The sequence below is a fragment of the Serratia sp. CY32780 genome (assembly GCF_052169135.1).
In the GTDB taxonomy this organism is placed as follows: Bacteria; Pseudomonadota; Gammaproteobacteria; order Enterobacterales; family Enterobacteriaceae; genus Serratia; species Serratia sarumanii.
Genome location: NZ_JBJNLI010000001.1, coordinates 1567795 through 1624539 on the forward strand (window position 1 = coordinate 1567795; position 56745 = coordinate 1624539).

A 56745-nucleotide genomic window follows, 5' to 3' on the forward strand; every position below is an offset into this window, starting at 1 on the left:
TTCGAATGCCGTATTTCGCGTCCGCTCGCGCAGCGTTTCGGCATAGGGCGTCAGCACCATATGACGGCCGGCGCGCACCAGCAGGGGATCGCCGGTGGCCGCGCGCAATCGGCTGAGGGTGCGGCTCATCGCCGAAGCGCTTAAACCGAGACGCCGTGCGGCGCCGACGACGCTGCCCGCCGTCAGCAGCGCATCGAGCGCGATCAACAGGTTGAAATCAGGGTCGGTCATGCGTGCGTATCCTGTGGCGCTGGAATGAGAGAAGGCGTTTGATGCAGTATATCAGCGTAAACGCTGCGTCTCCTGCGATCTGATGAGCAATAAAAAAGCCGATAACGCAAGTTATCGGCTTGAGTGGTACACTGCGCGGCGTTACGCTGGCAGCTGCTGCGCGGTTTTCTCGACCAGCGCCAGCAACAGCTTGATGTCTTCCAGCGTCACGATCGGGTTCAGCAGCGTCATCTTCAGGCAGGTTACGCCATCGAATTCGGTCACGCCGACATTGGCGCGGCCCGATTCCAGCAGGGCGTCGCCGATGCGCTGGTTGAACAGGGCGACGGCCGCGTCGCCGTTCGCCGCCAGCTGCGCCGGACGGTAGCGGAACAGCACGCTGGCCAGCTGCGGCTGCATCACCAGTTCCAGCGATTCCTGATCGGCGATGTAACGCGCTACCTGTTGCGCCAGCGTCACGCCATGATCGATGATCTCGGCGTATTGCTTCTGCCCCAGCGCCTCCAGCCCCATCCACAGCTTCAACGCATCGAAGCGGCGGGTGGTCTGCAGCGACTTGGACACCAGGTTCGGCACGCCTTGCGCTTCGTCGAACTCGGAGTTCAGGTAGGCCGCCTGATAGCGCATCAGCTCGTAGTGACGCTCGTCTTTCAGCAGGAAGGCGCCGCAGCTGATGGTCTGGAAGAACTGCTTGTGGAAGTCCAGGGTAATGGAGTCCACCAGTTCCAGGCCGTCCAGGTAGTCGCGGTACTGCTCGGAAAGCAGCAGCGCGCCGCCCCAGGCCGCATCCACGTGTACCCAAATCTGCTGCTGCGCCGCCAGCCGCGCGATGTCGCGCAGCGGGTCAATGGCACCGGCGTCGGTGGTGCCGGCGGTGGCGACAATCGCCATCACCTGCTCGCCGTTGGCCTTGGCCTGCGCCAGTTTTTCCGCCAGATCGTTCACGTCCATGCGGGCGAAGCGATCGGTTTTCACCAGGGTGACGGACTGATAGCCGAGGCCCATCAGCGCCATGTTCTTCTGCACCGAGAAGTGGGCATTTTCAGAACAGAACACCTTCAGCTTGCGCAGATCGCCCACCAGGCCATCCTGCTGCACGGAGTGGCCCTGACGCGCGAAGAATGCATCGCGCGCCAGCATCAGCCCCATCAGGTTGCTCTGGGTGCCGCCGCTGGTGAACACCCCGGCGTCGCCGGGCTGGTAACCAACCTGGGCGCGCAGCCATTCGATCAGCTTCATTTCGATCAGCGTGGCCGACGGGCTCTGATCCCAGGAATCCATGCTCTGGTTGGTGGCGTTGATCAGCACTTCGGCGGCCTGGCTTATCACCAGGCTCGGGCAGTGCAGGTGCGCCACGCACTGCGGGTGGTGCACCGACAGGCTGTCTTTCAAAAAGTACTCGATGGCGCGATCGATCGCCGCCTGGTTGCCCAGGCCTTGCGGGGTGAAGTCGAGCTTGATGCGCTCGCGCAGTTCGGCCACGCTTTTGCCCTGATACATCTCGGGCTGTTGCAGCCACTGCACGACGGCTTCACTGCTCTGCGCGATCGCCTGGCGGTAAGCCTCGGCGCTGTGCGCCGAGGAAGCCAGAATCGGGTTTAACTTGGACATCGCGGTCATTCGCTCCAATCAGACTGGCTTGACGCCGGCGGCCAACAGCGCCTGCTCAAATTTATCGAGGAAAATACCCAGCTCATCGTTGGTGATCAGCAGGGAAGGCAGCAGACGCAGCACGCAGCCATTGCGCCCGCCGCGCTCCAGGATCAGACCGGATTCGAAGCACTTTTTCTGCAGCAACGCGGACAGCTCGCCATCGGCCGGGTAGCAGCCCATGTGATCCTGCGCTTCGTTCGGCTTGACGATCTCGATGCCGATCATCAGGCCCAGGCCGCGGACGTGACCGATCACCGGATACCGTTTCTGCAGCTCGGCCAGTTTGCCTTTCAGCCATTCGCCCTGCGCGGCCACTTTGTCGGCGACCTGGTGCTCTTTCAGGTATTGCAGGGTGGTCAGGCCGGTGGCCATCGCCAGCTGGTTGCCGCGGAAGGTGCCGGTGTGGTGACCCGGTTCCCAGGCGTCGAACTCTTTCTTGATGCCCAGCACCGCGAGCGGCAAGCCGCCGCCGACCGCTTTCGACATCACGATGATGTCCGGCTCGATGCCCGCGTGTTCGAAGGCGAACAGCTTGCCCGTACGGGCGAAACCGGCCTGAACTTCGTCGATGATCAGCAGAATGCCATGCTCCTGCGTCACTTTGCGGATGCGCTGCAGCCACTCGGCCGGCGCCGGGTTAACGCCGCCTTCGCCCTGAACGGCTTCCAGGATCACCGCCGCCGGTTTGCGCACGCCGCTTTCCACGTCGTTGATCAGGTTGTCGAAGTAGTAGGTCAGCGCCTTGACGCCGGCTTCGCCGCCGATGCCCAGCGGGCAGCGGTATTCATGCGGGTAAGGCATGAACTGCACTTCCGGCATCATGCCGTTGATCGCCGCCTTCGGCGACAGGTTGCCGGTGACCGACAGCGCGCCGTGGGTCATGCCGTGATAACCGCCGGAGAAGCTGATCACGCCAGAACGGCCGGTGTGCTTTTTCGCCAGCTTCAGCGCGGCTTCCACCGCATCGGCGCCGGACGGGCCGCAGAACTGCAGGCAATATTCTTTGCCTTCGCCCGGCAACAGAGAGAGCAGGTAATCGGAGAAACGATCTTTTAACGGGGTCGTGAGATCGAGAGTATGTAACGGCAAGCCGCTGGTAATGACATTTTGGATGCTTTGCAGGACGTCGGGGTGATTATGTCCAAGAGCCAACGTTCCCGCCCCGGCCAGGCAATCAAGATATTGATTATTCTCAACATCAGTGATCCAAACGCCCTGGGCTTTCGCAATTGCCAACGGCAATTTGCGCGGATAACTCCTAACATTCGACTCAAATTCGGCTTGGCGCGCCAAATAGGTTTCATTGTTTCCGTTTAATGAGTTTGCAACTAAAGTATCAATACGGACTTTATCCGTCATCATATCTCTCCTACAACCGAAGGTCTCAAGACGCAACGATTGAATTAATGAATTAGAAAAGTAACTGCCTTGTGAAAAGCGCGACCAATATATGGCTTTTTCGCCTGGGACTCAATAGCCGATTTTGTTTTGAATTGTTTAGTTTTTTCTTAGGCTCATCAATATGTTGTTGATTTGTTGACCGTTGGTTTTGCCGGCAAAAAACAACATTTCTTTAACATTGCGTAAAAATGCTTTTCTGCTTTCCTTTGGCTGCTTCTTTAATGCATTTATTATTAAGGTGAATTTCCGATTAATAACATAAATAGAAAATAGCGGCTTATTTTCATCTATTCACCACCTTAAGTCCTAAAGCGGTTATATACACAGAATTTGTGATGAATATAAGCAGCCGAGCGTTAAAAGCGCAGTATCCAGAGCGGTGATTTCTTGCAGATTTTACGTAGCGCGATCAAAAAAGCGGGATTTTTGTGCGGCCGCCGGCGTGTTTGCCGGCGCCGCGGTCATTAACGTTGCCGTAACCAGGCGTGGTAACGCTGCAGGATACGGCGGGTACGCCACTGATCGACGACCAGCGTGAACAGCGGCGAGTAGCGCACATTGCGCGGCCGATCGTCACTCAACGCGCGCATCCGGCGCTTGACCAACGCCATGCGGGCGAGCGACGCCATCACCTTGCTGCGCCAGGTGATCGGGGCAGGCAGCGCATGGGGGGCCGCGCCGGTTTGCCAGCGCCGCGGCAGATCGGGCACTTCCGCCATGGCGGTAGCGATGCCGACGACCGCGACGCCGCTGTCCAGCACCCGCTGCGCCACCGACGGGCGGGCGATGCCGCCGGTGGTCATCACCGGCATGTGCGCGACGGCGGCAAGATCGCGGGCAAAGGTCAGAAAATAGGCTTCGCGCGCCAGAGTGCGGCCGTCCGCCGTGTCGCCTTGCATCGCCGGGCTTTCGTAGCTGCCGCCAGACAGTTCGATCAGATCGACCGGCAACTCGTTCAACATCAGCACCACCTGGCGGGCATCGTCCGATGAAAAACCGCCGCGCTGGAAATCGGCGGAGTTCAGTTTGACCGCCACGCAAAATTCCGGCGAGACGCGCTCGCGCACCGCACGCACTACCTCCAGCAGCAACCGGGCGCGGTTCGCCAGCTCGCCGCCCCAGCGATCGTTGCGTTGGTTGGTCAGCGGCGAGAGAAACTGGGAAATCAGATAGCCGTGCGCCGCGTGGATCTCCACGCCGGTAAAACCGGCCCGTTCGGCGGCGTGCGCGCTGGCGGCGAAGCGCGCGATCACCTCGGCGATCTGCGTTTCATCCATCGCCTGCGGCTGGGCGAACAGCTTGCTGTGCTTGCCCATCGCCAGCGGGATGGCGGAGGGCGCCCACGCGTTACCGCCCATGTTCGCCATCACCTGCCGGCCCGGGTGGTTAAGCTGCATCCACACCTGCGCGCCGCCCTGGCGCGCGGCCTTGGCCCAGGTTTCGAACGGGGCGAGCGGCGTGTCCTGTTCCAGCACCACGCCGCCGGGGCCGGTCATGGCGCGGCCGTCGATCATCACGTTGCCGGTGATGATCAAGCCGGCGCCGCCTTCGGCCCAGTAGCGGTATAAGCGCCACAGCGCCGGGCCGGGCAATTGGCCCGGGGCGGCCAGATTTTCTTCCATCGCCGCCTTGGCCAGACGGTTGGATAAACGGCTGCCGTTGGGCAGTGTCAGTGGGGTAAACATCGGTTTGCGCTCCTGTCGTACGGGGAATGGCGCTATACTAGGTTTAAAGTTAACTTTAAGGTCAATAGGGCATGAAGATCGGAGAATTGGCGCAGCGCGCCGGCATGGCCGCCTCGGCGATACGCTACTACGAGCAGTTGGGGTTGTTGCCGAAACCGGTGCGCGGCGTCAACGGCTATCGGGTGTACGGCGACAGCGCGCTGGAGCGTTTGCATCTGATCCAAATCGGCCAGAATCTGGGTTTTTCGCTGCAGGCGATCCAACGCGTGCTGGCGCTGCAGGGCAGCGCTTATGAGGATGGGTTGATACGTGGCGTCGATGAACGGCTGGCGGAGATCGAGCTGATGATGGCCACGCTGAATGAGCAACGAGAAACCTTGCTGACGACCCGGCTGACCTTATTGGCGTCCGGTGTCGCCGGGCTGTGCCAAGCCAAGGGCGAAAAACAGGCCGAAGCATCGCCGGCCCGGCCGGCAAAGCTTAGCGGCGTTTAAAGGCGGAACGCCCGGCATACACCGCCGAGGCGCCCAACTGATCTTCGATGCGCATCAGCTGATTGTATTTTTCGATGCGCTCGCCGCGGCTCGGCGCGCCGGTTTTCAGATGGCCGGCTCGCATCGCGACCGTCATGTCGGCGATAAAGCTGTCGACGGTTTCACCGCTGCGGTGCGAGATAAAGGTGCCCCAGCCGTTCGCCTGGCAGAGCTGTACGGCGGCGAAGGTTTCGCTCAGCGTGCCGATCTGGTTCAGCTTGATCAGCGCCGCATTGGCCAACCGTTCATCAATCCCGCGCTGGATGTATTTCACGTTGGTGACGAACAGATCGTCGCCGACCAGCTCCACCTGGTCGCCCAGGGCGTCGCTCAGAATACGCCAGCCGGCCCCGTCGTCCTCGGCCAAGCCGTCTTCAATCAGCACGATGGGGAAATCCTGCACCAGCCGTTGGTAATAGGCCGTCATCTGGGCTGCGTCCAACTCGAGGTTCTCGCTGCGCAGGCGGTACTTGCCGTCGGCGTAGAATTCGCTCGAGGCCGGATCCATGCAGATCGCGATATCTTCTCCCGGCCGGTAGCCGGCTTTCTCTATCGCCTGCACGATCAGCTCGAGCGGCTGGCGGTTTGAAGCGACCGCCGGCGCAAAACCGCCTTCGTCACCGACGCCGACCGACAGGCCTTTTTCCAACAGGATTTGGCGCAGCGCCTGATAAACTTCACTGCCCCAGCGCACGGCCTCGCGCAGCGACGGTGCGCCCAGGGGGGCTATCATAAACTCCTGAAAGTCCGCCCCTTGCCAGCGGGCGTGCACGCCGCCGTTGATGATATTCATGCAGGGCACCGGCAGCAGATTGGCGCCGATGCCGCCCAGATAACGATACAGCGGCAGCTGCGACAATTGCGCCGCGAGGCGGGCGGCGGCCAGAGACACGCCGAGCAGGGCGTTGGCCCCCAATCGGCTTTTGTTCTCGCTGCCGTCCAGCGCGATCAGCCGGCGGTCTATCTCCGCCTGTTGGCGCACATCCACTCCGCGCAACGCCTCGTTGATCGCCGTTTTGACGCTGTGCACCGCCTCCAGTACGCCTTTGCCGCCGAAACGGCGCGGATCGCCGTCGCGGTGCTCCACCGCCTCGCGCGATCCGGTGCTGGCTCCCGAAGGCACCGAAGCCCGGGCCACGACGCCCGCCGCGCTCATGTCGACTTCGACGGTCGGGTTGCCGCGCGAATCCAGGATCTCTCTGGCGGTTACGCTTTCAATCTCATAGCTCATGGGGGTGTCACCTCGTTCTAGGGAGTGGGAACGTGTTTTATCAGCACGTCGATGGATAAATGGTTGATGAATTCGAAACCGAAGGAGGCAAAGACGCCAAACGGACGGTTCTGATGGCCGAGCAACAAAAGATCGACGCCTTCACGGGCAATCAGGGCTTCGACGTCTTTGAAGCGATGGATGCTGACGATTGCGCGCACCTCCAGGGGGATTGAGCAGTCTTCCACCAGGCGGCTGAGCATGGCTTTGGCGGCGATCACCTCGCTGGACTGGCGATCTTTGGTTTGCGCATCGCTGAGGTAGTCCAGCTCGGCATAGTCGGCGCTGATGTGCGCCACGGTAATGCGCGTATTCATCTGCTGATTGAGGCGTTCGGCATGGCGCAACAGCAGCCGGCCGTCGCGTTCATCCTGTACCAGCAGTAAAGCATGTTGATAGAGCGGCATGACTTATCTCCCTGCGTTAGCGATCTGGAGGGTTAACCACGGTAAAACCTCTTTTTTTCGGCTCGTCATACCGGGCAGCGATACCTGACGAATGCCGAGCACCCGGTTCGACGAGAAATACAGGGTGGAGCGGCGGCGGGTGATATCGGTGACCAATAGTGGAGCCATCTCCAGCCCGGCTTCCTGCTTCGCTTGTTCAAGCGCCTGTTGCAGTGCGGGCAACAGCGGATCGATGTCGCTCATGGCCCGCACTTCTATCTGCGACAGCAGCAGCGAGACGCTATGGATGCGGTAATCCTTGGCGTCGCGGTGCAGCAACTGCGCGGCGGATTGCCCCGAGAGATCGGTTTTGGCGGCCAGCAGCCCGGCGGTGAAGGCGTCATAGTCGACGTGAGAGATTGCGCGTAACCGGGTGACCGCCAGCCGATCCTGTTCCGTGGTGGTTGGCGCACTGAGCGCGACGGTATCGCTCAGGATGGCGCCCAGCAGCAGCGTGGCCTGGGCGGCGTTAAGTGGCATTGGCTTTTCTGTCGTCAGGATCTGCAGGATCACGGTGGCGCAACAGCCGACGGCGCGCACCCAGACATCGGGCGGGTTGCGGGTGACTAACGTGCCCAGCCGGTGATGGTCGATAACGCCGACCACGTCGCTGTCGAGCAATGAGGCCGGGCCTTGTTCGATATCGGTAAAGTCGACCAGCCAGACTTTGCGGTCACGAAGATCGCCTTTCAGCAGCGCAGGCGCCTGTACGCCGGCGGCAGCCAGTATGTAGCGGGTTTCCGGCGTCAGGTCGCCGAGGCGGAAAGCCACGGCCGGTTTGCCGAGGTGATTGAGCCAGTCCGCGACCACCAGCGCGCTGCAGATGCTGTCGCTGTCGGGATTTTTATGGCCGAAAACGTACAGGGGCATTTCCCGCGCGACGGCATCGGGCTGGAACGGAAAAGGGGTAAGACGTGAGATTTCATTCATAGCGACTCCTGACATACCTGCCTAAAAAATAAAGCGAAGTTGTATATCAGGCGTCATCATCCGGTTCGAGTGAACGCGGCGGTTGGGAAAGGTGGAACACCATCACCTTGTGAACGACTGTAGCGCAGCGCGGGGGTAAACGCAACGGCCGGCAAAGCTGGCGAGAATGCGCAATCGGATTGATACTGAGTGAGTCTATGATGGACAAGGATATTTGTCGCTGACCGACGGATAGGGCGAACGGACTCACGCCGGCTGGCTGCGCCGGATCCGTGGGTGACACAATGGGAGACAACATGCTCGAACCCTGCTTCCCCGAAAACGAAGCCGAACGCCTGTCGGTATTGAATTCGCTGAACGTGCTGGATTCAAACTCGGTGGAAAAACTGGATCGCATCACGCGGCTGGCGGCGAAATACTTCGGCGTGACCATTGCGCTGGTGTCGCTGATCGACCGGGATCGCCAATGGTTTTTATCGCGCTACGGTCTGGATGCCCGGGAAACGCCGCGCAATATCTCGTTTTGCGGCCATGCGATCTTGCAACGCGAAGCGCTGGTGGTGCCCGATACCGCCAACGACCCGCGCTTTTTCGATAATCCGCTGGTGATCGGCGGGCCGAGGATCGGTTTCTACGTCGGGCAGCCGCTGCTGTCGCTCGACGGGTTGCCGCTCGGCACCCTGTGCATTATCGACAGCCACCCGCAGCCGTTTTCCCCGGAACAACTGGCCGATCTGCATGATTTCGCCGCCGTGGTGGAGGAGTATCTGCAAAGTATTGAGCGCCACGTCTATACCGAAAACCTGAAGTCCGACCTGCAGCGCACGGAGGCCCTGTTCGAACAGACCTTCGCCCAGGCGGCGGTAGGGATGGCGCTGGTTTCGCTGCAGGGGTATTGGCTGCGGGTGAACCCGCGCATCTGCGAAATGCTGCACTATTCCGAGCGCGAACTGATGGATCGCACCTTCCAGGACATTACCTATCCGCTCGATCTCAATACCGACCTGGAAAAGCTGCAGCAGCTGTTGAAAAATGAAATCAGCACCTACTCGATGGAAAAACGCTATTTCCGCGCCGACGGCTCGATCGTTTGGGTGCAGCTGACGGTGGCGCTCAATCGCTTGCCGAACGGCAAACCGGACCATTTCATCTCGGTTATCGTCGATATCAGCGAGCGCAAGGCGGCCGAGGCCGATCTGTTCGCGTTGCAGCATGAGCTGGAGGAACGCGTCGAAACCCGCACGCGGGAGCTGAACGTGGTGGTCAAAAAACTCAACGAAGAGATTGAAACCCGCGTGCTCGCCGAATATCAGCTCAGTGCGGAGAAGGAGCGTCTGCGCGCCATTACCGACAACATGCCGGCCTTAATCAGCCAGATCGACGGCAATGAACGCTACCTGTTCGCCAACAGCGCCTACAAAACCTGGTTCGGTCTGGAGGAGTCCAGCCTCAGGGGGATGACGGTGCGTGATTTCATGGGGGAAAGCGTTTATCGGATAGCAAAACCGATGATCGAACGGGCCCTCGCGGGCGAAATGGTGAGTTTTGAGAATGAGCTGCAGACCCGGCAGGGGCTGCTGATGATCCACACCACGCTGGTGCCGTGCGAAGCGCAGGGCTTTTACATTCTCGCCATGGACATCACCGAACTGAAGCGGCTGCAGCAGCGGCTGGAATATGACGCGACCCACGACATGCTGACCGGATTGACCAACCGCCGTGCGTTTCTGCGCCGGTTGTCGGGCACGCTGCAGGCTTGTTGCCATCAGCGGCAGATGGCGCTGCTGTTTATCGATCTCGACGGCTTCAAAACCCTTAACGACAGCTATGGCCATGATTTCGGCGACGCGATCCTGAAAACCTTCGCCACGTTGCTCAGCGCCTGCGCCGGCGAGCGCCACAGCGTCTCGCGTCTGGCCGGTGACGAGTTCACGGTGATCCTGTGGCCGTTGACGGATCCGCGGCGCGAGGTCAGCGAGTTTTGCGAAAACGTGTTGGCGCAACTGGCCACAATTACGCAGATCGGGCCGCAGAAGGTACGGCTTTCCGCCAGCATCGGCGCGGCCATTTCCCCACGCGGCGATGTGACGGAGGAGATGCTGCTGACCCGCGCCGACGGCGCGATGTATCAGGCGAAATCGGCCGGGAAGGGCACTTACGCCATCTGCGAGCTGTGAGCGTGCAACCGCGGCGGTGTCAGGGTAAGCTGTTTTTTCTTTTCCTGTGAGCAGAACTCCGGACTGATTGCATGGCGTCAAATCATCAACATAAAGACTGGCTCGAATTGCGACGCGATGACGAAACCGGTATTGAGAGCGTCAACGCTCACTTTCAGGGGCATGCCTACGATCCTCACGATCATGATGAAATGCTGGTGGGCGTCACGCAGCAGGGCTTGCAGCGTTTCCATTGCCACCGCTCGCTGCATACCAGCCGGCCGGGGCGCGCCATGCTGATCGAGCCGGGCGCGGTGCACGATGGCCATGCGCCGCAGGCCGAGGGGTTTACCTATGCGATGCTTTATCTGCCGCAGCGCTGGGTCTCCGACGCGATGAGCCGCCGCGGATTGGGGGACGCTTCGGTGCTGGAAGGCGCCTTCCACAGCACGTTGACCGACGATCCGATGCTGGCGACCGCGATCCACCAGGCGTTTTTTGCGTTGCATCAGGGGGAAGGCCGGCTGGCGCGCGATCAAAGCCTGGATCAACTGCTGACGCTTTTGGCACGGCATATTCGCGTTCGGCCAACTTCCCAAAGCGATGACGCTTTAATTGAGATGAATCGCTTGCGGGACTATTTGCACGAGCACATGGCGGATAATCCCAGCCTGGATGAACTTGCTCTTCAGTGCGGCCTGGACCGTTTCCGCCTGACTCGCCAGTTCACCCGGGCTTTCGGCCAGTCGCCGCACGCTTATTTGGTTCGGTTGAGGCTGCGGGCTGCACGCTTGCTGTTGGCGCAGGGGGAAGAACCGGCGCAGGTCGCCATGCAGGTGGGTTTTGCCGATCAGAGCCATTTGGGCCGCTGGTTCCAGCGCGCCTACCGATTATCGCCGGCGGCCTATCAACGCCAGTGCACAAACGTTCTATACTGTTGACATGCCATCTCCGATGATGCGCGTTTAACAGCACAACGGAGTAGAGCGAAATATGTTTGATACCAAGATAGCGTTTATCGTGCGTGACGATCTGCCGACCTGGCAGCGGCTGAACGTGGTGGCCTTTCTGGCGACGGGCATCGCCGCCGCGGCTCCGGAAATCATCGGCGAGCGTTACGTGGATGCGCAGGGCAGACGCTACGGCGCCATTTCCGGGCAGCCGATGCTGATTTTCGCCGCGGATCTGCCGGGCCTGCAAAATGTGCATCGCAAAGGATTGGAGCGGGAATTAACGCTGATCCCCTATGTGCACGCCATGTTCGCGACCGGGCACGATGAAGCCAACCGCCAGGTTTTTCTCGCTGAAGACGCGGACAATCTGGATTTGGTCGGCCTGGCGCTGCGCGGGCCGAAGAAAGCGGTGGATAAGGCGATAAAAGGCCTGGCGCTCCACGGCTAGGGCTGGAAAGTGCGCCGCCCGGCGGCGAAAGCAGGGGGCCAGCCCCATGCCGTCTGAATGGCGGCATGGTGGCTTTGGCGGCAACACTTGAATGAGGTTCGGGCATCATTAAATGATAAGAACCGCGGTTTTTTGCGCCGTCGGCGAGGCTCTTATATATTTAGTAGCATGCCTGAGGCAGGTTAGGCATGAAACGGCGGTCGGTCGGGCCGCTGCAAGTACGACAGTTAATCCGTTCGCCAAGAGGCTGCGAGCCTGTGCTTTCGGTAGGGACAGCCGCCAATCGTTTTTACGGCGACCGAAGGCGGAGCAGCTACTCACAGGTCACGAGGACACTTACCATGCATAAGAGAACACTGGCGTCACTGCATTACGAAAACATGCCTTACGATGGGGTACACTTTCATATTTTGAAACGGGAAACGCCTGGCCATACGGCGTTGCTGAAGCTGGATGCGGGCAGCCGGCAACCGGCGCGTTTTCATCCGGGCTGGGTGAAACTGATGGTGCTGAGCGGTGAACTGAAGGTTGACGATCAGACGTTGCAACCCCATGAGATGTTAATCATTCCTGCCAATACCGCCTATACGGTACAGGCCATTACGGAAGTGATTTGTCTGGCGATTTCCGAGCTGGACGGCGCCGAGTTGGCCCGTTGATGAAATAACAACTCTGGATGGAGGAGAGCCTAGGCGCTCTCCCTATCCCTTCAGCATTAAGCCGCCCCCCCGGGCTGAGCTGCCTGCTGATTGATACGTATACCTCCTGATTATGCCACCGCGCTTTCCCTATCCATCACTTTCGGCCACGTCGCCCCCGCAACGAGCCGCCATTGCGCAGCGCATGCGCAACGCCTGCGTTTTACGCAGAACGATGAAATTTTGGTGTAAATAGTGAGTTTCTTCGCATAAGGCCCCTGGTGTGGCTTGCGACAGCGTCACTATATGGAGGATCATGCGGCCTCTCTATCAAATAAAAGACATTCGCGTTATCAAAAGGGACAAACGACCATGGGATTCGAAGTCGACAACGCCGAAACGAAACGCATCGACCTCAGCAGCCACGAAAACTCCTCGTTCGAGGTGACGGGGCTGGTGAAACACTATCCGGCGGGCTTCGTCATTCCTTACCACTCGCATAGGCGCTGCCATTTGCTCTATTCGCAGCAGGGCGTTATGGCGGTCGAGGCGAGCAGCGGGCGCTGGATCGTGCCGCCCACCACCGCAGTCTGGCTGCGGCCGGGGGTAGAGCATCAGATCGTCATGCAGAGCAACATCTGCGTTTACGGGATTTTGGTCGATGAAATCACCGCCGCGCGTTTGCCGCTGCGCGACGGCGTCTTGCAGGTCTCACCGCTGCTGCGAGAGCTGATCGCTCAGCTGGCGACGCTGGCGCCCGAAGGGACGGAGACCCAACGCAATGCGCTGCTCAGAGCGTTGTTCCTTGAGGAGTTGAGCCTGCAGCCGCAGCTGGCGCTGCACCTGCCTTGGCCGGCAGAGGCGAGAATGGCCGAAATTTGCCGGCAGTTGGTCATCACGCCGGCCGACGATCGCGGCATTGAAGCCTGGGCCGATTCACTGTCGATCAGCGCAAAGACTTTTCAACGCCATTTCAGCCAACAAACCGGCATCACCTTCGGCCAGTGGAAACAGCGCCTACGGCTGCTGTCGTCCATTCCGCTGCTGTTGGCCGGCAACTCGATCATCCATGCCGCCTTCGAAAGCGGTTACGAGAGCCACAGCGCCTATTCGGTGGCGTTCAAAAAACTGTTTGGCGTTTCGCCTTCGCGCTTTACGCTATAGCCTTATGGCATAGCGCGCTTCTCCTATAGATTGAAGCAACCTAATGACGTATAAAGCAAAGCAGTCAACCTCCGAGGCCGCTTCCCGTGATAAAAATTGTCGTGTATCTGATTCTCGCCGTGACGATCGCCATTATTGCGGCCAGAGTCATCTTTCGTTTGCCGAATATCTCCCAGCGTCTGCCGCAGGCGGCATTGCCGGCGGATCCTGCCGCCCAGCTGCCGGCGCGCGCCGCCGAACTGATGGCGGCGCATCCGGGCCTGAGCGGCGTGGTGCCGCTGGCCAGCGGGCACGATGCGTTCGCCAGCCGCCTGGCATTGGCGCGGATGGCGGAAAGGTCGATCGACGCCCAGTACTACATCTGGCATAACGACACCTCCGGGCAGATCCTGCTGAAAACCCTGTATGACGCCGCCCAACGCGGCGTTCGCGTGCGGCTGCTGCTGGACGATAACGGCGTCGCCATGGACGAGACCCTGGCGGCGCTGAACGCCCAGGAAAACGTCGAGATCCGCCTGTTCAACCCATCAACCGTGCGCACGCCGAAGCTGGCCGGCTACGCCTTTGACTTTATGCGCATGAATCGGCGCATGCATAACAAGTCTTACATCGTCGACGGCGCCGTGGCGATCATCGGCGGCCGCAACATTGGCGACGAGTATTTCCAGGTCGGCGACGAAAACTATTTCCTCGATCTCGACGTGCTGAGCGTCGGCAACGTGGTGGCAGAAACGGCGGAGGTCTTCGATCGCTACTGGAACAGCGCGTCGGTGTTCGGCGTTGAGCAGATTATCCGTGGCAAAGGTAATCTTTCTGCCTTCCTGACGCAGGCCACCGCGACCGAAAGCAGCGAGCGGGCCCGCAAATTGGCGGTGCAGCTGGAAACCAGCGCGGTGCGCTTTCGCGATGGCGCCGTCCAGCCGGAATTCACCCAGGTAGAGCTGGTGGCCGACGATCCGGCGAAAGGGCTGGGCAAGGCGTCGCGCGATCGGTTGATGGTGACGCAGCTCGGCAAGATCATCGGCGGCGTCGGCCGGCAACTGGATCTGGTTTCCGCCTATTTCGTGCCGGGGCGGGAAGGGGCGAGCTTCTTTGAATCGCTTGCCAAACAGGGGAAGTCCATACGCGTGCTGACCAACGCGATGAACACCACCGACGTGCTGGTGGTGCATGCCGGCTACGCCAAATACCGGCGTGAACTGCTGCAGGCGGGCGTCGAACTGTTCGAGCTGAAGCTGCGCGCCGGTCAACCGACCGGGCGCAAGGAACTCAAGCCGCTGGGGCTGTCCGGCGCGGCGCTGCACGCGAAAACCTTCGCCATCGATGATAAGCGGGTGTTTATCGGTTCGTTCAATTTCGATCCGCGCTCGGCGCACCTGAACTGCGAAATGGGCTTCTTGATCGACAGCCCGACGCTGGCGGCCGACACTCGCCAACTGTTTGATGGCCCGCTCGAGTACGCCGCCTACCGCCCGGTATTGACGCCCGAGGGCAAAATGGTGTGGAAAGAAGCCTTCGAAGACGGCCACACCGAGGTGCATCAGCAAGAGCCCGGCGCCGGTTGGGTAAAACGCATTATTCTCACCGTGGCCGGCTGGCTGCCGATCGAGTGGATGCTGTAACGGCACGGCGGGAGGGAAACGGAAGGTTCGCTGGTTTTGGCCGGCGAACCTTGCGAGGCTCAGTAGGCCAGCTTGTCACGGTGCTTGCGGATAAACGCCCTTAGCCGCATCGGCTCTCTGCCCGCGATCTGCGGGAAATTATCGAAAACCTCATCGACGCCTGGGATATCGCGCGCCGCCATGCGGCGAAAATTGTCGTAGACGCAGCTCATGTAGGCCATTTCGGCGCCCGTCGCGCGCATCTCATCCAGAAAAACCTGCGGATCTTGCGCTTCATAGCGGAACGGCTGCCCCAGCTCTTCCGTCATCATGGCAGCGATCTCGCCGTAGGATTTAACGTCATAGCCCATGCGGTAGGTTTGGCCGCCGTGCCGCTCGGGGTGCAGCAGCGCCAGCGCCGCCGCCTGCGCTACATCGTCGCCGTCCACCCAGCTGAACGGCGCATCGCCGGTATATTGCCGGATCACGCCGTTTTTCACCGCCGGTACGCCGTCGTAGTTGAGCAGGTTCTGCATAAAGCACTCCGGCCGCAGGTGGGTGAAAGAAAATCCCGACCACTCGATGTAACGCTCGATGAGCTGGTGCCAGGCCCAGTGCGCGACGCTGGTGTCGTCACGGCCGCAGGCGCCGAGGTGCACGACATGCCGTACGCCGGCCTGGCGCGCGCGATCGAGAAACACCTTGCTTTGCCGCAGCATGTCCACCGTGTAGCCGGTGGCCAGAAATACGCGCTCGATGCCGGCCAGCGCCGGTGCCAGCGTCTCTTCCCGATCAAAATCGAGCTGGACGGTGCGGATACCCAGTTTTTCGAAGGGCGCCGCCTTGGCGGGAGAGCGCACGGCGGCAACCGGCTCGATCTCTGCCTGGGATTGCAAAAGACGCAGGGTCGCACCGCCTATCTGGCCGGTGGCGCCGGTGATCAGGATCTGGGGCTTCTTGTTCTTCATAACTTACCTCTTGCGGTTTTTAACGCTGTGAGGGAAAGTCTATCGGAATAAAAATCATGATTTGCGCTATAAATTACCGAGTTGCGGGAACTAAATTCATCAATAAGGCAGGGGAATGTTTTCTTCCGAACGTCTCAAAGGGATCGGTCTGTTTGTTTGCGTGGCCGATATGGGCAGCTTTACGCTGGCGGCGGAACGCATGAACCTGACTGCCTCCGCCGTCAGCAAAGGGATCGCCCGGCTGGAAAGCCGATTACAGACGAAGCTGTTCCAGCGCACCACGCGGCGGCTGGCGCTGACCGACGCCGGCACCCAATTTTATCGCACCTGTACCGGCGTGCTGGCCGAGCTGGAAGAGGCCGAACTGGCGATGCAGGCGGAAAGCGCCGAGCCGCGCGGCAGGGTGCGCATCGATCTTCCCGCTTCCTTTGGCCGTTTGCATGCGCTGCCGGTGATCTTGCGATGTATTGAGGATCACCCGTTGCTGGTGCCGCATATCACGTTTACGGACCGTTTCGCCGATCCGGTCAGTGAAGGCATCGATATCCTGGTGCGTATCGGCGGTTCAGATGTGTGGCCAAATACGCTGGGGCATCACTACCTTGGTAAGCAGCGGCATATCTTCTGCGCCGCGCCCGGCTACCTGAAGCGCCAGGGTGAACCCACCACCGCTGCTGAATTGGCGCATCATCACTGCGTGCTGTATCAGGAAAACGACGGCGTGCAGACACCCTGGCATTTCTCGGGAAGCGGTGCCCAGCCGGTAGAGCGAAGAACGTTGACGCCGCGGGTGGCCATTGGCGATGCGGAGGGGCAACTGACGGCGGTGCTGGCGGGGCACGGCATTGCCCAGTTACCGACCTGGCTGGTCAAACGGCAGCTAGAGGAGGGGGCGTTGGCCGAGGTGTTGCCGCATCTGGCGACCGACGGCCTGCCGATCAACGTGGTCTGGCTGAAAAGCCGCCGGGCGCAGCCGAAGGTCAGCGCTTTACTGCAGGCGCTGATCGCCGGTTTGACGCCGGAGGGACAGGCTTAATGAGTTTCGCTTAAACTGACCGTCGCCGTGCGGCCGGCGATCAGCTCGACGCCGTGGGGAATGGTGTCGATCGCGATGCGCACCGGGATGCGCTGCGCCAGACGGATCCAGCTGAATGTCGGGTTGACGTTGGCGAGCAGATTGCCGGCGGCGGTGGTGCGCTCGCTGTCGTTGATGCCGGCGGAAAGCCCGTCGACGTGGCCATACAGCGGCTGCCGTTCCCCCATGATGCGGATCACCACCTTGTCACCGTTCTGGATGCGGCCCAGCTTGGTCTCTTCGAAGTATCCGGCGATGTAGAAACTGTTGGAATCCACCAACGCCATGATCGGCTGACCGGCGGTCGCGTAAGCGCCGGGGCGCAGGGAGAAGTTGGTGATCACGCCATCCACCGGCGCATAGAGATCGGCGCGCTGCAGGTTGATGCGCGCCAGCGCCCGATCCGCCAGGGCCTGATCCAGATTGGCCTTTGCCAGCGATTGGGCATCGCGGCGATTGTCGCGTTCCTGCTGTGAAATAGCCGACTGCAGCGCCTGATAGCGCCGGTTTTCGCGCTGGGATGACGCCAACTGGACGTTGGCGCGTTCAACGGCGGCCTCGGCCTGATCCAGCGCATTGCGCAGCCGTACTTTGTCCAGGCTGAGCAGCAGCTGCCCTTTATGCACCACCTGGTTGTCGTGAATGTGCACGGCGTCCACCTTGCCGGAAACATCCGTGGCCAGCGGCACCACGTCGGCGCGGATCTTGCCGTCGCGCGTTTGCGGGGCATAGGTGTAATAGAGATAAAGCTGCCACAGCACGCCTGCCGCGATCAAAACGGCAATCAGGGTCAGCGCGGGGCGCAGCAGAACAAGGGTACGTTCACGAAACATGGGGTCCTCAGGGGGTGGTAAGCCATTTCAGGCCGTGGAAAAACAGCCCGGCCAGAATAAGAAACAGGGCGGTGTCGAACAGCGGGCGCTGCGCGACCCAGCGATAGACGCCTACCGCGCTGAGCGTCCAGGAAAGCGCCATGCGCGAGAAGAATGCGCACACCAGGCACAGCAGCAAGGGCGAGATGAACACGCCGTCAATGTTGATTTCACCGATCATGTCAGGGATTCCAGTGCAAAGCCGTGGGGAAGTGCAGCAGCCGTAGCCGGGTAAGCGGCCGCATCGCGCGCCGATCGTTCTGCCGCCAGGCCTGTTGCAGACCGACGTCGATCTGGCCCAGCAGCGCGGAGGGGGCCTCGGCGTGCAGAGAAAGTTGGCGGAACGCCGCCGGCAGACCGGCGTTCGGCGAAGCGCCAGGGCTGAGAGCGCCGGCCTGCTGCAGACGAATCAGGTCGATAGCGGTTTTTAAGCGCATCAACAGCTGTGGGCTGCGATCGGCTTGTCCAACGGCGGCCAGGCGGCTACCCAGCGCGGTGATGCGATCCAACGCGCGGGCCTGATAGCGCTGTAAGTCGCGCTCCGTGACGTGGCGATTGAGGCGCAGCATCTCTTGCGCATCCTGCCGCATCAGCCGCGCCACCACCTGATCGGTGCCCCAGCGGCGGAAAAGCGCGGCGCACAGGAATGCGAAATAGACGCCGATCAGCGTGCCGGTAGTGCTTTCCAGATACAGCCCCATATTGTTCGGCGCATAGTGCCCCTGAAAGTTGACGTTGCTGAGCGACAGGGCGATCGCCAACGTCGCCAGCGGGTTGCTCGCCGCCCACACGCCGAGCGGCAGCAAAAACAGCCCCATCACGATCAGGAAACTGCCGTAATCCCCGGCCAGCGGCAGCAGCACATAGCTGAGCAGGGCGCCGAGGGCCATAGCGATAGCGGCGAAGCGGCCAAAAGTGGCGATGGTGGCGCCGGGATTGTCGCCGGCGCCGAAGAAGGCGATGGCCACGATCCCCATCAGCACCATATTGGTGCCCTGTTCCCAGCCGGTGAAATACCAGAGGCCGCACAGCAGGGCGTAGGTCGTCAAAATTCCGGCGAACATGCGCACCGCCATGCCGATATCCGGCGGCGGCGAGAAGACGCGGCTGCGCATCATCTGCGCCTGCAGCGCCGCGGGCAGCGGCTCGCCGTCCAGGAATGCGTTCAACTGCTGTACCTCGGCCCACAGCGTTAACCACTGCTCAACCTGTTCAGCCAGCTCGTCGACGATCAGCGTTTCCCACGGCGACAGCGACGCCGCAGGCGGCAACAAGCTTACCGAGGGCGCAGCGTGCGGTGCGGGTTCAACGGCCTGCCGCCGGACCTCATTCAGCCACGGCTGCAGGCGGGGGCGCAGACCGACCGGCAGTGCGGCGATGCTGCTGCCGATGGCCGAGAGCAGCGGCACGATTTGCAGTACGCGTTGCTGTATCGAAATCGCCGCCTGACGGGTGGGCTTATCGACCGAACTGTCATAGCCAAGGGTGGTCATCATCTGATTGAACGAGGCGATGTCGCCCAGCAAACGGATACGGTCCGCGTCGGCCTGGGCGTCGCTGCCCTTGCCGTCGAGGCTGTCCTCCTGCCAACGCGCCAGGTCAGCCAGCCAGCCTTTCAGCCGCGTGCGCAACACCGGCGCCAGCGACGATGGGAATAGCACGCTGTCTACCAGCGTCACCGCCAAAATACCCAGGCAGATCTCCGTCACCCGCGTGACGACCATAGTGAACATCGTGTCCGGGTGATTGATGTAGGCGATGGCGACCAGCATCATGGTGATGGCGCCCAGCTGGAAAAAGTAAGCGCGTGGCGTGCGATCGAGATAGGAGAGGCCCAGCATCAGTGACGATGACAGCCCAGCGGCGACGATCAACAGCACCGGCGTGTTGCTAAGCCAGGCCGAAAGGCCCAGCGTCAGCACGCCGGCGAACAGCGTGCCGCAAAAACGGTAGGTGGCGCGGGCGCGTACGGCGCCGCTGACCGGATTGCTCAGCACGCAGCAGGTCACCATCGCCCAATAGGGATTTTGCAGGCCGATGCTTTCCGCCAGCGCGAAGGCCAGCATGGCGGAAATAAACAGTTTCGCGGCGTACAGCAGCTGCGGTTTACCGATTTTCATGGCTCATTGCCGGCCTGTTGCAGATAGTGGCCTGCGCGCTCTTCAAACAGGCGCAGAATGCGCGTAGCGGTTTCAATATCTTCCAACAGCACGTCGTGCATCAGCTCGACTCGCAGCTTATCGGCCGCGGTTTCGACCTTTTTGGCCAATTCGGCGCCGGCGGGCAGAATGCGCAGGGTTTTAAACCGACGATCGCCGGCCGACTCCTGCCGCTCGAGGAAGCCTAACGCGGCGGCCTGATCCAACAGACGCACCAGCGCACCGGGATTGACGCCGACTTCTTCCGCCAGGTCGCGCTGATTGATGCCCTGCGGATTGCGATGCACCAGAACCACGACGGTAGCCAACGACATGGAGATGCCGGATTTGGCGATCGCCAGCGTCGCAGCCTGTTTCCACACCCGGCGAACCGGTTGCAGGGCGTTGGTGAGGGCATAGAGGGATTTTTCTTTCGATGACATGGGATACCTCGGCAAACAGTGTATATAGGTTAAATGGCAACAGTTGCTTTGGCAATTAGTTTTGAACGCTCGACTGAGAAACAAAAGGTAAGACATACGTGACGACGTCACATAAAACAAACGGGCTACATAGGCAGCCCGTTTGAAAGGTGGGTATTACAGCGCCTGAACGGGATTCATCGCAGCGCCGGGGAAGGCCGTATCTTCACCGCGTTCACGCCAAGGCGCCAGATCGCGGCTGCGGGAGGCTACCGCGCTGTCCCACAGCTGATACGCGTCCTTACCGAGCATCAAACGCACCGGCGGGGTGGCGCTGGCCACCATATCGACGATCACGCGAGCACCCTTAACCGGATCGCCCATCTGTTTGCCGTTCTGCGTGCGGTAATACTCCACCATGCCGGCATCCAGTGGCGCATAGGCCGCGATTTCGCGTTCGGCCTTCATGGCGGCGCTGCTGGCGAAACCGGTACGGAAGGCGCCCGGCTCGATCAGCGTGACGTGGATCCCCAGCGGCTTGACCTCGTGGTGCAGCGCTTCGGTAAACCCTTCCAACGCGAACTTGGTGGCGTTGTACAGACCGCTGCCGGGGAAGGCCACCAGGCCGGCGATGCTGGTCAGATTGAGAATATGGCCGGACCGTTGAGCGCGCATCTGCGGCAGCACTTCACGCGACAGCTCGGCGGCCGCGAAGAAGTTCAGCTCCATCTGGGCGCGGATCTGTTCGGAAGTGAACTCTTCCAGCGCCCCGTAAGAACCGGCGCCGGCGATGTTGGCCAGTACGTCGAGGCGGCCGAAGGTTTCTACGGTCTTCTTCAGGGCGGCGGCGCGAGCCACAGGATCGGTCACGTCCAGCTGCAGAGCCAGCGCGCGTTCGCCGTGGCCGGCGGCGATCGCCTGCAGCGGCGCCAGGCGGCGGGCGGTGAGCACCACGTTGTCGCCCTTGGCCAGCACGGCCTCAGCCAAAGCCTGGCCGAAGCCGGAAGATGCGCCTGTAATAAACCAGGTTTTGTTCATATCGAGATTCCTCGTTATCGTGGAGAGTTACAGTTGAATTTCAGTGAGTTCTGCGCCATCAAAGGCGGTGTCTTCGCCCCGTTCGCGCCAGGCGTTAAGTTCCTGCTGGCGTTTGGCGAGGGTGGTGTCCCACATGGCGTAAGCGTCGCACCCCAGCATCAGGCGCACCGGCGGAGCCGTGAGAGTGACCAACTCCAGCATGCGCTGCGCCGCTTTGGCGGGATCGCCCATCTGTCGGCCAGCGGACTGCGCCAGGTAGGTTTCAAACGGTGCAATCGACGGGCGGTAGGCCTCGATGCGCTGCGTCGGCCGCATGTTCACGTCGCCGGCGAATTCGGTGCGGAAGGCGCCGGGCTCGACCAGGGTCACGTGGATCCCCAGCGGCCTGGCCTCGATGGCCAGCGACTCCGTCCAGCCTTCGAGGGCAAATTTCGCCGCGCAATAGGGGCCGGCGGCGTTCATCGCCACCAGACCGGCGATGCTGCTTACGGTGATCACGTTGCCGCTGCCCTGGCGCCGCATCTGCGGCAGCACGGCGCGGGTCATCTCCGCCGCCGCAAAGAAATTCAGCTCCATCTGCTCGCGCAGCTGTTCGAGGCTGAACTCTTCGCAGGCGCCGGCTACACCGCGCCCGGCCAGGTTGGCCAGCACGTCGATGCGGCCGAACCGCGCCAGGGTATCGGCGACCGCCTTATCGCGCGCGGCGGCATCCGTGACGTCCACCGCCAAAGGCAGCACGCGATCCTCCTGGCCCTTAGCCAGCGCCTGCAGGCGGTCGAGACGGCGGGCGGTCACCACCACCCGATCGCCGTTGGCGATGGCCGCTTCCGCCAGGGCTTTGCCCAGGCCCGACGAGGCGCCGGTGATCAGCCACACTTTATGGTCATTGTTCATTTCAGGTTTCCTGCGAATAAATAAAACGGCGCTTGGCGCCACCAACGGCTGCCGGGGTGCGGCCGAACGATATCGACACGTTCGCCGATCATCGGCGTCGCGACCTGCACGCTAGAGGTAGCGGCATGGCGCAGTACCTGGTCGAACGGGTCTTGCCAGGCGTGCATCGCCAGATCGAAGGTGCCGTTATGGATCGGCAGCAGCCAGCGGCCGAGCAAATCCCGGTGCGCCTGCACGGTTTGCTGAGGGTGCATATGCACATAGGGCCAGCGTTTGTCGTAGGCGCCGGTTTCCATCAGCGTCAGGTCAAAGGGGCCAAAACGGCGGCCAATCTCGGCAAAACCGGTGAAATAGCCGCTGTCGCCGCTGAAGAACACCCGCAGCTCATCGTCTTCAATCACCCAGGAACACCACAGCGTGCGGTTGCCGTCGGTCAGGCTCCGGCCCGAAAAGTGCTGGGCCGGGGTAGCCGTCAGCCGCAGGCCGTCGATTTCCGTGCCTTGCCACCAGTCGAACTGGCGGATTTTGTCCGGCGCCACGCCCCAGGCCGCCAGGCGATCGCCCACGCCGAGCGGTGCGACGAACTGGCCCACCTTGCCGTCCAGCGCCCGAATGGCGGCCTGGTCCAGATGGTCGTAATGATCGTGTGAGAGGATCACGGCGCGGATCGGTGGCAGCTCCTCGATCGCGATCGGCGGCGCGTGAAAGCGTTTTGGCCCGGCGAACGGCAGCGGCGATGCCCGCTCGGAGAACACCGGATCGGTCAGCCACCATTGGCCGCGCAGCTTGAGCAACACCGTGGAATGCCCCAGACGGTACAGGCTACGATCGGGTGCCGCCTCAAGCTCGGCTCGCGACAGGCGCTGAATCGGCACCGGCGTCGCCGGCACCGTGCCTTTGGGCTTGTTGAAAAATACGTCCCACCACACGCGCAGGGTGGACTCGGGCAGGTCACCCGGCGCCGGCGGCCGCTGATTGTTAAAGCGCCGATCGCGCCATTGTGGCGATGAAGCATAGCCGCCCGCTGTCGGGCGCAATTTGGAACAACGGCTCAAAGTCAGAATTCCTTCAGCACAGCAATGGATGATTCGGGCAGCGGCGCGGTTCAGGTCGCCTTTGCCCGCACGACGCGATAAAACTTGTTGTCAAGAATAAGCCTTGAGAGACGGACGATCCATGCGCTAAAGTACTTGTTTGTTTATCAAGAGTACGGATTTCATCATGGACCCGCTGTCAGACGTGTTGTCGCTGCTGCAACCCCAAAACCAGTTTTACGCCGGTTTCGACGCCGCCGGGGACTGGTCGTTCGAGTTTCCCCCTCATGAAGGCATCAAATTCACGGCGGTGATGCGCGGCGCCTGCTGGGGCATGACCGACGATCTGGCGCAGCCGATCCATTTCCGCGAAGGGGACTGCTTTTTACTGAACAGTCGGCGGCGCTTCAGGGTCGCGTCCGATCCGGCGTTGCCGCCGCAGGGAGGGGAGCAGATCATGGCCGAGGCGACGCGCGACGGTATCGCCGTGCATAACGGCGGTGGCGAGGTCTTTTTGATCAGCGGGCGTTTCGGTTTTTCCGGCCAGCATGCGGCGCTGCTGTTTGATGCGCTGCCGCCGATCATCAATATCCCCAAAGCCTCGAGCCAGGCGGGCGTTTTGCGCTGGACGCTCGAACAGTGGACGAACGAGTTGCGTCACCCGCAGCTCGGCGGTGCGCTGATGTCGACCCACCTGGCGCACTTGATGCTGGTGCAGGTGTTTCGCCAGTTCCTCGAAACGGCCCATGGGCTGCCGAAAGGTTGGTTTCTGGCGCTGACCGACCGCCAGATCAGCCTGGCGATCGCCGCCATGCACGCCGAGCCGGCGCGCAACTGGACGCTGGAAGAGCTGGCCCGCATCGCCGGCATTTCCCGCACCGTATTCGCTCAACGTTTCAAAGGGCTGGTTGGCAGCACCGCCATGGAATACCTCTCGCGTTGGCGTATGCTGCAGGCGGCAGATCGCCTGCGGGCCGGTAAAGAAAACGTCGCGTCGATCGCCTACTCGTTGGGATACGGCTCGGAAAGCGCGTTCAGCACCGCCTTCAAGCGGGTGATGGCGCAGTCGCCGTCGCAGTATCGGCGGCAAATGCCGGCCGAGGCGAGTGAACCGGAGTGAAAGGGGGCGCAGCGGCCGTGACCGCCGCGCCTGACTTTACTGGCTGATGCTCTGCTGCAGCGCCTGAACGGAGGAAACGATGCCGGCATCGACCGACATGGTCAGGTCTTCCATTTCCAGCGACACCCAGTCGTTGTAGCCCATCATGCGCACCACCGAGAAGAACGCCTTCCACCACTGCAGATCCCGGCCGCAGCCGACGGCGACATAGTTCCAGGCGCGGCCGGCCACGTCGTCGATCGGTTTGGTCTCCAGCAGTCCGTTAACCTCAACGACGCCGCGCTCAAGGCGCACGTCTTTGCCGTGCACATGGTGAATGGCGGGGCCGAGGGCGCGGGCCACCGCGATGGGATCCGCACCCATCCAGATCAGGTGGCTGGGATCGAGGTTCAGACCCACCATCGGGCCAACGGCCTCGCGCAGCCGGAACAGCGTTTCCGGGTTCCACACCAGCATGGCGCTGAAGTTTTCCAGCGCAAAGCGCTCGACGCCGCACGCTTTGGCCCGGGCGACCAGCGCCTGCCAATAGGGGATTGCCACTTCATTCCATTGATAGTCCAGACAGTTTTTCACCGTCGGCGGCCAGCTGACGGTATAGGTGATCCAGTTGGGAATGGTGTCATGCGGGCTGGCCGGGGGCAGGCCGCTCATCATAACGATCTTTTTCACCCCCAGCAGCCCGGCCAGCTCCAGCGTATTGTCGGTTTGGCGCTGATGGCGTTGCCCCAGTTCGCCGGGATCGAGCGGATTGCCGGAGACGTTGAGCGCGGCGATCTCCATGCCGCGGCTGGCCAGCGCCTGCTGCAGCTGCCGGCGTTTGGCGGGGTTGGCCAGCAGATCGTCGGCATCCAGATGGGGCGCCGGAGACCAGCCGCCGGTGGTCATTTCCACGCCGCGCACCCCCAGCTCCAGCAGCCGATCCAGCATCTGCTCGAAGGGTAAATGGCCCAGGCTATCGGTACAGAATGAAAGTTTCATGGTGCTTTCCTTATTGGTAATTAACCCAGGTGGCGCCGTTGTCGGCGGAACGAACGCAGTTTTCAATCCAGCGCACGCCTTCCAGCCCGGCGTCGATATCCGGGTAGATCAGCGTGGCCAGCGTATGCCGATCGCCGCGCTGGCTGGCGCTGATGGCGATGGCGAACTTGAGGTAGATATTGGCCCAGGATTCGGCCAGCCCTTCGGTATGCAGCGCACCGAGCCGCTCTTCGGCCAGGGCGCTGTCGTCCAGATAGGGCATGCCGTGGTGCAGGATCTGGTTGGGCCGCCCCTGGATCTCATGGCGCAATTCGCCGGGAGCAGCGTCGCTCCACTGCAGACTGGCGAGCGAACCCACCACGCGGATGCTTTGGCTGTCCATTGCGCCTGCATTGACGGCGGAGGCCCACATGCGGCCGACGGCGCCGTTTTCGTAGTGCATCAGCACCATGGCGTTGTCTTCCAGCGGGGCGCGAGAAGGAATAAAGCTCTGGCGATCGCACAGCAGGGAGGCAATCTTCATATCGGGCATCACCAGCTGCGAGATGTAGAAGGTATGGGTGGAGATGTCGCCCAGCACAAAAGAGGGGCCGGCGATTTTCGGATCGACGCGCCACTTTTGCGCCTCGAACGTGTCCGCGCTTTCGTTGGCATTGAAACCGTGGGTGTATTGCAATTCGACCATGCGTATTTCGCCGATGTCGCCGTTCGCGATCATGGCGCGCATCTGCATCAGCAGCGGATGGCCGGAGAAGCCGTAGGTTACGCCGACGATCAGGCCTTTCTCCGCCGCCAGCGCCTTGATTTCTCTCGCCTCCGCCGTGGTGAAGAACAGCGGCTTTTCGCAGATGACATGCAGGCCAGCATTCAGCGCGGCGCGCGTGATTGCATAATGGGTGCCGTTGGGGGTGGCGATGGTCACCACCTCAACGCCATCTTCGCGGTCGGCTTCTTGATCCAGCAGCTGTTGATAGTTGTCATAGCAGCGTTCGGCGGGCACGCCGAGGTTGACGCCAAACTCACGTCCGCGCGCCGCGTCGATATCAAAAGCGCCGGCAACCAGCCGATAAGCGGTGTTGTCGCGCAGTGCGCCGGAACGGTGCTTGTAGCCCACCTGGCTGAGGCGGCCGCCGCCGATCATCGCCCAACGCAGCGGGCGAGGGATGCTTCTTTCACTTCAGATCGCTGATTGAGTGCATGGCGGATAACATTTCCGCCATGTCCGCCATGCTAAAATTATGGCGTTTTATCTGGCACAGAGATAAGCCAGGGTGTAGCAGAGCTATTTTTTATGGCTTCAATATAATTTTCCACCATAATCTGATTTCTTTCAGATATTTCACAAAATATTACCAGTTGGCCGAATAGTTCAGTGTCATCATTGATTTCATCAGGAATTACTTCCGGAACGAATGTAATAGCGCGTTTAGACAACGTTCGAACGGTGAATTTTTTGCCAAACTCAGGTTGGCTATCAAACGCATTAACGCCAATTTCCAGTAAATTCAAAGAGGGTGAACAGATGGCATACCATGTTTTTTTATAGCAAAAAATGCCGCTTTTGAATTCTGGCATTCCTTTGAAATTAATTGAATTTTCCGTTTTTATTCGCTTTATGGCAGTTAATGTATACTTTTTCGTTGAGTATACATCCTTGAGGAAAATGGCAACGCATAAAAAAATAAAACCTGCTGCAAGAAAAGAAAACATGGCAATCAGGATGCCAGTAACAGAAAGTTCTGAATTGAGCAAGAGTATTATTGCAATAGCGATAACTAGATATGAAGCTATATTTATCAACCCATCTTTTTTTGTGATGTCCTTCCTGAATTTAACAATAAAATAAATTACCGCAGCAAAGGCTAAACCATAAAAAAAGAGTAATGACCGATCGGGCATGATTCCATTCGCCAAAAAATTGATATTGCGTTTAATTTATAGTAATGGTTTAAAATAAGCAATATCAGGTTTGATTTTCAACCGTTACGGCAGGAATCACATCAGCTTAAATCTGAACACTGTGTGAGTTTCTTGTCTCCAGATTTCACGTAGCGCGATCAAAAAGGAGGGCATTTTGATCCATTTTGCAGAGTGGCTTAGCCACATCCAGGCGCTTGAGGTTGAACTGCACCAGCCAACAACGCGCTGCGATCCGAAGCGTGTCGCGGCATTGCTGCATGAAGACTTTGAAGAGATTGGCCGCTCAGGCCTACGTTATGACAAACGCCAGACCGTTGCGGCGCTGGAGATGGAAACGGATTATCCGCAGATTTTCGCCGAAGGTTTTAAGCTGGCGCAAATCAGTGATAGCGCCGTATTGCTGACGTATAAAAGTTTTCAGCGTGACGCGCAGGGCCACGCCGTGCGTTGCACAGAGCGTTCGTCGATTTGGCTTCTGACAGCCAAGGCAGGTTGGCAGATGCGGTTTCATCAAGGCACGCCGACTGATGATTGAGCCTGGTTTAAAATCCGATCTAATGGAATGACAACAAGCCTGGCAGAAAGACAGATGTCGGAGGGATAAAGCTGCAGGTGAGGAGAGAAGATGCTCAGGGATGGCCCTGGTGCGTATCCAGTAACTCAATTTAACATAATATACATTATGCGCACCAAGGTAATGATATGTGGATTTTGCCGTCCAGGCCTGATTATGGGCTTTCTCCTGCGGCCAATCATGCCAGCGCCGGCTGCTCATGCCGCTGAACTAATTCGTTTTTCAACCGGCCATAAGCCCGGCGGTCTTCTGCTGTCTGGTGTTTGTGTTGCTCGGCAACACCATGATGCTTGCGCATATAATCTCTGAACGCCAACTGTCTGATCGCCTGTTCACTTGCTGCAGCAACGCCTGCCGGTAATGCCGTTCTCGCCACGCGGCGTAGGTCTCATGTCATGCATCTTGTCATTCACACCATCCAACGCCGCCAGGCTTTCAATCTCCAGCAAGATATCAATCGTTGGTTTGGCACTGCTGTACTACCGATATGATGAATTGCCGTTAACACACCAGCCAATATCTCGCGTAGTTTCAGCGCTTCATCTTGATAGTATTCCAGAGATCATAGCCCTCGACCGTGATGCTGCGTGCTGCCATTTCCCGTTTCAGTAATGATGACCGGACATGATTTTCTAAGGCGTATACCTGCCGATATTGGCCAGAAATCCCCTGCTTTTTTGATCGCGCTACGTGAAATCTGATAAAACGTGGCGGCTACGATACTGCAGATTTCTCCCAAACGCGTCACTTAAACGGGCACTATTTGTATGCTAAATACGCATTGGCGTGCGTTTGTATCGCTTTCGGCGCCCACCACGGCGTTGGCTATACTGAATGGGAATATTCTTCCATGCTCCAGGAGCCTCTCCATGTTTGACCATGTGAAATTTGGCGTCAGCGACTTTGCCCTTAGCAAAGCGTTTTTCCTCAATGCGCTGGCGCCGCTGGGCGTAAAGATCGTTGCCGAAGGCGAGCCCGGCTATGGCGTCGAACTATGTCCCGATCGGGGTAACGTGTCATTGTGCCTGTTTCAAACCAATGAAAAGCCGGCACACCTGCACCTGGCATTTGCCGCAAGCAGCCGTGAACAGGTCGATGCGTTCTACCACGCCGCGCTAAATGCCGGCGGCAAAGACAATGGCGCACCCGGTTTGCGGCCCAATTACCATGCCCACTACTATGCGGCATTTGTGATCGCCCCGGATGGCCACAATATCGAAGCGGTTTGCCATAACCCGATGAGCTAGTGATTTTTCCAGTTAAAACAGTAGATTAATCACGAGGTAATGCATTGTATTTAACATAACGCAGTTGTGACGACGTCACTTAACGTTACCCCGTCACGTCAATCCACTCTGCTCCTGTGATGCTGGCCAGCCGCTGTGGCGCAATTCTCACGCCTGAGTTATCGCTGCCACCTGCCGGAAGCACTTCACCGTAGCTGCACAGGCTGCGATCGCAGTAAATTCTCACCGCTGCCGGTGCGGCAAAGGGGCAAACGCCGCCGGGCGGATAGCCGGTCAGCGCCTCCACCTCCTCCGCCGGCAGCATGCGCGCCTTTACGCCGAAGAATTGTTTGTACTTCTTGTTGTCGATTCTGGCGGTTCCCGCCATCACCAACAGCACCACGCCGTCGTTCACGCGAAATGACAGCGTCTTGGCGATCTGCCCGCTCTACACGCCAAAGGCTTCCGCCGCCAGCGCCACCGTGGCGGTATTCTTTGTCAGCACCGTCACCGCCGTTTCCGGGGCGTGCTCGGCCAGAAATCGCTGAACGCGCTCTATACTCATGCCCTTCCTCCCGATGTTGCTAAACCATTGATAATGCCGCAGTGAGGGTTCAGGTTTTAACATCGCATGCTAAAAATGAGAATCAAAATTGTTCAAATCGGTGAATCTGAACAAAGCTTTAAGGGGCCTACGCCTTTTTACCTATCATTTTTCATGGAGATATCTGCATGACCACGCAAACCACAGCAAGGCCTTCAGCGGCCGCGGTGGCCGTCTATGAATGGCTCAATCCGCTCCCCTACGGATTTTTCACCGCGGCGCTGATTTTCGACATCATCTATGCCTGCACGGCGAATATTCAGTGGGTCAATGGTGCCAGCTGGCTGATCGCCATCGGCCTGGTTTTTGCCATTATTCCCCGGCTGATTAACTTGGTTCAGGTGTGGTTCGGCAGCGGCCGGCTGCAGGGCTCACCGGTCAAGTTCCATTTCTGGCTGAATCTGATCGCCATCGTTCTCGCCATCATTAACGCTTTCGTGCATAGCCGGGATGCGTATGCCGTGGTGCCGCAAGGCCTGGTGCTGTCTGCGATCGTGGTCGCGCTGCTGAGCCTCGCCAACATTCTGCTGGCCGTGGGTGCCCGTGCAAAATAAGGAGGTTTTCATGAAGCTATCATCCACCGCGATTGCGCTTTCGGCCGTGCTGGCGCTGGCCGGCTGCGATAACAGCGCCGTCATTTCGCCAGAACAACAAATGGGGCCGGATCCGGTGTTGCCGGCGGCGCAAAACTTCCTGATGCCGCCGATGCAGGTGCCAAAGGGCGTCGGCTGGCAGCAAAACCAGATGCCGAAAGTGGCCGAGGGTTTGAAAATCGATAAGGTGGCGGACGGTTTGCTGCATCCGCGCCAGCTGCTTACCCTGCCCAACGGCGATGTCCTGGTGGTGGAAGCCAACGGGCCGGGCACGGAGGCGGTGAGCACGCCCAAGCAGCTGATCGCCGGGCTGGTGAAAGGCCAGTCCGGTAAAGGGGGCAAAGGCGGTAACCGCATCACCCTGCTGCGCCCAACCGCCGACGGCCGCTGGGAAAAGCATGTTTTCCTCGAGGGGCTCGATTCCCCATTCGGCGTCCAGCTGATTGGCAACACCCTGTACGTGGCCAACACCGGCAACATCATGCAGTACACCTATCAGCCGGGCGAAAAGCGCATCAGCGATGCGGGTAAAGAGCTGGCCGACTTGCCGGACACCATCAACCACCACTGGACCAAGGCCCTGCTGGCCAGCCCGGACGGTAAAAAGCTGTATGTCGGCGTCGGTTCCAACAGCAACATCACCGAAAACGGCCTGGCCGTAGAGTACCGGCGCGCCGCCGTGCTGGAAGTGGACACCGCCTCTGGCGCCAGCCGTGTCTTCGCCAGCGGCCTGCGCAACCCAACCGGGCTGCAGTGGGAACCGCACAGCGGCAAGCTGTGGGCGATCGTCAACGAGCGTGACGAGATCGGCGCCGATCTGGTGCCGGACTACCTGACCTCGGTGCAGGACGGCGGCTTCTACGGCTGGCCTTACAGCTATTTCGGCCAGCACGTCGATCGGCGGGTGCAGCCGGCGCGGCCGGATCGGGTGGCGAAAGCCATCAAACCGGACTACGCCCTCAGCTCGCACGTTGCGCCGCTGGGGCTGCTGTTCTATACCGCGAACGCACTGCCGGCCGAGTATCGCGGCGGCGCCTTCGTCAGCGAACACGGCAGCTGGGATCGCTCGCCGCTGAACGGCTACCGGGTCAGCTACGTGGCGTTTGAGCAAGGCAAACCGGTCGGCAAACTCAAAGCGGTGGTCACCGGCTTTGTCTCCGACGACGAGAAGGAACTCTATGGCGCACCGGTAGGATTAACGGTCGACAAGGCCGGCGCCCTGCTGATTGCGGATGACGTGGGCAACACCGTTTGGCGCGTCAGCGCTAAATAACGTTAACGGGCAGGTTCTGGGGAATCTGCCCGTGACATCGTCACTCAATACCCTGCGCCAACCAGACCGTTCTTCCCCCGCAGGCGGGATCTTCCACCACATGGTCAACCACGCGGAAGCCGTTCTCCTGCAATAAACGTCTGTACTCCTCCGGCGCCAGGCTGGCGTGAAACAGCGGCTGGCCTTCGAAGCTGCCGATCGCCACGCCGTCGGCTGGGCCGCTGGTGAACATCAGTGCGGCGTGCGGCCCAGCATGCCGTCTGAACAGCGGAAACATGCGACGCTGATCGTCGCACGCCAGATGAAAGAAGCTGTCCCAGGCCAGCAGGCCGTCGAACTTCGCCGGCAAATCCAGCTGGCGCATATCCATTTGTCGCCATTCCTGCTGCGGGAAACGCTGCCGGCAGCGCGCGATCATCGCCTGAGCACCATCGACGCCGGTGACCCGATACCCCTGTTCGATAAAATAGGCGGCGATCGGCGCGCCATTGCCGCAGCCGAGATCCAGCAGCCGCGCATTGGCCGGGGTGAGCTGCAAAAAGCGATCGAGCCACGGCCGTTCAAACAGCGTGGTGGGTCTGAGGCGTTCCCAGGCGGCGGCATGTTCGTCATAAAGTGGGATAATGGTGCTCGCCAGTTTTTCCGTCATTAATATTGAATATTGTCCCCATCACGTTATTGGTGCCAAAAAAATAGCCTTTGGTCAGAATTAAAGCGCTTATTCGATAATATATTCATCAACAGACCGTTGACCAGAAATAAAAGGTTTTAACATTTCGACATAAACCAGTACAATTCCCTACCCTGTGTTAACCCTTTTTTTAGGTTGATTGTGTCGTTAATTCAGCGTTCTACATCGCGAAATCGGGCCGCCGCCTGGTTAGGGGTGTTTGCCATTCTGATGTTGTTCATTGCGCCGGTGGTCTCGCGATCCCTGGAGCATGTGCGCGCCGGAAGTGCTGGAGCGACCGTCATGGCGGATTGCGGCATGGATATGCCGATGCATCACGGGATGCACTCGCCGCCGCCTGAGCCTGAGAAAGCCTCACAGCCGCTGATGCAGCACGGCGGCGGCCACCACAACATGACGATGATGATGGACGACAGCGCCTGCGGCTACTGCGTGCTGTTGCTGCACGCGCCGCTGCTGGACGTGAGCCACGGCCCGCTGTTCTGGTCCCAGTCGCTGGCTTCGCGCCCGCCGCCGATCCACTATCTCGTCCCTCTGTTTGCCCACGTTGTTCACACCGAATTACAGCCGCGCGCGCCCCCCATCTCTTTCCTCTGATTTAACAATAAGCCCATTGCCGTTCTCTGTATTGCCGTTGATCGTTTCAACCTGGCGGAATTAATTCGCCCAACGGTTAATCATCGAGACGACATTATTAATCCGGTTATTTCCAGGTTGATGGAATTAACCCCCGTATTTTCCGATGGTGATTTTCGCCAGGCCGCCCCACGCCTGAATAATCCCTCGGCCAAGTACGGAAAAAGTTAGCTTAAGGAAAGATGATGTTTAAACCGACTTATAAAAAGAACGCCGTCACCCGCGCCATTACCACCGCCATGCCGCTGTTTCTGCTGGCCGGCCACGCGGCGCAGGCGCATCAACACCCTGCCGGCGCACAGGTTAATGATGGCGACGTGATCACCGTCACCGCGCCGCTCTACTCCCCGCTGACCATCGTCACCTCGCCGAAAACCCCACGCCAGCCGGTGCCGGCCAGCGACGGTTCGGACTACCTGAAAACCATCCCCGGCTTTTCGCAGATCCGCAACGGCGGCACCAACGGCGACCCGGTGTTCCGCGGCATGTTCGGCTCTCGGTTGAAGATCCTCACCGACGGTTCGGAAATGCTGGGCGCCTGCCCAGCGCGGATGGATGCACCGACCTCTTACATCTCGCCGGAAAGCTTCGATCTGTTGACCATTACCAAGGGGCCGCAGACGGTGCTGTGGGGGCCGGGATCGTCGGCGGGCACGGTGCGCTTCGAGCGTGAACGCCCGCGCTTCGACAAGCCGGGTATCAAGGGCAACGCCAGCGTGCTGACCGGCTCCAACGGCCGCTGGGACGAGAACATCGACGCCAGCCTCGGCGCCGAACAAGGCTACCTGCGGGTGATGGCCAACAAATCCCGTTCCAACGACTATCAGGACGGCACGAATACGCGCGTGCCATCGCGCTGGGACAAGTGGAACGGCGATCTGGCGCTCGGCTGGACGCCGGACGCCGACACGCTGCTGGAAGTAACTATGGGCCGCGGCAACGGCGAAGCGCGCTATGCCGGCCGCAGCATGGATGGTTCGCAGTTCAAACGCGAAAGCCTGGGCATGCGGGTGGAGAAATCCAACATCGGCGACGTGCTGGATAAGCTGGAAGCGCAGGTCTACTACAACTACGCCAACCACGTGATGGACAACGTCACCCTGCGCTCGCCGGGCAGCGGTGGCATGGCTGGGCACGGGGGGCATGGCGGCATGAGCATGGGGATGGGCGGCCACGGCGGGCACATGATGTCCTCCGGCATGACGATGCAGCTCGATCGCCGCACCGTCGGCGGCCGCGTGATGGGCACCTGGCAGTGGCAGGACGTGAAGCTTGAAAGCGGCCTGGACACCCAAACCAACACCCACCGCAGCATGAACCGCGGCAGCTGGGAAAAAGACGCCCAGTTCAACAGCTACGGCGCCTTCAGTGAACTGACCTGGTCCACCAGCGAACAGGATAAACTGATCGGCGGCGCGCGCCTCGACCGCACCCTGGTGGAGAATTTCCGCAGCGCCAGCGCTGGGAAACGTTCGGACACCCTGCCGAGCGGCTTTATGCGCCTGGAGCATACGCTGGCCGACCTGCCGCTGATGCTGTATGCCGGCGTCGGTTATACCGAGCGCTTCCCGGATTACTGGGAGCTGTTCTCGCCGAAGCTTGGCCCGAACGGCAGCAAGGATCCGTTCTCCAGCGTCAAGAGCGAGAAAACCACGCAGCTCGACATCGGCGCTCAGTACAACGGCAAACGCTTCAACGGCTGGGTTTCCGCTTATGTGGGCCGCGTCGATGATTTCATCCTGTTCAAATACGATCCGCACAACGCGCGCCTCAGCCAGGCCGATAACGTCAACGCCAACATCATGGGCGGCGAAATGGGCATGGGTTATCAGCTGAGCGAGCACTGGAAAACCGACGCCAGCCTGGCCTACTCCTGGGGCAAAAATAGCAGCGACGGCCGGCCGCTGCCGCAGATCCCGCCGCTGGAGGCACGCTTGGGGCTGACCTATGAGTACGGCGACTGGAGCGGCACCGGCCTATGGCGTCTGGTCAGCAGCCAACACCGCGTGGCGATCAACGAAGGCAACGTGGTGGGCAAAGACTTTGCCGAAAGCGCCGGCTTCGGCGTGCTCTCCGCCAACGCCGCCTATAAGGTGAATAAAAACGTCAAGCTGAGCGCCGGTCTGGATAACATCCTGAACAAGACCTACAGCGAACACCTTAACCTGGCGGGCAACAGCGCCTTCGGGTACTCGGCCAACAGCGCGGTGAATGAACCGGGCCGCACCCTGTGGGCCAAGGTTAACGTCACCTTCTAAGCGGTTCACCGGGCGATGGGCCACCGTCGCCCGGTCAGGCGATATGCGATCCGGTTCTTAGGATATGAGTTTTAAGTTTTTCCCATTCGGTTAGGCGGCGATTACTATCATCTTCAGGTTAATCATTGCCCCGGAGGGAATATGCAAAAGATCACTCGTTTTCTGGCCCTGCTCGGCGAGCTGATGATCGAAAAAGCCGAAGACGCCGCGCCGCAGGCTGCTCAGCCTGACGATCGCAACGACGCGTTGCCACCGCGTCTCGAACGTGGGGTTCCGCTGGCCGACCGCTTCCTGTTCATGTAATTCCCCCACTCTGTTTTCATCCTGCACGCTCGTTCACACAGCACGCACGATAGATGCTGACAATCACCGCCGACAAGTAGCCGGATGCGCACGCCCTGGCGCATCCGGGGCGTGCCGTTAATTCAGGGCGGCGAGAAATGCCTGATAGCCTTGCGCGCTACGATCCAATTCGTGGGATTGCAGCGGCTCCACCGTGCCGTCCGAAGCGGCCTCCCTGCCGTAAAAGGCGAAGAACGAGGCATAGTCGGCCCGCACGTAACCGGCAGTGACTTCAAACGGCCGGAAGATTTCCTCCAGCGAGTAGCGATAGCGCCCGTCGCGCGCATAATCCTCTGCGCGCACCCCCGCCGTGACCGCCAACGCCAGCTTCTTGTTTTGCATCTTGTAGCCGCTGCGAGAACCGTAGGCCCAGCCGTAGGTCAGCACATCGTCCAGCCATTTTTTCAGCAGCGGCGGGCTGCTGAACCAGAAAATCGGGAACTGCAGCACGATGTTGTCATGGGCTTCGATCAGCCGCTGCTCTTGGGCGACGTCGATCTGCCAGTCCGGGTAGGCCTGATGCAGTTCGTGCACGGTATACCGCTCCGGATAGCGCCGCAGTTCCTCCAGCCAGCGTTTGTTGACCACCGAGTTCGCCATATCGGGATGGGTCACCACCACCAGGGTTTTCATATCGATTTCTCCAGTCAAGTGTCTACCGGCGCATCATAGGTTATGCTGGAACAATGTAAAATACGCACACTCACGACACATACTTACCCTGGAGAAAGCACTCAATGACCGCCGAATCCCACTGCAGCCCAACGGGCATCAGCCTCGAAGACACCGGCTATGGTTATACGCTGTCGGTGATTAACGGCAAATATAAAATGATTATTCTCTACTGGCTGGCGTTGTATAAGCCGGTATTGCGGTTCAACGAGCTGCAGCGCTGCATCGGCACCATTTCCTACAAAACGCTGAGTTCGACGCTGAAAGAGCTGGAAAAAGATCGGTTGGTGGTGAGAAAGGAGTATCCGCAGATCCCGCCCAAGGTGGAGTACAGCCTGTCCGAACGCGGGCGTTCGCTGATCCCGGTGATCGACATGATGTGCAACTGGGGGGAGCAGCACCGGCCGGAACAGCCGGTGCCGTGAGGGGTTAGTTGTCCGCTGCCGCCGAGGTTGCCGGCGCGGGCTCATCGTGCTCGACCAGCGCGTCCGCCGGCCGGCACTGCTGGCGCAGCGTGCGCACGCTGAAGGCCACCAGCACGCCGAGCACAGCGGCGAATGCGCCAAACGACAGCACGCTCATCAACGGGGTAAACACCCTGCCCAGTACGCCGAGCCCCAGCGCGCCGATCGAATCGCCGGTTACGTCCTGCGCGGTGCCGAGGCTGTTCACCCGCCCCAGCAGATGATCCGGCGTATTGCTCTGGATCAGCATGAACTGCAGGAGCGAAGCGATGGCGTTGGCGTAGCCGTAGCACACCAGCGCCAGCAGCGCCGGCGCCAGGTGGCTGAACAGCCCCAGCGAAGCGATAGCGGTAAACGCGACGATGGCGGCGACCAGGATCAGCACGCCGGGCCGAGAGAAACGCCCCACCCAGCCGCTGGTCAGCGCGCCCAGCATCGCGCCGAGCGGCACCGCGGAATACATCAGGCCAATTGAGGACGCGCCGACGTGGTAAGCATCCTGCGCCAGCGCCGGGAACAGCACCCGGACGGCGCCGACGATGCTCATCAGCATCCCCAGCAGCACCACCGACCCCACCACCTTATTGCGCCAGACAAACTGGAAGCCGCTGGCGAGCGCGCGCAGCGGGTGTTCCGGCTCCTGCTGCTGCGGCAACAGCGTCGGCAGGCGCACCAGTGGGACAAGGGTGCCCAGCGTCCCGGCGGCGGCCACGGCGAACGCCAGCCCCACGCCGCCGAACACGATGATGATCCCGCCCAGCGCCGGCGCCAGGATCGCGCCGATGCGCACCGTCACCATGCTCAAGGCCCCCGCCGCCGCCAAGTTTTCGCGCCCGACCAGCAGCGGGATCACCGCCATCAGCGCCGTCATGCCCAGCGCCCCGAAGAAGCCGTCCCAGGCCGCCAGCAGGTAGAGCGCCAACAGCGAAGGCGCCGGGGCGAAGGCGTTCAGACTCAGGGCGACAAAGCCCAGCCCGCAGGTGCCGCGCGCAAACAGGATCAGCTTACGGCGATCGTAGCGATCGGCGAGCACGCCGCCCAGCATCAGGCCGATAAACATGCCCACCCCGTCCAGCGCCACCGCCACGCCCACCTGCAACGTGGAGCCGGTCATCGCCTGGATCTGAATCGGCACCCCCACCGCCAACATGCCGAGGGAAAACACCGACAGCATGCGGGCGCAGAAAATCGCGCGGAAATGCGCATTGCTTCTCAGCAAACTGAAATCAAGAAAAAAAGAAGGTCTGGCCATAGTGTCCTGCATATCATGTTTTAGTACGGGCCGGGACGCACGCCCCCCGGCCCGGTTGCGTTATACCAGCCCGTATTGCCGCGTCAGCAACGAATGCAACAGCGGCCCGAGCGTCTCCAGCGAAGCCGGCGACAGAATGTCCGCGTGTTCGCAGCGCTGGTGATGGCAGATCAGTCCATCCAGATACGGCGCCCACACGGCGTCGATGTCCATCTCCGGCGGCAGCGTCTGGTCGGCGACAAACAGCGTCGCCGTGCCGTGGAAACGCCGGCTGCGCGCCTGAGACAGAATGCGCACCGCGTCGCGGTAGTTGGCGACGATGCTGTCGAACATTGCCGCCTTCTCCGCCATCAGCGCCGGATCGCCATGATCTTCCGCCATAAACTCGGCCTGCTCCTGCGCCACCTCTTTCTGCGCGTCCTCCTCGCTGGGGCCGGTCCAATCCTGGCCTTCCGGCGGATAGGTATCCAGCATGCCGAGGAACGCCACCTCTTCGCCCTGCTGCTGCAGGCGCGCGGCCATCGAGTGCGCCAGCGTGCCGCCGAGCGAATAGCCCAGCAGGTAGTAAGGCCCCTGCGGCTGCAGGCGGCGCAGATTGGCGAGATGACGATCGACCATCTGCTCGATATCCTCGCAGGTGGCGATGGCGCCGTCCGGTCTTGGCGACTGCAGGCCGATGATGGGGTAACTGCCCGGCAGATAACGGCTCAGCCCCGAGTACTGCCAGGCGAAACCGGAAGCCGGATGCAGGCAGAACAGCGCCGGGCCTTGGCCGGCCCGCAGCTGCAGGCATTCGCCGACGCCGCGGCTCTCGGCCGAGTTGGCCGCCTGCGCGTCATCGAGCAGGTGCGCCATCTTCTCCAGGCTGCGGGCGAACATGATCTGCCCGACGCTCAATGGCCGAGGCACGCGGCGACGCAGCTCCGCCGCCAGACGCATCGCCAGCAGCGAATGGCCGCCCAGCGCGAAGAAGTCGTCGTCGGCATACACCGTCTCGCGCCCCAACAGTTCCCCGAACAGCGCCGCCAGCAGGCGTTCGCTGTCGCTCTGTGGCATGCGGCCACTTTGGTGGCTCAGCTGCGGCCGCGGCAACGCCTTGCGATCCAGCTTGCCGCTGGCGCTGAGCGGGAAGCTGTCGGTCATGACATAGCAGACCGGCATCATGTGCGCCGGCAAACGCTGCTCCAGCGCCTGATGCAGCACGGCGGTATCCAGCGTCACGCCCGGTTGGGCGATCAGCCAGGCGACCAGCTGGCGCATATCGGCACCGCCAAGCCCCGTCGCGCCCTCGCCCAGCTCGATGGCGTGCACCGCCGCTTGCGCTACCCCCGGCTGCGCCAGCAGCGCCTGCTCGATTTCCCCCAGCTCGATGCGCTGGCCGCGGATCTTCAGCTGATCGTCGCTGCGCCCTAAATACTCGACGCTGCCGTCTTCCAGCCAGCGGGCGATATCGCCGGTGCGATACATGCGCGCGCCGTTGCCGGCGGGATCGGCGACAAACCGCTGTGCCGTCAGCCCCGGCCGATGCAGATAGCCATCGGCCAGCTGAATGCCGCGCAGGTAAAGATCGCCGGCGCAGCCGACGGGCACCGGCCGCAGCATCGCGTCGAGAATGCTCAACTGGGTGTTCCAGACCGGTTTGCCGATCGGCACGCCGGCGCCGCTCACCGCCGCCAATGCCGCGCCGGACGCCGGTTGGTAGGTGACATCGACCGCCGCCTCCGTCGGGCCATACAGGTTGTGCAGCGGCGCGGTAACCAACGCCTGATAGCGGGAAGCCAGTTCACACGACAGCGCCTCACCGCTGCAGAACACGCGTTTCAGGCTGGCGGCGGCGCGCTGTGGCGCCCGCTCGTTCAGCGCCTCCACCCAGATAGCCAACATGGACGGAACGAAATGCAGCGTGGTCACGCCATAGTCGTCGATCAACGTCGTCAGCGCCTGCGGATCGCGATGCGCCTCCGGCGGCGCCATCACCAGGCGCGCGCCGACCATCAGCGGCCAGAAGAATTCCCAGACGGAAACGTCGAAGCTGCACGGGGTTTTCTGCAATACCACGTCCTGCGCATCGAGCGCATACTCGTGCTGCATCCAGAACAGGCGGTTGACGATCGCCCGGTGGTTCACCACCACGCCTTTCGGCCGCCCGGTAGAGCCGGAGGTATACAGCACGTAGGCGGGATAATCGCCGTTCCCCGCCGGCAGGCGCGCAGGCGGTTCGCGCCCGCTGTCGTCCAGCGCATCGAACAGCAGCGTCGGCGCCAGCGCGGCAAAGCGGGCATCCAACGCGCTCTCGGTGATAATCAGCCGCGGCTTGGCGTCCTCCACCATGTAGGCCAGCCGCTCGTCCGGGTAGCCGGTGTCCAGCGGCAGCCAGGCGGCGCCGGTCTGCACAATCGCCGTCAGCGCCAGGCTGAGGCGCACGGAGCGCGGCAACGCCACCGCGACGATATCCCCCGGCTGAATGCCGGCCGCCGTCAGCCGCTCGGCCAGCAGCGCGGCCTGGCGCTGCATGTCACGGTAGCTGAGGCTGTGCCCGGCATCCTGCAGCGCGATGCGTTCCGGCGTGCGCCGCGCTTGATCGGCGATCGCCTGATGCAAGGTGGTGTCCGCCACCGCCTGCCCGGTGCGGTTGACCGCCGCGATCAGCGTCTGCTCCTGCGGCGTTTGCAACTGCCAGCGCGGCAGCGGCAAATCCGGTTGGGCGATCCACTGTTGCAACAGCGCCATCAGCCGCGCGGCGAAGCGCTCAGGCTGCGGCACCGAGGCGCGGTACTCCATCAGCAGACGCAGACGCTCGCCCGGCAGCACCAGCAGCGTCAGCGGATAGTGGGTATAGCCTTTGTTGCGGATGGCGTCGCAGCGCAGCGACCCTGCGCCGCCCAGCAGAGCGTCGTTGTCCGGGTAGTTCTCCACCACCAACAGCGTATCGAACAGCGTGCCCGCCCCGGCCAGGTGCTGAATTTCCCCCAACCCCAAATCGTCGTGCTCCAGCAGTTCAATCTGCCGGTGCTGCAGCTCGGTCAGCTGTTCCGTCAGCGAACGATCGTGCTGCAGACGCACCCGCACCGGCAGCGTGTTGCTGAACAGGCCAACGTGTTCCTCGACCCCTTCTATCTGGCCAAAGCGGCCGGAAACCGGCGAGCCGAACACCACGTCCTGCTGGCCGCAACAGCTGGCCAACTGCAATGCCCAAATGCCCTGCATCACGGTATTGAGCGTCAAACCGCGTTCGCGACACAGGGTCAGCAAGCGCCTTTCCTCGGCTGGCGGCAGCGTCATTTCCAGCTCGTGCACGCGATCGTCCTGCGCCTCACCGAACAGCAACGTCGGCCGCACGTCCTGCAGCGTCTGGCGCCAGAGGCGGCGCGAAGCTTCGGCATCCCGCGCGGTCAGGCGGCGCACGATATCGGCATAGTTCGAACGCAGCGGCGGCAACGCCTGCTCGCCTTCACGCAGGGCCAGCATCAGATCGTTGAGCACCACCGGCGTCGACCAGCCGTCGACGATCAGGTGATGCGCGTTAAGGAACAGCGTGTAGCGTTCGCTATCCCCATGTTTGACCAACAATGCATGCAGCATCGCGCCCGGCTGGTTGAACAGATCGCGCTGCAGTTCCTGCTGCTCCAGCCGGTGCAGTGCCTGCACCTCCTGTTCTTCGGCCAGCGGCGGCAGCGCGTGGCTTTCCAGCGGCCAATGGCTTTCCTGCGGGATCAGCTGCAACGGCTCGCCCTCGCGGTTGAATCGGGCGGCCAGCTGCGGATGGCGGCGGATCACCGCATTCAGCGCCTGCCGAAGTTGATGCGCGTCCAGTTCGCCGCAGAGGCTCAGGCGCGTCAGCGAGTTGTAGCTGCCGCCCTGCTGCGCCGTCTGCGCATGGAACAGCAGGCCGTGTTGCAGCGGCAACAGCGGCAGCGCCGCGGCTAACGGCCCGCACTCCCGCTCCCAGGCGCGCACCGCTTCATCATCGACGCCCGGCTGGGCGATTTCGGCCGCCACCAACGTCGCCGCCGCGCGTTCGGGATGCCGTTCGGCAAACTCGCACAGTGAACGCACGGCGTGCTCGATGCCGCTGTGCAGCTGCGCAATGTCGCTCTCGCTGAACATTGCCTCCAGCCAGCTCCAGTTAATCGCCAGGCAGGCGCCGTCGCGCCGCTCCTCGACAAAGATATTCACTTCCAGCCCGTAAGACGGCGCCTGCTGCGCATCCTGCGCCACGGCGAAGGCGTCGCGGAAGCGGGTCTGGCTGCGCTGCGGCGTCCAGTGCGCCTCATCCTGGCTGAAACGCCCAAGGTAGTTGAATAAAATCTCCGGGGCGTTGCGCTGCGCCAGCGCCGCCAGATCGTCACGCTGCGGATGCAGATAACGCAGCTGGCCATAGCCGACGCCGCGATCGGCCACCGCGCGCGTCGCCCGTTTCACCGCGCGCACTGCCTCATTATGCTCGGCGTCATGCAGTTCGATGCGCAGCGGGTACTCCGCCGTCAGCCAGCCGACGGTGCGGGCCAGATCGAGGCCGTCATCCAGTTCGGCGCGGCCGTGCGACTCCAGAGAGAAACGCAGCGAAGCAGCCTGGAAACGGCGGCGGCAGGCCTGAGCCAGCGCGCACAGCATGATCTCTTCAACCTGGGCGCGATAGTTCTGCGGCAATGTGCCGAGCAGCGCGGCGGTCAGCCGGCTGTCGAGCAGCGTGCGCCGTTCGCTCACCGAGGCGATGCGATCGGTCTGCGGTTCCAGCGCGCGCCGCCCCAAACGCGGCACGCCGTCCGCCAGCATCTGCCGCCAGAACGGCAGCTCGGCTTCGCGGCGTTCGACGTCGGCCCGTAAACGCGCGGACCATTCATAGAGCGAGGTTTCCTCCGGCGGCAGCGTGATCGGCTGCCCCTGCATGGCGCTGTCGGCCACTTGCCGCAGCTCGTCGAGCAGAATGCGCCAGGAAACGCCGTCAACCACCAGGTGGTGGATCGCCAGCACCAGCCCCAGGCTCTGCTCGTCACGCTGCAACAGGATCGCCTGCATCATGGCGCCGGCCGCCGGATCGAGCTGCTCGAGTGCGGCATCAAACGCCTGTTCCGCCGCTAGCTCCAGTTCGCCGGATACGGCCTGAACCTGCATGAACTCAGCGGTAGTGGCTTCCTCGACCACCAACTGGCCGTCGCGGATCCTGGCGCTCAGCGCCGGGTGCGCCGCGCGCAGCTGTGCCAACGCATAACGCAGCTGTTCCGGTTGCAGCTCGGCGGGCACGCGCAGGAAAACGCCGTGCGCGAAGCGGCGATGCATATCGCCCGTCTCGGCGAACCAGTGCAGGATCGGCAGCCCGTCGATCGGGCCTTGCCGCACGCTGCGTGCGGTCTGAGAGCCAACGGCCAGCGGCTGCATCGCCTGCGCCATGCGCGCGGGGGTGTGCAGCGCGAAGATCTCGCGCGGCCGCAGCAGATAGCCTTTGCGCCGCAGGGCGGTGCCCAGCCCCATCGCCGAGATGCTGTCGCCGCCGAGCGCGAAGAAATCGTCGTCTGCGCCGACGCGCTCCATTCCCAACAGTTGGGCCATCGCGCGGCAAATCAGCCTTTCCTGCTCGGTGGCCGGTTCGCGAATGCTTTGCGCCAGCGTTTCCTGCGGTTTGGGCAGCGCCTGGCGGTCAATCTTGCCGTTGACGTTCAGCGGCAGCTCCGGCATTACCACCAGGATCGCCGGCACCATATAATCCGGCAGACGCTGCGCCAGCTGCCCCAGCAGCTCGTTTTGCAGCGCCGGCGAGGCGCGACGCGCGTCATCCTGCACCGAGCAATAGCCGATCAGGCGATAGGTGGCGCCGATCGGTTCGGCGATCACCACCGCCCGCCCCACGTCCGGCAAGGCGGCCAAGGCGCTTTCCACCTCACCCAGCTCGACGCGGAAGCCGCGCACCTTGATTTGGTGATCGGTCCGGCCAATGAATACCAGCTGGCCCTCCGCGCTCCAGCGCATCAGGTCGCCGCTGCGGTACATCACCTCGCCTTCGGCGAACGGGTTGGCGACAAAGCGCGCCGCCGTCAGATCCGGGCGGCGCAGGTAACCGCGCGCGATGCCCTTGCCGGAAATGTACAGCTCACCCGCCGCGCCGATCGGCACCGGCTGCAGGCGGCTGTCGAGCAACCAGACTGAGGTATTGGCGAGGGGACGGCCGATCACCGGCTGGTCTGCGGCCGTCACCGGCGCGCCGAGGGTATCGACGGTGTATTCGGACGGGCCGTAATAGTTGTGGATCTCCACCTCCGGATGCTGCTGCATCAGGTTCCACAGCGTCGGCGTCGCCGCCTCGCCGCCGATCATCACGAACGACGGCAGCGGGAACTGCCCTTTCAGCAGACCGCAGTCCACCAGTTGCGAGAAGAACGACGGCGTGATGTCCAGCAGATCGATCGGCGTCTGCTGGGTCTGTTCCAGCAGCGCCCAGGGGTCGCGGCGCAGCTCCTCATCGAAGATAACCAGTTCGCTGCCCATCATCATGCAGAACAGCGGTTCCCAGGAGGAGTCGAAAGAGAACGAGGCGGTATGGCCGGCGCGCAAGCGGCGCGCGTGGCGGGCCTCGAATTTTTCGATCGCCGGGCCGAACAGAGAAGCCTGGTGCGACAGGAACAGGTTCAGCAGCCCGCGGTGCGTGGACATCACGCCCTTGGGTTTGCCGGTCGAACCGGAGGTGTAAATCATGTAGGCGAGATGCGCCTCGTTCAGCGGCACACGCCGTTCGTCGTCCGTTATCGGCGTGGCCGCGGCGGCCGCGCAGCGCGCCAGGCACGGGGCGTCGTCCAGGCACAATACCTGCGGCAGATCCGGCATGTTGGCCCGCGTGTCACTGTGGGTCAGCAACATCACCGGCCGCGCGTCGTCGCACATCAGCGCCAAACGTTCACGCGGATAGTCCAGATCGAGCGGCATATAGGCCGCGCCGCTGGCCAGCACGCCGAACAGCGCGACCAGCGTGTCCACCGAGCGTGGAATGCCGATGGCGACCACGTCTTCGGCGCCGATGCCGCTTTCGATCAGCACTCGCCCCAGCTGCATCACCCGTTCGGAGAGCTGCCGGTAGCTGAGGCGCACGTCGCCGCAGGACACCGCCAACGCCTCGGGCTGACGCTCAACCTGGCGCTGGAACGCATCCATGATCGAAACCATGCCCGCCGGCGGCGTCAGCTCAGCGCCGCGCCCCCAGGCCGCGAGTTGTCTGAGTTCCCCCTCGCCGATCAACGCCAGTTGACCGTTCGGCTGGTGCGGCTGCCGCGCCAACTGCTGCAGCCAATGGCCGATGCGCTCCGCGTGGTGCTGCAAGGTGCGCGGCGAGTATTTGGCCTGGTTGGCGACCAAAGTCAGCGTCAATACGCCGCTTCGAAAACCGATCTCGAACTCCAGGTCGTCGACCGGCCCCATCGCCAGCGTATGGGTGGTGGCCGCCTGACCGTCGAACGACAAGGCGCTGTGGTAGACCTTGACGTTGACCACCGGCCCGTACAGTTCCTGATGGCCGCCGACCAGGCCGAGATCGCGCTTGATCTGCTCCGCCTCATAGCGTTGATGGCGGCGCGCCTGCTTGATCTGCGCCACGGTGGCCAGGCAGACATCCGCCAGCGACATCTCCGGCGTCACGTTCAGCAGCAGCGGCAGCACGTTGACCACCGGGCCGACCGCCGCCAGCGCCTGCGATCCCATCCGGCGCATGAAAGGAAAACCGACTGAGAAGCGGGTTTCGCCGCTCATGCGCGCCAGATACAGCGCCAGCGCCGCCGTGACGATATCGGCCGGCTGCAGCGACTGCAGCGCGCCATCGCGCAGCGCTTCGTCAAACAGCGATTCAGGCAGCACCAGCGCCTGTTTGAGCGGCCGGGCGCCCGCTTCAACCTCCCGACTCTCCGTCGATAATGACAGCGGCGACGGCAAATCGCGCAAATGCTGGCGCCAGAATTCGGCCGCCCGCTCACGTGCGGGCGAGGTTTGCCATTGCTGAAACTCTTCCACCACCTTGCCGAACGGGGTAAACGGCGAGGCCGCCGGCGCCAGCCCGTGGCGCAGCGCGCGATAAATATCGGCGATCCGACGGGTGATGGCTTCGAAGCTGAAACCGTCCAGGGTCAAATGATGAAAGCGCTGATACCAGAACCAGCGATCGGCGCTGACGCGGATCACCGCATGGCGATAGAGCGGCCGCTCGCCGTCCGCCGGCAGATCCTGCGCCAGATCGTCGTTCATCAGCGCCAGCGCCGCCTGTTCGGCGTCCGGCCGCGCGCTGAAATCGAACCACTCCGGCGCCTGCACGCGCGCAGGATCGGCGTTCAGCGGCAAACGCTGCACCGGCTGGCCGTCCTGCGCCTCAAAGAACTGCGCCTGAACCGTATCCGCTTCGGCCAGCCCCTGACGGATCGCGCGCTCCAGCGCCGAGCGGTCGATAGCGCCGTGCAGTTCGGTGTAGTGCGCCACCGCGAAGCCGTTGCGCCGCAGCGCGATTTGGTCGGCGATCCAGATCCCCGGTTGCGCCGCAACCAGCGGATAATCCCGATACTCGACCTGAGTATCCGGCAAAGAAAGCGTTTCTGACATGGTGTCTGTCCTTTTCCTCAAACGGAATGTATCGATGTGGCTGTCTGGCGCTTAACGCGCCGCATCCGCCGCTTTCAAGGCCGCCGGCCGCATGTCCTGCCAGTGCGTTTCGATGTAGTCGATGCATTCGCCGCGCGACGCCGGCCCCATCAGCACGCGCCACCCTTGCGGCGCGTCGGCAAACTGCGGCCACAGCGAATACTGCTGCTGCGCGTTGACCAAAACGGTGAAACGGAGGCTTTCGTCATCGAACGGGTTTTGTTGTTCCTGAGTCATTTTCATTACCTGTCTGTCAAAATGTGTGGGTTATTCCATCCCGGAAAGCAGCTGGCGTACGCCGTCCACCAGGCCGCCGCGCCAGCAGAGCGCGTCATGTCCGCCGGAAAACACGCGGTAGTCGGCGCGGTGCCCCGCCGCCGTCAGCGCCTCGTGCATCTGGCGATTGACGAATTCGATATCCGCCTCCCGATCGCCGGCCTGTTGGATCACGTTGAGCGCTGGCGCCGCCGCGTCGCGTTGCCGAACCTGGCGTATCAGCCAGCCTTCCTCCAGTTCGTGGCGTTTTTCGAACTGGGTAACGAATTGCACCGTAGGCCACCAGAAGGAGCCGGACTGGCTCAGCACGTGGCCGAAGCGCGCCGGCCAATGCAGGCCGGCATATAACGCCGCCAGCCCGCCGTAGCTCTGGCCAGCGACGACGGTGCGCGCCCCTTCCTCGCTGAACGCTTCGCGCTTCTGCGCCTGCGGCAGCAGCTCTTCGATGATTGCCTGCCAGAAGGCGGCGTTGCAGGGCAGCTCGTTTTCCCGGTGTTCGCCGTCGATCGCATCGATCAGCAGCCAGCATGCGGGCGGCAGCCGCCCTGTTGCGGTTTCGTTCTCGATCACCGGCAGCAGCGCGTGCCTTTCGATCCAGTTTTGGCCGTCGAGCAATAACACCAGCGGGCGATTCGCTTTCACCGCCGCGTCGCCGCTGGCATACAGCCAGACGCGCCGCTGCGTGCCGAGCCGTTCGCTGTGCCACTGAAAACGCTGTAGCCGCGCCTCGTCCAGCGGCCGATCGGCGGCCTGCCAGGCGCTTTGGTCGTCAGCATCCGGCCCCTGGGCCAGGGAAACCGGGCGCGGGCGATGCGAAGGCCCCAGCGAGAGGCGATTCAACGGATCGGCGATCGCCAGTGGAAACAGCGAAATCCACCAGGCGCGCTGCTGGCGATCGCGCAGCGTTTCGTCGTCGCTGAAGACGGGAGGAAGATCCCGGTCTGTGACGGGGATCAGGCTGTAGCTGCCGCGCCAGCGGCGATCGATAACGGCCGCGCCGTACCAAACGTCGGTGTCGGGCAGCCTGGTCAGGCTGCTGGGGGACGTGCTGTGGTGATCGGTTATGCCGTTGATATCGGCATAAACGCGGCGAATCGGCGAGCGCCGTTCATCGCCGGCAGGATCGCGCCATAGCCAGGTCATTTTGACGTGGCGGTCATCGTGCGGCTCGACGATGGGCGTGCCGTGAGAGGCCACCTTCTGCCACCACTCGGGCTGCCCCGCCGCCTCTTCACGCAGCCACTGCGCCGCCAATCCCTCATGACCGTTGTCTGGCCTCTTTTCCGGCAAAAACTCCATAGCGCCCCTTACATAACATGAGTGATTTTTACAAAACCTGACAATCGTATTGATACTCATTATCGTTTTCAATACTATTTGTCGGATTTTTACCGTCGTGCGCACACGGCGTTTCCGTATCGACGGGTAAAGACCGCTCGCCGATATTTCGGGGTTTATCAGGGTTGCATGACACACAACGCAGGTATGCAGGAGAGAGAATGAAGATTAAAAACAAAGGGATAGACAATTCGAATGCGGAGGCGACGGCCGCCAAGCGGTTGTTGCTGGGCTCGGCGCTGGCCTTACTGCCCTTCGCGCCACACGCGTCCGCCGCGGCGGATGAGACGATTTTGGTGACCGCCGACGCGCAAAACAGCGTGACCGCGCCGGTCAAAGGGATCGTCGCCAAAGAGAGCGCCGCCGGCACCAAGACCGCCGCCGCTCTGCGCAAAACGCCGCAGTCCATCTCGGTGGTCACGCGCGAGCAAATGAACGACCAGGAACCGGCGTCGGTCGCCGACGCGCTGAACTACACCAGCGGAGTGATCACCACCTACCGCGGCAACTCCAACCGCAATGACGAAGTGATCAGCCGCGGCTTCCGCTATGCGCCCAAGCTGCTCGACGGCCTGCACTTTGGCCTCTCGAGCCAAAACGGCGGCGCCGGGCAGATCGATCCCTGGCTGCTGGAGCGCGTGGAGATGGTGCACGGCCCGGCCGGCGTGCTGTACGGCCAGGTCAGCCCCGGCGGCGTGGTGGTGATGACCAGCAAGCGCCCTACCGCCCAGAGCATTCACGAAGTCAAATTCAGCACCGGCAACCGCCATCTGGCGGAAACGGCGTTCGATTTCGGCGGCAAGCTCAACGACGACAATACCCTGTTCTACCGCCTGAACGGTATCGCCAGAACCGAGCATGAGTTCGTCAAAGACAGCAAGCAGCAACGGGTGGCCATCGCGCCGGCCTTCACCTGGCTGCCGAACGAAGACACCAGCTTTACGCTGCTGACCAGCTACCAGAACGATCCGAAAGCCGGGTCGCGCAACTTCCTGCCGCGCGCCGGCACGCTGTTCCCGACCAGCGCGGGCTATGTGCCCTACGACTTCAACGTCAGCGAACCCAGCTTCAACAAGTCGCGGCGCGAGCAGGCGTCGATCGGCTACAGCCTCGAGCATAACTTCAGCGATGCGCTGTCGTTTACCCAGAACCTGCGCTTCACCCACCGCGATGAAGACTATAAATATCTGGTTTATAACGTAAACTCTGACGTCAATGACCACACCGTCACCCGCATGGCGCAGCATGAAACGCAGATGACCAACGAGTTTGGCGTGGATAACCAGCTGAAGGGGCTGTTCGACACCGGCGAGGTGAAGCACACGGTGCTGGGCGGGTTGGATTACCGCTACAGCCATATCGATTCGAAGATGTATCGCGATCGCGGCAACGACTACCCGATCGACTGGGCCAACCCGGTTCGCCCCAGTATCGATGGCAGCACGCTGGCGTTGGCTTCCAGCGATTTGAAGACGCTGAATCAGGTCGGGGTGTATCTGCAGGACCAGCTGGAGTGGAATAACTGGAACCTGCTGCTGTCCGGCCGTCAGGACTGGTCGCAGGTCAACACCCGCGATCGCACCAGCGGCGGCAAGGAGCAGACCTACAACGACGCCCAGTTCACCGGCCGTGCGGGCCTGCTTTACGCCTTCGACAACGGCATTTCGCCGTATGTCAGCTACAGCACCTCGTTCGATCCTAACCTGTACCCGAGTGCGCCGGGCGCCGATCCGCTCAAGCCAACCACCGGCAAACAAACCGAGGTGGGCGTGAAGTACCAGATCCCGGGCGGCAACACCCTGCTGACCCTTTCCTGGTTCGACATTACCCAGCGCAATGTGGCGTCTTACAACCGTCTCACCTCCGCCTACGAGCAGATCGGCGAGGTGAAATCCAAAGGGATTGAGGCGGAAGTACATGCCCAGCCGACGCCGGAGATCAAGCTGACCGCCGCCTATACCTACACCGACGTGGTGACCAAAGACTCCAACTCGGCGGACGAAATCGGCCACAGCCCGGCGGGCATCCCGCGTCACGCGGCTTCCGCCTGGGGCAGCTACAGCTTCCTGAGCGGCGCGCTGAACGGCCTGACCGTCGGCAGCGGCGTACGTTACATCGGCGATGCGCCGGCCGACGCCATCGGTCAGTACGATGTGCCGCACTACACGCTGTACGACGCCATGGTGAAATATGACCTTGGCCAGGCCTCGTCGGCGCTGCGCGGTGCGGCTCTCCAGCTCAACGTGCAGAACCTGACGGACAAGAAATACGTTTCATCCTGCAGCGGCGAGTACGCCTGTTTCTATGGCAGCGGCCGCAGCATCATCGCTTCGGTCAACTACCGCTGGTAACGAAAATGGGCGGCCAGCGCCGCCCATTTCTTCCACCTTTCCCGCCGCCTTTACTCCTGCTTCAATTCTCGCAAGTGCTTGTACACCGTGGCGCGCCCCATCGACAGCACGTTGGCGATGTAGTCCGCGGCGCTTTTGGCCTTGAACGCCCCCTGATGATAGAGATCGCTGACCAGCCGCCGTTTCTGTTCGCGGCTCAGCGCGCCGAGCGCGGCGTTTTCGCGCCGCAGCCAGTCGTGCAGGAAGGTGTTGATCTTCTCCTGCCAGTCATCTTTGAACAGCTGTTGCGGCTGTGGCTGCAGCCGCGTGACTGACAGGAACATGTCCAGCGCATTGCGGGCGTCCTCGAACATTGCGGTGCTCAGGTTGATGCACAGCAGATAGCTGGGCTTGCCCTGCTCGTCGCGCGCGGCGATGCTCACCGAACGCATCTTTTTGCCGTCCCAGTTCAGCTTCTCATAGGGGCCGGTCACGCCGGCGCCGCCATCGAGCTCGAAGTCCTCCAGCCCGGCGTCATCGCCCGGTTTGCGCTTCGACAGGTTGTTGGCCAGATAGGCAATCTTGTTGGTGGCCAGATCGTGGATCACCACTTCCGCATTCGGGAAAAACAGCGCCGCGATGCCGTCGGCGACCGAGCGCAAAAGTTCGAGTTGAGAAGAAGAGTTCGGCACGCTGGGGGGTCTCCGTATAGCCCGGTTTGGTTTGCGGTTCAGCCGCTTAGCATACCGCAGTTGCCGCCGCTTGCCGAGTGGATGGCGTTGGCGTCTCCTTCACCGACGGCTGCGTCGCAAGCGCCTTTATTGTCCTTGCCGGGGATCGGTCACCCGTTCGTTTCAGGTGAACACGCTTTTCAGCCCGCTCTTCTGCCGCAACACATTAAAACAGCCTCGAATCATGCTCCTCTTTGCCAGGTAAAACACGGCGGCAGACGGCGTTTTAACAGGATTTTAACGCTGCCGAGGGGAAACGCCATTGTCAACATGGCTGTTAAATAAAATGAAACTTTTTGATCACATTCAAGCTTCTGAAAAATAGATAAAAAGGGTTTTTATGCGCTTTACATGCATAAATTATGCATGTGCTCGCTCACTGCCGACAAAAAGTAATTAACTATTCATTTACCACCCTGCAGGCGGCGAAAAACCGCCCGCTGGCCCGATGAGCGGGGGGCTAACAACCGGCATAATTAGTGGTAAATTTAGCGTCGCAAAGTGTTATGCGCTTGCTAATCCACGGTTAAACGAAATAAATACCTCTAATATATAAAGGTTGGTTATGGAAAAGCTATCCTACGCTTCAGACAGCAGCACCACCGCTTGGGCTACATATCTGCAACAAATCGATCGCGTCGCCCCTTACCTCGGCGAGCTGTCACGCTGGGTTGATACGCTGCGTCACCCTAAGCGCGCTTTGATTGTCGATATCCCGCTGCAGATGGACGATGGCACCATCCGTCACTTCGAAGGTTTCCGCGTACAGCACAACCTGTCGCGTGGGCCGGGCAAAGGCGGTATCCGCTTCCACCCTGACGTCGATCTGAACGAAGTGATGGCCCTGTCCGCCTGGATGACCATCAAGTGTGCCGCGGTCAACCTGCCGTACGGCGGCGCCAAGGGCGGCATCCGCGTCGACCCGTTCAAACTGTCTGAAGGCGAACTGGAGCGACTGACCCGCCGCTACACCAGCGAAATCGGCTTCATCATCGGGCCACAGAAAGACATCCCTGCGCCGGACGTCGGCACCAACGCCAAAGTGATGGCCTGGATGATGGACACCTACTCCATGAACCACGGCACCACCATCACCGGCGTGGTCACCGGCAAGCCAATCCACCTCGGCGGCTCCCTGGGCCGTGAGAAAGCGACCGGCCGCGGCGTGTTCGTCACCGGCAGTGAAGTGGCCAAGCGTCTTGGCGTGCAGATCGAAGGCGCCAAAGTGGCGGTGCAAGGCTTCGGTAACGTGGGCAGCGAAGCGGCTCGCCTGTTCGTTGGCATCGGCGCGCGCGTCGTCACCATCCAGGACCACTCCGCCACCCTGTTTAACGCCGACGGCATCGACCTGGCCGCGCTGACCGAATACCAGACCAAGCACAAGCAGATCGCCGGCTTCCCTGGCGCCAGCGAGATCGAAAGCGAAGCGTTCTGGTCGGTCGACATGGACATCCTGATCCCTGCGGCGCTGGAAGGCCAAATCACCCGTGAGCGTGCCGAGATCCTCAGCGCCAAACTGGTGCTGGAAGGCGCTAACGGCCCGACCTTCCCAGAGGCGGACGACATTCTGCGCTCCCGTAACATCACCGTGGTTCCGGACGTTATCTGTAACGCCGGCGGCGTAACGGTCAGTTACTTCGAGTGGGTGCAGGACATGGCGAGCTACTTCTGGAGCGAGTCCGAGATCAACGAGCGTATGGACAAGATCATGACCGACGCCATGGTCCACGTCTGGAACAAGGCCGCAGAGAAAGAGTGCAGCCTGCGCACCGCCGCTTATATCGTGGCCTGTGAGCGCATCCTGACCGCACGTAAAGAGCGCGGCATCTACCCAGGTTGATGCCCGTATCCCGGCCTGCCCCGGCAGGCCGGGTTTTCCTCAGCGCAAACAGCGCTTCAACACCTTACCGGTGCTGGTCATCGGCAAACGCTCGACGAACTCGACGATGCGCGGATACTTGTACGCCGCCAGCCGTTCCCGGCTCCAGGCGATCAGCGTTTCTTCCTCGATCGGCTCCTCCGTCTCTTTCAACACCACCACCGCTTTGATCTCTTCGCCCAGCGACGGATGTTCGACGCCGATCACCGCCACCAACGACACCGCCGGGTGGCGAATCAGCGCCTCTTCAATCTCGCGCGGGTAGACGTTGAACCCGCCGCGAATGATCATGTCCTTGGCCCGATCGACGATGAAATAGAAGCCGTCGGCGTCGCGGCGCGCCAGATCGCCGGTGCGGAACCAGCCGTTTTCCAGCACCTCCGCCGTCGCCTCGGGGCGATTCAGATAGCCTTTCATGATGTTGTAGCCGCGCACCGCGATCTCCCCCACCTGATCGACAGCGTCGATCGGCTGCCCGGTGGCGTCGAGCAGGCGCACCTCCACGCCCCAGATCGGCTGGCCGATGGAGCCGGGCTTGGTCAGGCGGTGAGGATGGTTAAAGGTGGCGACCGGGCTGGTCTCAGACAGCCCGTATCCTTCGAGAATGTTGACGCCGAAGCGGCGCGAAAAATCCTCCAGGATCTGCACCGGCAGGCTGGCGCCGCCGGACACTGCCATACGCAGCGTGCTGCGCAAGCTTTCGATATCCGTGTGTTCATCCAGCGCATTCAACAGCGCCCAATACATGGTCGGCACCCCGGCGAAAAAGGTGATGCCGTGCCGTTGCATCAGCGCGATGGCCTGCGCGGCGTCGAAGCGCTCGACCAGCACCAGAGTGGCGGCGGAAGCGAACCCGGCGTTCATCTGCACCGTCGAACCAAAAGTGTGGAATAGCGGCAAGGTCACCAGGTGACGATCGGGGATCGTCTCCGAACCGTCGAACAGCCGCACCGATCCCAAGGCGTTAAGCACCAGATTGGCGTGGGTCAACTCCGCCCCTTTGGCGCGGCCGGTGGTGCCGCTGGTATACAGCACCACCGCGGTGTCGCTTTCGAGCGTCGCGGCCGAAGCGAATTCGGTAGCCTGTGCGGCTATCGCCGCGCTGAAACGTTCCCCCTCGAGCGGCAACCGATCGCCGATGATAAACACCTCACGGCACTGTTCCGCGTTCGCCGCCGCCCGCAGCGCTTCCTCCCCCAGCGGCAGGCCGCTGCTGCCTTCGAAACAAAACAGCGCCACCGCCGCCGAATCCGCCAGGTAATAGTCGAACTCCGCGCTCTTAAGCAGAATATTGAGCGGCACCACCACCGCGCCGCTTTTGAGAATGCCGTAATAGACAGCCGGAAACTCCGGCCGGTTCGGACAGGCCAGCGCCACCCGTTCACCGCGCCGCACGCCGCGCGCGACCAACAGATTTGCCACCCGGTTGGCCATGTCGTTCAGCGCCCGATAGCTGAGCGGTACATCGTCCTGTATCACCGCCGGCCGTTCCGGCCAGGTGCGCGCACTCTCTTCAAGCAAGGTAGCCAGATTCAGCATCGGGGATCCTCCCTGGGTTGAGCGGCGAGAAAAGCGCCGCAGTATCACGAGTATAGATAGGCGCTTCCCGGTTCGCATTCCCAGGGCCGCTGGGCTATACCTTAGGCAATCCCCATCCCGCAGGAGTTGTGATCATGAGCAAGAAAAAGATCCTGATGCTGGTCGGTGACTATGCCGAAGATTACGAAACCATGGTGCCGTTTCAGGCGTTGCAGATGATCGGCCATTGGGTGGACGCCGTGTGTCCCGGCAAAGCCGTCGGCGACTACATCATGACCGCGATCCACGATTTTGACGGCGCGCAAACCTACAGCGAGAAACCCGGCCACCGTTTCACCCTGAACGCCGACTTCGCCACCGCCAAAGAAGAGCACTACGATGCGCTCTTGATCCCCGGCGGCCGGGCGCCGGAATACCTGCGCCTGAATCCCGACGTGATCGCGCTGGTGCAGGCGTTTGACGCCGCGAAAAAGCCGATCGCCGCCGTTTGCCACGGCCCGCAGCTGCTGGCGGCGGCCGGGGTGTTGCAAGGCCGCACCTGCAGCGCCTACCCGGCCTGTGCGCCGGAGGTGCGGCTGGGCGGCGGCCATTATGCGGAGATCGGCATCGATCAGGCGCACGTCGACGGCAATCTGGTCACCGCCCCGGCCTGGCCGGCGCATCCGCAGTGGCTGGCGAAGTTCGTCGAGGTGTTGGAGCAATAACGCGGCGCTAGCGCAGCTGTTCGATAAGAAAGTGGATATCGTACAGCCAGCGTTTGGCGCGCGCGGAACGCACCAGCATCGACACGCACAGCGGCCGAGGGTGTTCTTTGCAGGCGGAGGGGGAAAACCAGCGGCCGGTGTTGGCCGGCGGCTGGAAATACAGCTCGTGGTTATAGTTGCCGCTGTCGACGCCGAAGGTATCGAAGTAGCGGCGCATCAGCGTATTGGAATCGCTGAACGACAGGTTGAGCGCGGTGTTGATCTCGGTTTCCGGGGTGATGATCACGCCCTTCTTCAGCCGCCCTGATGCGTTGAAGGCGGCGATAAGCGCGATGACCTGTTGCTGAATGTCTTCTGCCATGACGACCTCGAACCGGTATGAATAAAAGGGGAATGCGGTTCTCTGTCTGACTCTGCCTGCCCCGGCGAGTTCTGGCCGCCGGCCGGGTTTTCCGTTTCTTTACACTTTCCATAAAAAAACCGCGCGCAGCCACACTCCCGGCGCGCGCGGTTGACGGTTAGCGGCTGAGCGTCGTCTTGTCGGCGATGACACCGTCCCCCTGCCGCTCGGCGGCAACGCCGCCGCCCAACACTTTATACAGGGTGGCCTGATTGTCATACGCGGTCTGCTGCGTGGCGATCAGCGCCTGCTGCGCCGTGTACAGCGTGCGCTGCGCGTCCAGCAGCGTCAGGTAGCTGTCAACGCCCTGGCGGTAACGCAGCTCGGCCAGGCGATAATATTGCTGCGCCGCCGCCACATAGCCGGTCTGCGCCGCCAGCTGTTCCTGCAGCGTGGCCTTGCGCGCCAGCGCGTCGGCGGTTTCCTGAAATGCCGTCTGCACCGCTTTCTCATAGGTGGCGACATACAGGTCTTTCTGCGCCTGGGTGTAGTTCAACTGAGCCGTGTTATAGCCGCCGCTGAAGATCGGCAGGCTGATGCTCGGTGCGAACGACCAGACGCCGGCTCCGTGGCTGAACAACGAGGAGAGTTCACCGCTGCCCACCCCGCCGTTGGCGGTCAGGCTGATCGACGGGAAGAACGCCGCCCGCGCCGAGCCGATATTGGCGTTGGCGGATTTCAGGTTATGCTCGGCCTGCAGCACGTCCGGCCGCTTCAGCAACACTTGCGAAGAGACGCCGGCCGGCAGATCGCGCATGATCCCGCCGAGCGCCTCGATGCCGCTC

Annotated in this window: 48 protein-coding genes, 1 pseudogene and 1 riboswitch (2 of these 50 cut by a window edge); of the genes and pseudogenes, 20 read left to right on the plus strand and 29 right to left on the minus strand. The window is 61.6% G+C overall.

Annotated elements, in window-relative coordinates; translation table 11 throughout:
• From ACJ8HH_RS07680 to ACJ8HH_RS07695, 4 genes are all read right to left on the minus strand, one after another.
• A protein-coding gene (locus tag ACJ8HH_RS07680; protein WP_033648309.1) for a LysR family transcriptional regulator crosses the window boundary here: on the minus strand, positions 1-231 show its beginning. It extends 693 nt beyond the left edge of the window; 231 of the gene's 924 nt are visible here — the first part of the coding sequence; its start codon is at positions 229-231; its stop codon lies off the left edge, out of view.
• Between the two features lie 141 nt (positions 232-372).
• Positions 373-1842 (minus strand): pyridoxal phosphate-dependent decarboxylase family protein, encoded by a 1470-nt coding sequence (locus tag ACJ8HH_RS07685; protein ID WP_033638493.1) that lies wholly within the window; start codon positions 1840-1842, stop codon positions 373-375.
• Positions 1843-1860: 18 nt separating this feature from the next.
• On the minus strand, positions 1861-3243 hold the full coding sequence (locus tag ACJ8HH_RS07690) for a diaminobutyrate--2-oxoglutarate transaminase (RefSeq protein ID WP_072010260.1): 1383 nt from the start codon (positions 3241-3243) through the stop codon (positions 1861-1863).
• 506 nt (positions 3244-3749) lie between these two features.
• Entirely contained in the window at positions 3750-4970 is a 1221-nt protein-coding gene (locus ACJ8HH_RS07695; RefSeq protein ID WP_039566141.1) for an NADH:flavin oxidoreductase/NADH oxidase family protein, read from the minus strand.
• Between the two features lie 71 nt (positions 4971-5041).
• On the opposite strand from ACJ8HH_RS07695, the gene ACJ8HH_RS07700 reads away from it, so the two are divergent.
• Entirely contained in the window at positions 5042-5464 is a 423-nt protein-coding gene (locus ACJ8HH_RS07700) for a MerR family transcriptional regulator (protein WP_039566138.1), read from the plus strand.
• Here ACJ8HH_RS07700 and eno read toward each other — a convergent pair.
• From eno to ACJ8HH_RS07715, 3 genes are read right to left on the minus strand one after another with little or no spacing between them, the layout of a single operon-like run.
• Positions 5451-6734, minus strand: a complete 1284-nt coding sequence (eno, locus tag ACJ8HH_RS07705; protein ID WP_043147464.1) for a phosphopyruvate hydratase — start codon at positions 6732-6734, stop codon at positions 5451-5453. The two genes, ACJ8HH_RS07700 and eno, sit on opposite strands and share 14 nt — an antisense overlap.
• A 17-nt stretch (positions 6735-6751) precedes the next feature.
• On the minus strand, positions 6752-7180 hold the full coding sequence (locus ACJ8HH_RS07710) for a universal stress protein (protein ID WP_033648314.1): 429 nt from the start codon (positions 7178-7180) through the stop codon (positions 6752-6754).
• A gap of 3 nt (positions 7181-7183) precedes the next feature.
• Positions 7184-8149 carry a DHHA2 domain-containing protein gene (locus ACJ8HH_RS07715; RefSeq protein WP_060451570.1) on the minus strand — a complete coding sequence of 322 codons (966 nt, stop codon included), beginning with the start codon at positions 8147-8149 and terminating at the stop codon, positions 7184-7186.
• A 40-nt stretch (positions 8150-8189) separates the two neighbouring features.
• Positions 8190-8265, minus strand: a riboswitch (Fluoride riboswitch).
• Between the two features lie 180 nt (positions 8266-8445).
• Here ACJ8HH_RS07715 and ACJ8HH_RS07720 point away from each other — a divergent pair.
• The 6 genes from ACJ8HH_RS07720 to ACJ8HH_RS07745 all read left to right on the plus strand — a co-directional run bounded on the left by ACJ8HH_RS07720 (position 8446) and on the right by ACJ8HH_RS07745 (position 15130).
• Entirely contained in the window at positions 8446-10326 is a 1881-nt protein-coding gene (locus ACJ8HH_RS07720; protein WP_033634542.1) for a diguanylate cyclase domain-containing protein, read from the plus strand.
• 71 nt (positions 10327-10397) lie between these two features.
• Positions 10398-11246, plus strand: coding sequence for an AraC family transcriptional regulator (locus tag ACJ8HH_RS07725; protein ID WP_060451571.1), 849 nt, complete (start codon positions 10398-10400; stop codon positions 11244-11246).
• 52 nt (positions 11247-11298) lie between these two features.
• A complete protein-coding gene (locus tag ACJ8HH_RS07730; RefSeq protein ID WP_033634544.1) occupies positions 11299-11706 on the plus strand; it encodes a DUF2000 domain-containing protein in 408 nt (135 codons plus the stop codon).
• A 341-nt stretch (positions 11707-12047) separates the two neighbouring features.
• Complete coding sequence (locus tag ACJ8HH_RS07735; protein ID WP_015377878.1) at positions 12048-12365, plus strand: cupin domain-containing protein; 318 nt, start codon at positions 12048-12050, stop codon at positions 12363-12365.
• A gap of 351 nt (positions 12366-12716) precedes the next feature.
• A complete protein-coding gene (locus ACJ8HH_RS07740; protein WP_033648318.1) occupies positions 12717-13508 on the plus strand; it encodes an AraC family transcriptional regulator in 792 nt (263 codons plus the stop codon).
• 86 nt (positions 13509-13594) lie between these two features.
• Positions 13595-15130, plus strand: coding sequence for a phospholipase D family protein (locus tag ACJ8HH_RS07745; protein ID WP_033648319.1), 1536 nt, complete (start codon positions 13595-13597; stop codon positions 15128-15130).
• Positions 15131-15189: 59 nt separating this feature from the next.
• Here ACJ8HH_RS07745 and ACJ8HH_RS07750 read toward each other — a convergent pair whose 3' ends face one another.
• A complete protein-coding gene (locus ACJ8HH_RS07750) occupies positions 15190-16077 on the minus strand; it encodes an SDR family oxidoreductase (protein ID WP_048321572.1) in 888 nt (295 codons plus the stop codon).
• Between the two features lie 115 nt (positions 16078-16192).
• Here ACJ8HH_RS07750 and ACJ8HH_RS07755 point away from each other — a divergent pair, with 115 nt between their 5' ends.
• Positions 16193-17113, plus strand: coding sequence for a LysR family transcriptional regulator (locus tag ACJ8HH_RS07755; RefSeq protein ID WP_033648321.1), 921 nt, complete (start codon positions 16193-16195; stop codon positions 17111-17113).
• On the opposite strand, the gene ACJ8HH_RS07760 is transcribed toward ACJ8HH_RS07755, so the two are convergent.
• The 7 genes from ACJ8HH_RS07760 to ACJ8HH_RS07790 form a co-directional block, all read right to left on the minus strand.
• A complete protein-coding gene (locus ACJ8HH_RS07760) occupies positions 17110-17985 on the minus strand; it encodes an efflux RND transporter periplasmic adaptor subunit (RefSeq protein ID WP_033648322.1) in 876 nt (291 codons plus the stop codon). The genes ACJ8HH_RS07755 and ACJ8HH_RS07760 overlap by 4 nt on opposite strands.
• Positions 17986-17992: 7 nt before the next feature.
• Entirely contained in the window at positions 17993-18205 is a 213-nt protein-coding gene (locus ACJ8HH_RS07765) for a DUF1656 domain-containing protein (RefSeq protein ID WP_033648323.1), read from the minus strand.
• A 1-nt stretch (position 18206) separates the two neighbouring features.
• On the minus strand, positions 18207-20144 hold the full coding sequence (locus ACJ8HH_RS07770; protein WP_039566119.1) for an FUSC family protein: 1938 nt from the start codon (positions 20142-20144) through the stop codon (positions 18207-18209).
• Positions 20141-20605: a MarR family winged helix-turn-helix transcriptional regulator gene (locus ACJ8HH_RS07775; protein WP_033648325.1), complete on the minus strand. Its 465-nt coding sequence runs from the start codon at positions 20603-20605 to the stop codon at positions 20141-20143. Before ACJ8HH_RS07775 ends, ACJ8HH_RS07770 begins: the two co-directional genes overlap by 4 nt.
• 156 nt (positions 20606-20761) lie before the next feature.
• Positions 20762-21622 (minus strand): oxidoreductase, encoded by an 861-nt coding sequence (locus ACJ8HH_RS07780; RefSeq protein ID WP_033648326.1) that lies wholly within the window; start codon positions 21620-21622, stop codon positions 20762-20764.
• Positions 21623-21649: 27 nt separating this feature from the next.
• Positions 21650-22516, minus strand: a complete 867-nt coding sequence (locus tag ACJ8HH_RS07785; RefSeq protein ID WP_033648327.1) for an oxidoreductase — start codon at positions 22514-22516, stop codon at positions 21650-21652.
• Positions 22513-23571, minus strand: coding sequence for an MBL fold metallo-hydrolase (locus tag ACJ8HH_RS07790; RefSeq protein WP_060451572.1), 1059 nt, complete (start codon positions 23569-23571; stop codon positions 22513-22515). Before ACJ8HH_RS07790 ends, ACJ8HH_RS07785 begins: the two co-directional genes overlap by 4 nt.
• Positions 23572-23737: 166 nt before the next feature.
• On the opposite strand from ACJ8HH_RS07790, the gene ACJ8HH_RS07795 reads away from it, so the two are divergent.
• Positions 23738-24670: an AraC family transcriptional regulator gene (locus ACJ8HH_RS07795; RefSeq protein WP_060451573.1), complete on the plus strand. Its 933-nt coding sequence runs from the start codon at positions 23738-23740 to the stop codon at positions 24668-24670.
• A 36-nt stretch (positions 24671-24706) separates the two neighbouring features.
• Here ACJ8HH_RS07795 and ACJ8HH_RS07800 read toward each other — a convergent pair whose 3' ends face one another.
• The 3 genes from ACJ8HH_RS07800 to ACJ8HH_RS07810 all read right to left on the minus strand — a co-directional run bounded on the left by ACJ8HH_RS07800 (position 24707) and on the right by ACJ8HH_RS07810 (position 27547).
• Positions 24707-25648, minus strand: a complete 942-nt coding sequence (locus ACJ8HH_RS07800) for a sugar phosphate isomerase/epimerase family protein (RefSeq protein WP_060451574.1) — start codon at positions 25646-25648, stop codon at positions 24707-24709.
• A 10-nt stretch (positions 25649-25658) separates the two neighbouring features.
• On the minus strand, positions 25659-26789 hold the full coding sequence (locus ACJ8HH_RS07805; protein ID WP_442520223.1) for a Gfo/Idh/MocA family protein: 1131 nt from the start codon (positions 26787-26789) through the stop codon (positions 25659-25661).
• Positions 26790-26884: 95 nt separating this feature from the next.
• Positions 26885-27547 carry a hypothetical protein gene (locus ACJ8HH_RS07810; RefSeq protein WP_060451576.1) on the minus strand — a complete coding sequence of 221 codons (663 nt, stop codon included), beginning with the start codon at positions 27545-27547 and terminating at the stop codon, positions 26885-26887.
• A 175-nt stretch (positions 27548-27722) separates the two neighbouring features.
• On the opposite strand from ACJ8HH_RS07810, the gene ACJ8HH_RS07815 reads away from it, so the two are divergent.
• Positions 27723-28103 (plus strand): nuclear transport factor 2 family protein, encoded by a 381-nt coding sequence (locus ACJ8HH_RS07815; protein ID WP_039566101.1) that lies wholly within the window; start codon positions 27723-27725, stop codon positions 28101-28103.
• 908 nt (positions 28104-29011) lie between these two features.
• The gene (locus tag ACJ8HH_RS07820; RefSeq protein ID WP_039566099.1) at positions 29012-29389 is read left to right on the plus strand and encodes a VOC family protein; all 378 of its coding nucleotides are present in this window, start codon (positions 29012-29014) and stop codon (positions 29387-29389) included.
• 85 nt (positions 29390-29474) lie between these two features.
• On the opposite strand, the pseudogene ACJ8HH_RS07825 reads toward ACJ8HH_RS07820, so the two are convergent.
• Positions 29475-29933 (minus strand): annotated as a pseudogene (locus ACJ8HH_RS07825) (YbaK/EbsC family protein).
• Positions 29934-30100: 167 nt separating this feature from the next.
• Between ACJ8HH_RS07825 and ACJ8HH_RS07830 the strand changes: the two are divergent.
• Both ACJ8HH_RS07830 and ACJ8HH_RS07835 read left to right on the plus strand, forming a co-directional pair.
• Positions 30101-30526 carry a DUF2231 domain-containing protein gene (locus ACJ8HH_RS07830; protein WP_039566097.1) on the plus strand — a complete coding sequence of 142 codons (426 nt, stop codon included), beginning with the start codon at positions 30101-30103 and terminating at the stop codon, positions 30524-30526.
• 10 nt (positions 30527-30536) lie between these two features.
• Complete coding sequence (locus ACJ8HH_RS07835; protein WP_039566095.1) at positions 30537-31838, plus strand: PQQ-dependent sugar dehydrogenase; 1302 nt, start codon at positions 30537-30539, stop codon at positions 31836-31838.
• A gap of 40 nt (positions 31839-31878) precedes the next feature.
• Here the strand turns inward: ACJ8HH_RS07835 and ACJ8HH_RS07840 are convergent, their stop codons facing one another.
• The gene (locus ACJ8HH_RS07840) at positions 31879-32487 is read right to left on the minus strand and encodes a class I SAM-dependent DNA methyltransferase (protein ID WP_043147480.1); all 609 of its coding nucleotides are present in this window, start codon (positions 32485-32487) and stop codon (positions 31879-31881) included.
• 252 nt (positions 32488-32739) lie between these two features.
• Between ACJ8HH_RS07840 and ACJ8HH_RS07845 the strand changes: the two genes are divergently transcribed.
• The 3 genes from ACJ8HH_RS07845 to ACJ8HH_RS07855 all read left to right on the plus strand — a co-directional run bounded on the left by ACJ8HH_RS07845 (position 32740) and on the right by ACJ8HH_RS07855 (position 35726).
• A complete protein-coding gene (locus ACJ8HH_RS07845; protein ID WP_229700391.1) occupies positions 32740-33126 on the plus strand; it encodes a DUF2946 domain-containing protein in 387 nt (128 codons plus the stop codon).
• Positions 33127-33404: 278 nt separating this feature from the next.
• Positions 33405-35423, plus strand: a complete 2019-nt coding sequence (locus tag ACJ8HH_RS07850) for a TonB-dependent copper receptor (RefSeq protein ID WP_325997070.1) — start codon at positions 33405-33407, stop codon at positions 35421-35423.
• Between the two features lie 141 nt (positions 35424-35564).
• The gene (locus ACJ8HH_RS07855) at positions 35565-35726 is read left to right on the plus strand and encodes a hypothetical protein (RefSeq protein ID WP_168175569.1); all 162 of its coding nucleotides are present in this window, start codon (positions 35565-35567) and stop codon (positions 35724-35726) included.
• A 117-nt stretch (positions 35727-35843) separates the two neighbouring features.
• Here ACJ8HH_RS07855 and ACJ8HH_RS07860 read toward each other — a convergent pair whose 3' ends face one another.
• Positions 35844-36398, minus strand: coding sequence for an NAD(P)H-dependent oxidoreductase (locus ACJ8HH_RS07860; RefSeq protein ID WP_033634565.1), 555 nt, complete (start codon positions 36396-36398; stop codon positions 35844-35846).
• Positions 36399-36502: 104 nt separating this feature from the next.
• On the opposite strand from ACJ8HH_RS07860, the gene ACJ8HH_RS07865 reads away from it, so the two are divergent.
• Complete coding sequence (locus tag ACJ8HH_RS07865; protein ID WP_025302868.1) at positions 36503-36862, plus strand: winged helix-turn-helix transcriptional regulator; 360 nt, start codon at positions 36503-36505, stop codon at positions 36860-36862.
• 4 nt (positions 36863-36866) lie between these two features.
• On the opposite strand, the gene entS is transcribed toward ACJ8HH_RS07865, so the two are convergent.
• Genes entS through fes form a run of 4 tightly spaced genes read right to left on the minus strand, consistent with a single transcriptional unit; the run spans position 36867 to position 48338 of the window.
• Positions 36867-38153: an enterobactin transporter EntS gene (gene entS, locus ACJ8HH_RS07870; protein ID WP_060451577.1), complete on the minus strand. Its 1287-nt coding sequence runs from the start codon at positions 38151-38153 to the stop codon at positions 36867-36869.
• A 60-nt stretch (positions 38154-38213) separates the two neighbouring features.
• Complete coding sequence (locus ACJ8HH_RS07875) at positions 38214-46724, minus strand: non-ribosomal peptide synthetase (RefSeq protein ID WP_060451578.1); 8511 nt, start codon at positions 46722-46724, stop codon at positions 38214-38216.
• A 51-nt stretch (positions 46725-46775) separates the two neighbouring features.
• A complete protein-coding gene (locus ACJ8HH_RS07880; protein ID WP_033638494.1) occupies positions 46776-47000 on the minus strand; it encodes an MbtH family protein in 225 nt (74 codons plus the stop codon).
• A gap of 30 nt (positions 47001-47030) precedes the next feature.
• Positions 47031-48338, minus strand: a complete 1308-nt coding sequence (fes, locus tag ACJ8HH_RS07885; RefSeq protein WP_228060271.1) for an enterochelin esterase — start codon at positions 48336-48338, stop codon at positions 47031-47033.
• 200 nt (positions 48339-48538) lie between these two features.
• Between fes and ACJ8HH_RS07890 the strand changes: the two genes are divergently transcribed.
• Positions 48539-50728, plus strand: coding sequence for a TonB-dependent siderophore receptor (locus ACJ8HH_RS07890; protein WP_060437850.1), 2190 nt, complete (start codon positions 48539-48541; stop codon positions 50726-50728).
• A gap of 50 nt (positions 50729-50778) precedes the next feature.
• On the opposite strand, the gene ACJ8HH_RS07895 is transcribed toward ACJ8HH_RS07890, so the two are convergent.
• Complete coding sequence (locus ACJ8HH_RS07895) at positions 50779-51399, minus strand: helix-turn-helix transcriptional regulator (protein WP_033648347.1); 621 nt, start codon at positions 51397-51399, stop codon at positions 50779-50781.
• A 604-nt stretch (positions 51400-52003) separates the two neighbouring features.
• Between ACJ8HH_RS07895 and ACJ8HH_RS07900 the strand changes: the two genes are divergently transcribed.
• On the plus strand, positions 52004-53278 hold the full coding sequence (locus tag ACJ8HH_RS07900; protein WP_060451579.1) for a Glu/Leu/Phe/Val family dehydrogenase: 1275 nt from the start codon (positions 52004-52006) through the stop codon (positions 53276-53278).
• A gap of 39 nt (positions 53279-53317) precedes the next feature.
• Here the strand turns inward: ACJ8HH_RS07900 and ACJ8HH_RS07905 are convergent, their stop codons facing one another.
• Positions 53318-54856, minus strand: coding sequence for a long-chain-fatty-acid--CoA ligase (locus ACJ8HH_RS07905; RefSeq protein WP_033648349.1), 1539 nt, complete (start codon positions 54854-54856; stop codon positions 53318-53320).
• 134 nt (positions 54857-54990) lie between these two features.
• On the opposite strand from ACJ8HH_RS07905, the gene ACJ8HH_RS07910 reads away from it, so the two are divergent.
• Complete coding sequence (locus ACJ8HH_RS07910) at positions 54991-55560, plus strand: DJ-1/PfpI family protein (RefSeq protein ID WP_033648350.1); 570 nt, start codon at positions 54991-54993, stop codon at positions 55558-55560.
• A gap of 7 nt (positions 55561-55567) precedes the next feature.
• On the opposite strand, the gene ACJ8HH_RS07915 is transcribed toward ACJ8HH_RS07910, so the two are convergent.
• Together ACJ8HH_RS07915 and ACJ8HH_RS07920 are read right to left on the minus strand one after the other, a co-directional pair.
• Entirely contained in the window at positions 55568-55921 is a 354-nt protein-coding gene (locus ACJ8HH_RS07915) for a DUF1493 family protein (protein ID WP_033648351.1), read from the minus strand.
• Positions 55922-56078: 157 nt separating this feature from the next.
• Positions 56079-56745: the 3' portion of an efflux transporter outer membrane subunit gene (locus ACJ8HH_RS07920; RefSeq protein ID WP_060451580.1), read on the minus strand. It continues 776 nt past the right edge of the window; 667 of the gene's 1443 nt are visible here — the last part of the coding sequence; the start codon falls outside the window, past its right edge; its stop codon occupies positions 56079-56081.

Excerpts from the sequence above, each read along its gene's own strand:
- ACJ8HH_RS07800 (WP_060451574.1), bottom strand. The coding sequence starts at position 25,648 with ATGAAACTTTCATTCTGTACCGATAGCCTGGGCCATTTACCCTTCGAG.
- eno (WP_043147464.1), bottom strand. The coding sequence starts at position 6,734 with ATGAGCTATGAGATTGAAAGCGTAACCGCCAGAGAGATCCTGGATTCG.
- ACJ8HH_RS07865 (WP_025302868.1), top strand. The coding sequence starts at position 36,503 with ATGACCGCCGAATCCCACTGCAGCCCAACGGGCATCAGCCTCGAAGAC.
- ACJ8HH_RS07760 (WP_033648322.1), bottom strand. The coding sequence starts at position 17,985 with ATGTTTCGTGAACGTACCCTTGTTCTGCTGCGCCCCGCGCTGACCCTG.
- ACJ8HH_RS07820 (WP_039566099.1), top strand. The coding sequence starts at position 29,012 with ATGTTTGACCATGTGAAATTTGGCGTCAGCGACTTTGCCCTTAGCAAA.
- ACJ8HH_RS07830 (WP_039566097.1), top strand. The coding sequence starts at position 30,101 with ATGACCACGCAAACCACAGCAAGGCCTTCAGCGGCCGCGGTGGCCGTC.
- ACJ8HH_RS07855 (WP_168175569.1), top strand. The coding sequence starts at position 35,565 with ATGCAAAAGATCACTCGTTTTCTGGCCCTGCTCGGCGAGCTGATGATC.
- ACJ8HH_RS07805 (WP_442520223.1), bottom strand. The coding sequence starts at position 26,789 with ATGATCGGCGGCGGCCGCCTCAGCCAGGTGGGCTACAAGCACCGTTCC.
- ACJ8HH_RS07710 (WP_033648314.1), bottom strand. The coding sequence starts at position 7,180 with ATGCCGCTCTATCAACATGCTTTACTGCTGGTACAGGATGAACGCGAC.
- ACJ8HH_RS07725 (WP_060451571.1), top strand. The coding sequence starts at position 10,398 with ATGGCGTCAAATCATCAACATAAAGACTGGCTCGAATTGCGACGCGAT.
- ACJ8HH_RS07880 (WP_033638494.1), bottom strand. The coding sequence starts at position 47,000 with ATGACTCAGGAACAACAAAACCCGTTCGATGACGAAAGCCTCCGTTTC.
- ACJ8HH_RS07835 (WP_039566095.1), top strand. The coding sequence starts at position 30,537 with ATGAAGCTATCATCCACCGCGATTGCGCTTTCGGCCGTGCTGGCGCTG.
- ACJ8HH_RS07740 (WP_033648318.1), top strand. The coding sequence starts at position 12,717 with ATGGGATTCGAAGTCGACAACGCCGAAACGAAACGCATCGACCTCAGC.
- ACJ8HH_RS07780 (WP_033648326.1), bottom strand. The coding sequence starts at position 21,622 with ATGAACAAAACCTGGTTTATTACAGGCGCATCTTCCGGCTTCGGCCAG.
- fes (WP_228060271.1), bottom strand. The coding sequence starts at position 48,338 with ATGGAGTTTTTGCCGGAAAAGAGGCCAGACAACGGTCATGAGGGATTG.
- ACJ8HH_RS07730 (WP_033634544.1), top strand. The coding sequence starts at position 11,299 with ATGTTTGATACCAAGATAGCGTTTATCGTGCGTGACGATCTGCCGACC.
- ACJ8HH_RS07720 (WP_033634542.1), top strand. The coding sequence starts at position 8,446 with ATGCTCGAACCCTGCTTCCCCGAAAACGAAGCCGAACGCCTGTCGGTA.
- ACJ8HH_RS07905 (WP_033648349.1), bottom strand. The coding sequence starts at position 54,856 with ATGCTGAATCTGGCTACCTTGCTTGAAGAGAGTGCGCGCACCTGGCCG.
- ACJ8HH_RS07850 (WP_325997070.1), top strand. The coding sequence starts at position 33,405 with ATGCCGCTGTTTCTGCTGGCCGGCCACGCGGCGCAGGCGCATCAACAC.
- ACJ8HH_RS07735 (WP_015377878.1), top strand. The coding sequence starts at position 12,048 with ATGCATAAGAGAACACTGGCGTCACTGCATTACGAAAACATGCCTTAC.
- ACJ8HH_RS07875 (WP_060451578.1), bottom strand. The coding sequence starts at position 46,724 with ATGTCAGAAACGCTTTCTTTGCCGGATACTCAGGTCGAGTATCGGGAT.
- ACJ8HH_RS07890 (WP_060437850.1), top strand. The coding sequence starts at position 48,539 with ATGAAGATTAAAAACAAAGGGATAGACAATTCGAATGCGGAGGCGACG.
- ACJ8HH_RS07750 (WP_048321572.1), bottom strand. The coding sequence starts at position 16,077 with ATGAAGAACAAGAAGCCCCAGATCCTGATCACCGGCGCCACCGGCCAG.
- ACJ8HH_RS07695 (WP_039566141.1), bottom strand. The coding sequence starts at position 4,970 with ATGTTTACCCCACTGACACTGCCCAACGGCAGCCGTTTATCCAACCGT.
- ACJ8HH_RS07795 (WP_060451573.1), top strand. The coding sequence starts at position 23,738 with ATGGACCCGCTGTCAGACGTGTTGTCGCTGCTGCAACCCCAAAACCAG.
- ACJ8HH_RS07765 (WP_033648323.1), bottom strand. The coding sequence starts at position 18,205 with ATGATCGGTGAAATCAACATTGACGGCGTGTTCATCTCGCCCTTGCTG.
- ACJ8HH_RS07915 (WP_033648351.1), bottom strand. The coding sequence starts at position 55,921 with ATGGCAGAAGACATTCAGCAACAGGTCATCGCGCTTATCGCCGCCTTC.
- ACJ8HH_RS07685 (WP_033638493.1), bottom strand. The coding sequence starts at position 1,842 with ATGTCCAAGTTAAACCCGATTCTGGCTTCCTCGGCGCACAGCGCCGAG.
- ACJ8HH_RS07700 (WP_039566138.1), top strand. The coding sequence starts at position 5,042 with ATGAAGATCGGAGAATTGGCGCAGCGCGCCGGCATGGCCGCCTCGGCG.
- ACJ8HH_RS07900 (WP_060451579.1), top strand. The coding sequence starts at position 52,004 with ATGGAAAAGCTATCCTACGCTTCAGACAGCAGCACCACCGCTTGGGCT.
- ACJ8HH_RS07755 (WP_033648321.1), top strand. The coding sequence starts at position 16,193 with ATGTTTTCTTCCGAACGTCTCAAAGGGATCGGTCTGTTTGTTTGCGTG.
- ACJ8HH_RS07775 (WP_033648325.1), bottom strand. The coding sequence starts at position 20,605 with ATGTCATCGAAAGAAAAATCCCTCTATGCCCTCACCAACGCCCTGCAA.
- ACJ8HH_RS07840 (WP_043147480.1), bottom strand. The coding sequence starts at position 32,487 with ATGACGGAAAAACTGGCGAGCACCATTATCCCACTTTATGACGAACAT.
- entS (WP_060451577.1), bottom strand. The coding sequence starts at position 38,153 with ATGGCCAGACCTTCTTTTTTTCTTGATTTCAGTTTGCTGAGAAGCAAT.
- ACJ8HH_RS07770 (WP_039566119.1), bottom strand. The coding sequence starts at position 20,144 with ATGAAAATCGGTAAACCGCAGCTGCTGTACGCCGCGAAACTGTTTATT.
- ACJ8HH_RS07715 (WP_060451570.1), bottom strand. The coding sequence starts at position 8,149 with ATGAATGAAATCTCACGTCTTACCCCTTTTCCGTTCCAGCCCGATGCC.
- ACJ8HH_RS07690 (WP_072010260.1), bottom strand. The coding sequence starts at position 3,243 with ATGACGGATAAAGTCCGTATTGATACTTTAGTTGCAAACTCATTAAAC.
- ACJ8HH_RS07785 (WP_033648327.1), bottom strand. The coding sequence starts at position 22,516 with ATGAACAATGACCATAAAGTGTGGCTGATCACCGGCGCCTCGTCGGGC.
- ACJ8HH_RS07845 (WP_229700391.1), top strand. The coding sequence starts at position 32,740 with ATGTTGTTCATTGCGCCGGTGGTCTCGCGATCCCTGGAGCATGTGCGC.
- ACJ8HH_RS07860 (WP_033634565.1), bottom strand. The coding sequence starts at position 36,398 with ATGAAAACCCTGGTGGTGGTGACCCATCCCGATATGGCGAACTCGGTG.
- ACJ8HH_RS07910 (WP_033648350.1), top strand. The coding sequence starts at position 54,991 with ATGAGCAAGAAAAAGATCCTGATGCTGGTCGGTGACTATGCCGAAGAT.
- ACJ8HH_RS07810 (WP_060451576.1), bottom strand. The coding sequence starts at position 27,547 with ATGCCCGATCGGTCATTACTCTTTTTTTATGGTTTAGCCTTTGCTGCG.